Raw genomic sequence first — 57671 nt, 5'->3', positions numbered from 1 at the left:
GCCAGTTCGTCGATCTGCTCGGCGGTGATGCGGCGCGCCAGAATCCGTCCCGCATGGGAAAAGAGCGCCGCGCGCACATCGTAGATTTCCAAGACGTCGCGCAGGTCGAGCACGCGGACGAAGAAGCCGCGGTTGACCTTGAACTCGACGAGGCCAGCCTCTTCCAGCCGGCGGCATGCCTCGCGTATCGGACCACGGCTGATGCCACGCTGGTCGGCGAAGGACTTTTCGTTGATCCGGTCACCGGGCTCTAGCTTGCCCTCGATGATCAGGTTTTCCAGTTCGCGGTAGATGCCGGTCGCAACCGATTCCGCGCTGTCGGCATCCGGTTCGGAAAAGAGCTGGGTTGTCGTCATGTCGGTGTCTCCTCGCCGCCGAACATACGCTGAGCGGGACAAGTGTCAACAATTTTCGCAATTGTCGGCAATTTTTTCCCTTTTCGCGGGCAGCCAACAAATACATGACGCCTGAGTGCCGCCGCCACTCGTGAATAAAATCGATATTTATCAATATGATATCGCTTAAATTGCGGCACTTTTGCTCTTCAGACGTTGCATATACCTTCAAAATAATTGTTGACAATTACTCGATTGAGTCATTTCCTAGCCGTGAGGAGCTCACCGAAACGGATTTGTTTTCGGTACCTGATCACGCTATCAGGCGATAAAATGGGCTTGGGAGATCTAGGAGGAGATCAAAATGTCGACACTTCACTCACGCCGCCTCGGCGCGCGCTTTTTCGGTGCCTGCGCCCTGGCATCGACCCTTTTGGCGGCAAGCGCTGCCAGCGCCTTCGAGCCCGATCGGGACGTCACTGTGGTGGTAACCAGCTCCGCTGGCGGCGGCAGCGACACGATCACGCGCATCTTGACCGACACCATCACCAAGCTGAAGCTCACGCCCTCGAACTTCATCGTCGAGAATCGCACCGGCGGCAGCGGTGCGGTCGGCTACAGCTACACGGCGAAGCGGACGGAAGATCCGTATCTCTGGGCCAATATCGGCGTCAGCTTCTTCACGACGCCGCTGCTTGGAGAATCGCCGGTCAACTACAAGAACTTCACGCCGCTCGCCGCAGTCTCCGAAGATCCCTACATCATGGTGGTCGCCAAGGAGTCCGACATCAAGAACCTCGGCGACATCAAGTCTGCGGGCAAGATGATCTCCGGCACGACCGGCATCGTCGCCGATCCGGCGCTGCTTGCTCAACGCCTGGAGACGGCCATGGGCATCTCGGCCGACATCGTTCCCTTCGGCGGCGACGGCGAAGTGGTCGCGGCCCTTCTTGGCGGCCATATCGACGTGCAGTTCGGCAATCCGAGCGAGGTGCTGCCGCTGATCAAATCGGGCGACGTGCGACCGATCGCCGTCAGTTCTGCCGAACGTCTGCCGGCGTTCCCGGACGTGCCAACCATCAAGGAAAGCGGCTACGACGTGGTGCTGACGCAGTTGCGCGGATTCGTCATGCCCTCAGGCGTTGCCGAAGACGCTGTTGCCTACTGGGCCGGCATCATCAAGACGGCGCTTGAGAGCGAAATCTGGAAGACGCAGTATCTCGATCGCTTCAACGTTGTTCCGAAGTACATGGCCGGCGCCGAACTGGAAGCCGAGATGGAACGGCGCAATGCCGACTATACGGCGCTGATGACCTCGCTCGGCCTCATCAAGTAACGCAGGCGAGACTGCGCAGCCTTTATGCGCAGCCTCGTGCCCGAAGCGTCCGGGAGGACTCATGAAAACCGCCCATCTCGACCGCCTGTTCACGATCCTCATGCTCGTGCTCGGCCTCTACGTCACCGTCACCGCCTACAATTACGGGCTCTACCGCGAGACCGTACCCGGCCCAGGGTTCTTCCCCGCCATTGCCGGCGTCCTGATGACGGTGCTTTCCGCAGCAATCCTGTTTCGCGACCTCTCCGGCCGCATGCGCTTGTCGGGCGAAGTTGCCCTTCCCGTCATCGGCGGCGTGGCCGGCGTGACGGTCGCGGTCGTCGCCTTTGTCTACATCACGCCGCTCATTGGCATGGCGACGGCAGCTGCCCTCGCGATGATCGCGATCGGCTATCTGACGGAGGAACCGGACCGCAAGAAGGGTCTGTTCCTGCCGAAACTTGCGGCGCTCAGCATCGCCGCCGTCGCTTTCTGCCACGTCCTGTTCGGCATGATCATCCGCGTGCCGATGATCACCGGCCCGTTCGGCTTTTAAGCCGCGCTCCTCTCTTTCGTTTGTCGCGGGTCTCATTGACCCCGGAGATTGATCATGGAAACGCTTTCACTACTGGGCAACGGCATCGCCACCGCGGCAATGGATCCGGGCATGCTCTTTGCCATCTTCGTCGGCGCGCTTGTCGGCCTGCTCATCGGCGCCCTGCCCGGGCTTGGGCCAACGGCTGGCGTCGCCATCATGCTGCCGGTCGCCGTCGGCTTCGAACCGACCGTCGCGCTCGCCATGCTCGCCGGCGTCTACTACGGCGCCATGTTCGGCGGCGCCGTGACATCCATCCTGCTCGGCATCCCGGGCGATGCGCCTTCAGTGATGACCGTCATGGACGGCTACCCCCTGGCCAAGAAGGGACAGGCCGGCCGCGCACTCGGTCTTGCCACCTATGCGTCCTTCATCGGCGGCCTGATCGGGCTTGTCGGCCTGACGCTGATGGCCAACATCGTCTCGCGCTATGCTCTGATGTTCGGTCCGGTGGAAATGACCGCACTCATGGTCCTTTCCCTGTCGCTCGTCACCGTGCTTGGCACCGACGACCATCTGAAGAGCTTCCTCGCACTCGGTTTCGGCCTGTGGCTCGGCATGATCGGCCTCGATCAGATCATGGGTGGCCCGCGCTTTACCTTCGGCAGCATGGATCTCCTGGAAGGTATCGACTTCTCGCTGATTGCCGTCGGCATGTTCGGGCTTGGCCAGATGTTCCTGGCGCTGGAGGAGCAGACCCCGGACCGGGTGGATGCTGCGACCTACAGCTACCGCTCGATGCTGCCGCAGATCGGCGATCTGATCGCGACGAAGACCTCGCTCATCGTCGGCTCGCTCATCGGCTTCGTCATCGGCGTGCTGCCGGGTGCAGGTGCGACCGCGTCCACCATGATGGCTTACGGTGTTGCAAAGAAGATGTCGAAGGAGCCGGAGACCTTCGGGCATGGTGCACTCGATGGTGTCGCGGCGCCCGAGGCCGCCAACAACAGCGCGTCCTATGGCGCCATGGTCACGCTCTTCACGCTCGGCATTCCGGGCTCCGCCACCACGGCCGTGCTTCTCGCAGGCCTGTTGATGGTCGGCCTGCAGCCGGGGCCGCGGCTGTTCCAGGAACAGAGCGAATTCGTCTGGACGCTGTTCGGCACCTTCTACATCGGCAACCTGGCGCTGGTGTTCATCACCATCCTTCTGACGCCGATCCTCGCCGCCGCCATCTTCATCTCCCGTGGCCTGCTCTTTGCCACAGTCATCGGCATCGTCCTTTACGGCATCTACAGCATCGACCTCAGCATGCCGGCTCTCCTGATCGTCGCGGTTTTTGGCGTGCTCGGCTACGTGATGGCCAAGCTCAAATATCCGGCCGTGCCGCTGATCATGGGCGTGGTGCTCGGGCCCATGCTCGAACTCGGCGTGCGTCGCACGCTGATCGCCTCGCGCGGCGACCTCAGCGTCTTTTACTCGCACCCGATTTCGCTGGCGATCTTCATCGCCACAGTGATCATCCTGGTGCTGCCCTGGATCTCGCGCCTCTACCACCGCACGATGAAACCCTCCCGGGCATGACGAGAAAAGGGTGGCGAGGAAACCCGCCACCCAATTCGCATGGTCGCGATCCGTCCAGTGGTGGTCGCGACCAGCGATTTATGCGTCCCGGATTTCACCGAGACCGCATAGACCCGCTTTAAGGCAGGTTTGCTCCAGAGGGCCGGGGCGCAATCAAGCGGCTTTTGCCTCTGGTCCCTCCCGGTAGGATGCGTAATCCGTGTAGCCTTGCACGCCGCCGCCGTAGTAGGTCTCGCGATCGGGCTTGGCCAAGGGGAGATCGCGTTTCAGCCGCTCGACAAGGTCGGGATTGGCGATGAAGGGTTGCCCGAACGCGGCAAGATCGATCAGACCCTCCTGCAAGAAACGTTCGGCGCGGTCCTTGTCCAACGAGCCGGCAAGGATGAGCGTGCCGGGATAGGCTTCGCGGAAGTTGCGCAGAAAATCCTGTGAAAGCGCCGGAGCGCTCGCGGGGCCCTGGTCCTTCAGATGAACGTAGGCGAGCGAACGCGCCGCCAGAGCATGCGCCAGGTGCATGTAGGTCTCCTCGATTCGCGGATGATGCGGCATGTCGAAGAGCTTGCCGAACGGCGAGAGCCGGATGCCGACCTTCTCGGCACCGATGCGGGCGACCACCGCGTCCACGACGTCGAGCACGAAGCGGGTCCGGTCTTCGACATTGCCCGCTCCATAGCGGTCGCTGCGGTCGTTGACGTGCGGGTTCAGGAACTGTTCCAGCAGGTAGCCATTGGCTCCGTGGATCTCGACCCCGTCGAAACCGGCGGCAATCGCATTGGCAGCGGCGCGCGCATAGTCCTCGACGACCCGGGCGATTTCTTCGGTTTCGAGCGGGCGGGGAACGTCGGCGTCGACAAAGCCTGCAGCACCGCTCTCATCGAAGGCATAGGCCTTGCTGTTTTGATCGCGGGCCGGCCTGGCGCTGGCACTGACCGGCTGTCCACCGCCTGGCTGCAGGGACGCATGCGACATGCGGCCGACATGCCAGATCTGGGCAAAGATCCTGCCACCCTCATCATGAACCGCCTGCGTCACGCCCTGCCACCCTGAAACCTGGTCCTTTGACCAGATGCCGGGGATGAAGGCAAAGCCTGTACCCTCCTGGGAAATGGGTGTGCCTTCCGTGATGATCAGACCTGCGCTGGCACGCTGGCGGTAATAGAGTGCGGTCTCGGCGTTGGCGACACCATCCTTCGCCCTTGCCCGGGTCATCGGCGCCATGACGATCCGGTTGCCCAGCTTCTGACCATTCATGTCATAGGTTTCAAACAGCGACTTCATGACTGTTATTCCTTAAGGTGGTTGAATATTATCGATGAGACAGATATCTCTCGGAGATCGATAAATCCAACTCATGGAATTGATAGCGATGATCGATCACGCTCATATCTTGAAGTTCGACCTGAACCTGCTGGTGGCTTTCGACGCACTGATGGGCGAACGCAACGTCACGCGCGCGGCGCAGCGGATCGGCATTTCTCAATCCGCGCTCAGTCACAATCTGGGACGCCTGCGCTCGCTTCTCTCTGACGAACTGTTTGTCCGCTCCGCGCGCGGCATCGAGCCGACGCCGCGGGCGCAGGAACTGGCGGAAACGGTAAACACCGTCCTCTGCACGATCCAGTCGCGACTGATCGAGCCGGAACAATTCGACCCGGCAACCGACGCCAGAACCTTCACGCTCGGCATGAACGATTATCTCGAAAGCCTTCTGATGCCGCCGCTTCTCGCGTTCGTCCGGGAAAAGGCGCCGCACGTCAATTTCGTGATACGGCCGATCGACCAGGATTATCCCGCCGATCTCCTCGACGGCGGCGAGATCGACCTTGCGATCGGCAAGGTGGAGACCGGCAACGAACTGCACAAGCGCCGCAAGCTCTGGGCAGAGCGCTATGTCATTCTCGCGCCACCGGAAAAGATCGGACCATCAGGCGTGATCGACCTTGAGACGTTCCTGTCGACACCCCAGGCCGTGCTTGTCAGCAAGGACGGGCGCTGCCGGCTGGTGGACGAGGTGCTGGCCGAGCGAGGCCTGAAACGGCTGGCTGCCGTCACGACGCCGCATCTTTTCGCGCTGCCGACCCTCGTTCGGGATGCAAAACTGATCGCCCCGGTACCGGCGAGCTTCGCCCGGGCCTGGGCTCCGCTGTTCGGCCTTGCCATCAGCCCGGGGCCGGTCGACGTCCCGCCCTACGACGTCTCGCTTGCGTGGCACGCCTCGTCCGACCGCAACGCCGGGCACGTCTGGTTGCGGCAGCAGGTGCTCTCGGCACTCGAGCCGGTGCGCGTAAGCGTCGTAGACGCGAGCGCTGCCTTCGACCTTCCGGTTGCGGCCGAATAGGCACCATTCCAGCAACGTCCGCGCCGGCAAAGGCCGGCGCGTCCAAATTCAGCGCGTGCGAGGCCTATTCGTCGATGTCGACCTTGTCGAAGCGATGCGACCCCAAGGGCTCCATCACGTAGCCCTTCACCTTCTTCGACATCGGCAGCACGACCGTCGAGTGGGCAATCAGCACCCAGGGGGCCTGGTCGCTGATGATCGCCTGCGCTTCTTCGTAGAGCTTCGTCCGCTCGCCCTGGTTCGAGCTGGCGCGGGCTTTCTGGAAAATCTCGTCCAGCGGCTTGTAGCACCAGTTGGCATTGTTGCTGCCGCCGACGCCGGAGCAACTGAAGAAGTAGCTGAGCAGGTTGTCCGGGTCGCCATTGTCGCTCGTGCCGCCGAGGATGATGGCGCCATCGCGCGCCTTGTCCCGCGACTTCTTGAGGTATTCGCCCCATTCGTAGGAGACGATTTCGACCTTGATGCCGACCTTGGCGAGGTCGGCCTGCATCAACTCCGCTGCGCGGCGTGCATTCGGCATGTAGGGGCGGCTGACCGGCATCGCCCAGATCTTCATGCTTAGATCCTTGACGCCGGCCTCATCGAGAAGCTTCTTGGCCGCCTCCGGGTCATAGCCGTAGCCGTCGATGCCGCCATTGTAGCCCCACATCGTCGGCGGCAGTACGCTCTGGGCGATCTGGCCCATGCCCTGGTAGACCGACTCGACGATCGCCTTGCGGTCGATCGCCATGTTGATGGCCCGGCGCACCTCGAGCTTGTCGAACGGCTCAACGAGGGTGTTCATCGCCAGGTAGGAGACGTTGAGACCCGGTTGTTCCAGGACAGTGAGATCGGGATTTGCCTTCAGGCCTGCCACATCGGCCGGCGCTGGGTAAGGCGCAACATGGCATTCACCCGCCTGGAGCTTCTGCATGCGCGTCGTCGCATCAGTGGTGATGGCAAAGATCAGGTTGTCGATCTTTGGCGCACCATCCCAATAGTCGGCGTTGGCCGCAAAGCGGATCGCCGCGTCCTGCTGGTAGTCGACGAAGCGGTACGGACCCGTTCCGACAGGCTTGCGATCGAGATCCTCGCGGCGCCCTTCCGCCGCCAGCTTGTCGGCATATTCCTTCGACACGATCGAACCGAAGTTCAGTGCCAGCTTCGACGGCAGCGACGCGTCCGGCTGGTTCAGCACGAACTTGACGGTCCGATCATCGACCTTGACGATCTGCTTGATGGCCGCCGGCATGTCCATCGCATTGAACATCTCCCAGTTCGCGCCGGGGAAGTAGCTGTTCCATGGATCGGTCTTGTCCATCTGGCGATTGAAGGTGAAGAGCACGTCATCGGCGTTGAAATCGCGCGTCGGCGTGAAATCGTCCGTCGTCTGGAACTTCACGCCCTCGCGCAGTTTCAGCGTGTATTCGAGATTGTCGGCGGAAATGGTCCAGCTTTCGGCAAGGCCCGGAACGACATTTGTGGTGCCGGGCTCGAATTCGGTGAGGCGGTCATAGACCGTCTCGGCCGACGCGTCCCAGGTGCTGTTGGCCGAGTAGAGTGCGGCGTCGAAACCCTCCGGCGCGCCTTCGGAGCAATAGACGAGCGTCTTTGCCATGGCCGGCGTCAGTGCGGCGCCCGAAAGCATGGTTGCTGCAAAGAGCGTTACAAGCGTCTTGCGGGTGCGGGTGAATGTCACGTTCATTGATGTGTCCTCCCTGAAGGAATCGAATGCGATGTGCCGGCGGTGGCGCCGAAAAGATCAGTCGGCTCGGCCGGCCGTGGTGCCGAGCCCGCGGCCAGGCGTCCAGACCGGGTCCGGCGTGGTCCAGAGCACGTCGTTGCGGATCAGCTTCGCAAGTTCGCCTGCCTGCAGGTCGAGGAAACGCTCGCCCTTTTCGGCCGTGGCGCTGCGCGGATCGCCCCAGGTGCCGGTCACCGGCGCACGCTCGGAGAAGGAATAGAAACGCGACACGTCGGCCGGCACGTCGACGGGGTGCTGCTGGTTGCCGAAGGCCTGGCCGAACATCTCCGTCTTCACCGCGTCCGGAACGATCGCGAGCATCACCGAGGCCTCGCCTTCGCAGGCATGGTGCGCGCCCGTGTCGACCTCGAAGATCTTCGAGGCTTCCTCGGGCGCCAGCATCCAGGGCGTCGTGGCGACGATCGGCATGGCGAATTCGACCGCCAGTTCACGCACGGCAACGGCGAGCGGGTCCATGTTGCCGCCATGACCGTTGACGATGAACAGGCGCTGGAAGCCGAGCGTTTTCAGCGAGCGCACAATGCAGCGGATGAGGCGGCTCAGCGTATCGTAGTCGAGTGTGATCGTGCCGCCGAAGGGCAGATGGTGCTCACTCATGCCGGTCCACAGGCCCGGAAGCACGGCGACCGGAATGTCATCGGCAACCAGCCGGGCCGCGCGGATCGCAGCCGCGGATGCGCTTGCGGTATCGGTGATGACGGGCAGGTGCGGCCCGTGCTGCTCCAGCGAACCGATCGGCAGGATGGCCAGCGCGCCCGACTTGCCGGCAATTTCGCGCAGGCTCGGCGCGGTCATGCGCGCCCATTCAACTTCCTTCGTCATGTCAGGCCTCTTTCATGTCATCAAAGCAAAATCTGTTTGCCGCCACGCCGACGGCGCGCACCTTAGGTCTGGCGACCGCTGGCATCGACCCGCAAGGCCACCGCTCGCCCATCCGATTGCCGCAGGGTGACGAACGACGTCGAGCAGCGTTGGGTCAGTCAATCTCATCTCCGGCAACCGGCAGGGTCGCGAAAAGGCGGCCCCGAATGGCAAGATCCGCCCGAAGGCGGCGGCTACAAATTTGCACAGTCGGAAATATCAAGCAAATTATTTTTCCTATAAGAAAATTATATTTCTCAAACTATCGAAAGCGCGCATCAAATGTATAGACGGCCGCGCACCGCTGCGCGGGCGGCGGGCGCTAGCCTGAGTTGGCGCGTCCATGTTTTTACGTCTGCGCCAGGTGACACCGGACATGGCGGGCGCTCTCGCTCAGGCGCCGCAGCACCTGGCCAACCTCGCAGCCGCCGCCAATCCTGTCGCATCTCTGCCTGTAAAAGCAGCCGTCCGGCAGGTTGCGGTTGTTGGGAAGCTCGCCGGCGCGCACCTGAGCAATGTCCGGCAGCGGGCTTTCGAAACTCGGAGCCGCCGCCAGAAGCGTCTGGGTGTAGGGGTGACGGGGATTGCTGAGCACCGCGTCGGCCGGGCCGGATTCGACGATCTGGCCAAGATACATCACCGCAACGTCGTCGCAGAAATGGCGCACCAGCGCAACGTCATGCGAAATCAGGAGATAGGTGAGCCCGCGCTCTCGCTGCAGCTTCAGGAGCAGGTTGATGATCTGCGCCTGCACCGAGACGTCGAGCGCCGATGTCGGCTCGTCCAGCACCATCAGTTCCGGGTCCGTGCTGATCGCGCGCGCAATGGCGATGCGCTGGCGCTGGCCGCCTGAAAACTCGTGCGGCAGACGATCGAGATGTTCTGGTCTGAGCCCGACGGCGACGGCCAGTTCCTCCGCCTTCGCACGCAGTTCGGCCCTGCTGTGGCCGCCGCGAATATGCAGCGGCTCGCTGATCAGCCGCCAGACCGGCAGGCGCCGGTCGAGCGAGGATTGCGGGTCCTGAAAGACGATCTGCATCTTCTGCCGCAAGGCGCGCTTCCGCTTGCCCTCAGCCTTCTGGAAATCCTCGCCATCGATCGCCACCCTGCCCTCTCCATAGGGCGCAAGCCCGATGATCGCCTGGGCGAGCGTGCTCTTGCCGCAGCCGGACTCGCCAACGATGCCGAGGCTCTTGCCGGCGCTAACCGTCAGGGTCACGCCGTTGACGGCATGCACGTGGGATGTGGGGCGGCCGAGCCAGTTGCGCGACGCCGGGAAGCGAACATGGAGATCGCTGACCTCGAGGACCGGCCGCGTCAAGATATCAACGGCTTTCGTCATTGCCGGCCTCCCTGTCCTGGCAGCTCCGCCGCCACTCCGCGCCGCCAGCAGGCCACCTGCTGGCCACCCTCGCCCGCCAATTGCGGAGACCGGGATCGACATTGTTCGACCGCTTCCTTGCAGCGCGGCTGGAAGTAGCAGCCGGCCGGTGGTTGCAGGAGGTTCGGCACGGCACCGGGGATCGCCTCAAGGTCCTGTTTCGGCGCAACGCGCTCCGGCAGGCAGCGCAACAGCGCCTGGGTGTAGGGATGCTGCGGCGTCTCGAGGACGCTCCGCGTCGCACCGTGCTCCACGATCCGCCCGGCATACATCACATAGAGGCGGTCGCAGAGCTGCGAGACGACGGCGACATTGTGCGAGATGAAGACGACGGCGGTGCCCGTACGGCGGGCGCGGTTCTGGATCAGCCTGAGGATCACCGCCTGCACCGTGACATCGAGTGCGGTCGTCGGCTCGTCGGCGATGATGAGGCCGGGGTTGCAGGAGAACGCCATGGCGATCAGCACCCGCTGCCGCATGCCCCCGGAGAGCTCGAACGGATAGAGGTTCATGACCCGCTCGGGCTCGCCGATCAGCATGTCGGCGAGGATGTCGCGGGCGACGCGTCTTGCCTCGACAAGGCCGATTTCCTCGTGCCGCATGATGACGTCGGTCAGTTGCCTGCCGATGCGGATCGTCGGGTTCAGCGCGTTCATCGGCTCCTGGAAGATGGTCGAGACCACCTTTCCGCGCAGGTCCTGCAACTGACTGTCGTCCATGGACAGGGTGCTGTGGCCAAAGAGCCGGACGTTGCCACCGGTGATATGATAGCGCCCCTTGGGCAGAAGCCCGGTTGCGGCCATGGTCGTCACCGACTTGCCGCAGCCGGACTCGCCGACGATGCCGACGACCTCGGCCTTTGCGACGTTGATCGAAACGTTGTCGAGCGCCTTGACCGCGCCGCTGAAGGTTGGAAACTCCAGCGACAGATTGTTGATGGCCAGCGCCTGGCCGCGTGGTTCTGCCGTTCCCGTCGTCATCATCATCTGCCCCTCAAGCGCGGGTCGAGCATGTCGCGGATGCCGTCGCCGACGAGATTGCACCCCATGGCCGTGATCAGGATCGCCAGACCCGGAAAGGTCGCATACCACCATTGGTCGAGCATGTAGCTGCGGCCGCTGCTGACGAGCGCGCCCCATTCGGCGGTCGGCGGCTGGGCGCCGAGGCCGATGAAGCTGAGGGCGGCCGCGATCAGCACGACGCCGCCGAGATCGAGCGTCGCCTGGACGATGATCGGCGACGTGGCGTTTGGCAGGATATGCCAGCGCAGGATGTAGAACGGCGACGCACCATAGGTGCGCGACGCCTTCACGAAGACCTGCTCACGCAGCGACAGCGTCTGGCCGCGGGCGAGGCGCACATAGGCGGGGATCCGGACGATCGCGACCGCCAGCATCGAATTGAACAGGCTCGGGCCGAGCGCCGCTGCCAGCGCCATCGCAAGCACCAGCGCCGGGAGCGCGAGCACGACATCCATGAGCCGCATGATCGCCGTATCAACCCGGCCGCCGACCACGCCCGAGAAGCAGCCGATCAGCACCCCGACGGCCGTCGAAATCAGGACGATCATGAACGCGGCGCCACAGGAGGCCCTTGCCCCGAAGATGACGCGCGAGAACAGGTCGCGGCCGACCTCATCCGTGCCGAACCAATGGGCGGAACTCGGCGGCAACAGGCGGGAGGTCAGGGAGACCTTGTCGGGATTGTAAGGCGCGAGCCAGGGGGCAGCGACGATCATGACGAGAACGGCAAGGATGATCGCGACGCCGACCAGTGTCAGCGGACTGCGGCGGCTGAGATACCAGAGATAGCGCAGCCGATCGGTGAAGGGCCTGCTCCTGCGGGTCGCCACAGGGTCTGTCGGCGTGATGGCGGACATGATCAGACCTCCCTGATCTGCGGATCGGCGAGCATGTAGGCGAGATCGACCAGGAGGTTGATCAGCACATAGCCGATGGACGCAACGATGGTGAAACCCATGATCGCGGGAAAATCGAGCGTCTGGATCGAGGTGACGACATAGGTTCCCATGCCGGGCCAGGCAAAGATCGTCTCGGTCAGCACCGCCCCGTAGAGCAGATCACCGAGCGCCAGCCCGAGCAGCGTGATCGACGGGATGAGCGCGTTTCTGAGCGCATAGTTGAAGATGATCATGCCCTTGCGCAGGCCGCTCGCGCGCGCCGTGCGGATGTAGTCCTCCTGCAGCACGTCGAGCATCGAGGCGCGGATCTGGCGTGTGATCACGCCCATATTGGCAAAGGCGAGCACGAAGCCGGGCAGGATGATGTGGTAGAGCGCGCTGCGGAAAGCGTCGAAGCGGCCCTGCAGCAGCGAGTCCACCAGCAGGAAGCCGGTGATGCGCTCCGGTGTCGCGATGCCCATGGCGAGGCGCCCGCTGCCGGGCAGGATCTGGAATTTCGCATAGAAGACGTAGATCAGGATCAGGCCGAACCAGAACACCGGCATGGAGATGCCGCAGACCGACACCGTGCGCGCGACCTGGTCGATCGGACCATCCTTGTAGACGGCCGAGAGCACGCCGAGCGGCACGCCGAGACAGATCGCGATAAAGAGCGCGACCATGCCGAGCTCGAGCGTCGCCGGCAGGAAGGTGCGGATGTCGGCGGCAACGGGACGATTGGTTCTGAGCGACGTGCCGAGATCGCCTTGAAGCAGCTTGCCGATATAGATCGTGAACTGTTCGACGACCGGCCGGTCGAGGCCGAGCGTCCGCCTGACATTATCCAGTGTTTCGGCACTCGCCCGGTCGCCGGCGATCATGCGCGCCGGATCACCGGGAATGAGATGCGAGATCGTGAAGGTGATGACGGCGACCCCCAGCACCACGAAAAGCAGGAGGATCAGACGCGGAAGAATGATGCGGGTGATTGCCATGGACGCCAGCCCTTTCGGCAGGGAAACCCTGCCTTAAGCTATGGAAACGACGAAGTGCCGCCTCCGGAGCCATTTGCGGCCGCCGGCAGGCGTTTCCTCGATGGAGACCTCTTTCGGATCGGGTCGATCCGCCGGCTCACTCCGTCTTCGACATCGTTCCGAAGTTGTAGACCTGGATCAGCATGGGGTTGTAGACATAGCCCTTCACCGCGGCGCGGCGGGCAAAGATGTCGTTCTTTTCCATGATGTAGAGATAGGGCGCATCCTCGGTCGAAAGCTTCTGCGCTTCGATGTAAAGCGCCTTGCGCTTGCCTTCGTCGACGATCGAGGCTGCCTCTTTGACGAGACCAGTCACCTTGCTGTTACCGTAGAAGGAGCGGTTGCCCGGGCCGCCCATCTTGTCGGCGTCGAACCAGTAGTTCATGAACATGTAGGGATCGGCGAAATCGGGCGTCCAGGCGCCTGGCGCCATGTCGAACTTGCCGTTGGCGACCAGCTCTCGCTTGGTCGTGTCGGCGACCGACTGCAGATCGAGCTTGATGCCGATTTCCGAAAGCGAGGCTTGGAGGGCAAGGCCGACCGGCTCCCAGGCAGGATCGGCCTGCGAGAAGGTATAGGTCAGGTGGATGTCGCTCTTGCCGGATTCGGCAAGCAGCGCCTTGGCCTTGTCGATGTCGTAGCTGTACTGGAAGCCCTGCGGGTCGTGGCCCCACATGCCGCTCGGCACGGCGCCGCGCATTTGCTTGGCCTGGCCGAGCATGATGCCGTCGATGATCCCCTGATAATCGACCGCGTAGGAGATCGCCTGGCGCACCTTCGGGTCGTCCAGCGGCGGCTGGCGATTGTTCATGTATATGTAGTTCACATACATGCTCGGATTGCTCTCGACGACGACGGAGGCGTCTTTTTGCAGCGCTTCGGCCTGATCGAGCGGGATTTGTTCGATGATGTCGGCATCGCCGTTCGCCAGTTGCAGGCGGCGTGCCGACACGTCGCCGACGATGCGCAGAACGACCTGTTTCAGCGCCGGCTTGGCGCCTGCGTAGTGTTCGTTGCTATCGAGCACGATGCTCTGGTTCCGTTCCCAGGAAGCGATGCGATAGGGACCGCTGCCGGCCGTATGCTCGGCGAGCCAGGCCTTGGCCATGTCGCCGTCCTTCTCATGCTCCATCACCTTCGGATTGATGATCGCGGCACCGGAGACGGCGAGCGTCGAGATGAAGGGCGCAAAGGGTGCGCTCAGATGAAACCGCACCGTCTGGGGATCGACGACCTCGACCTCCTTCAGGACCGGAAACGCGTCCGACGGACCCGCTTTCAGCTTCATCAACCGATCGAAGCTGAACTTGACCGCCGCGGCATCGACAGGCGTGCCGTCGTCGAACTTGTGGCCATTGGCGAGCTTGAAGGTCCAGGTGAGGCCGGCCTCGTCAGCGGTCCAGCTTTCGGCGAGTTCAGGGCCGACTTCGGTCGATCCACCCTTGTAGGCGACCAGCCGCTCATAGGCGGCGTAGATCAGGGTGTAGCCGCTGTTGCTGATCTCGATACCCGGATCGGCGGTTGGTGGATCTTCCGCGCGCGCCAGCACCAGCACATCCTGCGCGGCGATCGCGCCGGACAGCGGCGTCGATGCCAGAAGCAGCGCAATACCGATCGATTTCCATTTGGAACCGTTCATCTCGTAGTCCTCCCCAGAACTGCGGCGCACGATGCCCTCCCGGCATTCACCGCCACAGCAGACTAGGAAAGGATTTTCCGAAGCGCAAGATTTTTTCCGATCATACGCTATTTTTGCGAGATCTAGTCCTTGTGCTTGATCGTCTGGGTGCTCTCGAGCGTCGAAACCAGCTCGGTCTCCGGCGTTGAGCAGACGCAGATGATCTGGGCCGGCTCGTCGCTGACGCTCAGATAGGCGTGGCCGGTCATGGCGTCGAAATAGGCGGAATCGCCCTTCTTGAGCCGGAGCGGTGCGTAGATCTCGGTGTGAAGCTCCAGTTCGCCGTCAAGAACATAGAAGAACTCTTCGCCCCGATGCCGGATAAGCGGCCCGAATTCCTCGAGCGTGCGGGCCCGTACGACGGCAAAGATCGGCACCATCGACTTCTTCGAGATCTCCGTGCACAGGTAGAGATAATCGTAGTTGTGGGTGATGATCGCCCGGCCGTCGCCGGTTCTTGTATATGTGCGGCGTCCCAAAAGGTTTTGAGTGTCCCCGGCTGGCGCCGGCGTGCCAAAAAGCTCGACGATATCGACCTTCAGCCCCTCAGCAAGCTGGATCAACCGATCGTAGGTCAGCTGCATCTGGTTGTTCTCGACCTTGGAAAGGGTCGAGACCGCAAGCCCGGTCATGGAACTGACTTCGGCCAAGGTCCAGCGGTTGCGGTTGCGAATATCCTTCAGGATCTCGCCGAGGCTGGATTTCGCGTCGGTCATCGTTGGCGTCTCCATTTGCCTGCAGCCATCGAAGTGCTCGCCGCTTTTCGCCCGCCCGCAACATAGAATCCGATTGGCATGATAGGAAAACCATTTCCTATAATACGTGACCGAAATCAACATCGTGTTGAAGGCAATCCCGGCCCCGCAACCCCATGCAGCCTTTCATCGCCTACTGCGCGAACGGATTGGCGACCTTCGGCCAATAGGGACGCTTCAGCTTGGTGAAGGCCAGGTCCTCGAATGTCGGCTGCAGGGCGCCGGGCGCGCTGACATAGAGAATCTCGTGCGCGATCGGTTCGAAGCCGGCGCGGAAATGGTTGCTGGATTTCACCACGACGATTTTCTTCTGCGCGGGGTCCAGCCCCAGCGCCGCCATGCATTCGGGATGGAAGGTCTGGGTGCGGACCGTGTTGAGCACGATGTCGATGCTGCCGGCAGAAACCCACACGGCATCGCCAATGCCAAGCGGGGTCGGCCCGAAACGTTGGGTGACGCCGGACGCCAAGCGCCTGACCGTCACCGTCAGGTCGATCGGGTCGCCGGAGGCCGGCCCTACCTTGCCGCCGATCCTGAGCGCCAATGTGGCGCCTTCTCCCGCCTCGCGGCACATGCGCACCGCAATCGGGTCCCAGTAAAGGCAGGAGGCCACGTCTTCGATACCGCGCTCGATGATGCGACGCAGGATGAAGGTCGAATCTCCCGGCGCACCCCCGCCTGCATTGTCGGAGACGTCGGCAAGCACGACGGGACCGCCCTTGGCGGCAACAGCACGGTCAAGCGCGGCGTCGATGCCGAGATAGTCTCCCCGCATGTCCTCGCGCGCCTCGAAGATTTCGCGACCGAAGGACCGGGCGATGCGCGACGCTTTTTCCGGATCGTTGTCGGTCACGACGAGCATCTTGGCGCCGACATCCTCGACGTCGCCCCAGGGAAAACCATGACCGAAGGAGACCGACAGCACGCCGTCCTGCCCTTCCATCGCCTTCATGCGGTCGACGATGCCGCGCAACGGCGCGCGATGCGGGTGGAAAGTGTTGATCATGCGGCAGTCATACACCCCCATGGCCGGCTTCACTTCGCCCGCGAGCGTGCGTTCCATCAGCCGGAACAGTTGCTCCGCAACCTCTTCGATGTCCGTGTGCGGGTATTCCTTGTAGGTGGCGATCATGGTCGCATTGGCGAGCATGCGTTCGGTGATGTGGCAGTGGAGATCGAGTTCGGCCGCAACCGACACGTCCGGCCCGACCACCTGGCGGACATGCGCAAGCAGATCGCCTTCGACGTCGTCGTAGCCATCAGCGACGCAGGCGCCGTGGAGGGCAAGCATGACGGCGTCGACCGGCATCGCCGCCTTGAGATTATCGAGAATGGTGGTGCGGAAGCTCTCATAGACCGACCGCGTCGTCCTGCCGCCGGGCTCAGCCACGGCGCACAGGCTCTCGACCACGTCCCAGCCGTTTTCCTCGGCGGCGTTACGCCAGACGAACATTTGGGATGAGCAGCAGTTGAGCGGCTTGCTGGTCGCGTCGCCATAGGCGATCAGGTTTTCGCCGAAAGCCTCGATGCCGGTCTGCATCGGCGAGAAGGTGTTGGTCTCCGTATCCAGCCCCGCGATGAAAAGTTTCATTTTCAGTCCCCGCCAATCAAGAAAGATATTTTCTAATCATAAAACTATGTTTATCGTCGGAAAGTCAAATGCATTATCCGCGCCATCGCGCGGCTGACCGGGAGGCAGGAATGCGCCTATATATTTCCGCTGACATCGAGGGGATCGTCGGGGTCGTCAGCCGCGACCACCTGGTGCCCGAAGGTTTCGAATACGAGAACGCCCGCCGCTGGATGACCGACACCGTGGTCCATGCCTGCGAGGCAGCACACGAGGAGGGCGTGGAGGAAGTCATCCTCAGCGATTCCCACGGAAATGGCGAGAGCATCCAGATCGACCGTCTGCCCGATTATGTGCGGATTGTCCGCAGCTGGCCGCGGCCGCTGATGATGATGCAGGGCGTCGAGCTCGGCTCCTTCGTCGGCGCCATGCTTCTCGGCTACCACGCCGGCGCAAGCCATATCGGCGGTGTGCTGTCGCACACGATCGGCGGCACGGCATTCGCCGAAGTGCGGATCAACGGCGTCGTCATGCCGGAAGCCGGCATCAACGCCGCGATTGCCGGGCACTTCGACGTCCCGGTGCTGCTTGCCTCCGGCGACAACGTTGCGCTGGAGGAAATCAAGGAGCGTATCGGCGACATCGTGACGGTGCCGGTGAAGCACGTCTACAGCACGCAATCGGCAATCACGCTGACACCCGCCGTCGCCCATCGCCGCATTCGCGAGGGCGTCAAGGCAGCGCTGGCGAAGGCCGGCTCGGCCAAGCCGTTCAAGCTGGAAAACCCGGTCCTCGAGATCGTCTTCCGCAACCGACTTCCGGCCGAGTACCTCTCCTATCTCAAGGGGATCGAACGCACCGACGGCTACACCATCCGCTACCAGGGCGACGACATGGTTGACATCTCGCGCTTCATCCAATTCGTAGTCGGCTACAATTCCCGCCTCACCTTCTGACGAGCATTTCCGCGGAACCCATTCATGACCACCTCTATCGTCCTCGGCGCCGGCATGGTCGGCGTCTCCACCGCGCTCGCGCTCCAGGAGACCGGGCACCAGGTGGTGCTCGTCGATCGCAAGGCGCCGGGCCGGGAAACCAGCTACGGCAACGCCGGCATCATCCAGACCGAGGCCGTCGAGCCCTACGCCTTCCCGCGCTCAGTGCGCGAGATCGCTTCGGTAATCCTGAAGCGGGGCAACGATGTCGACTGGCGGCTGCGGGACATGCCGCATCTGGCAGGGCCGCTCTGGCGCTATTTTGCGCAGTCGGCGCCTGCGCCCTATGCGTCAACCGTCGCAGCCTATTCGCAACTGGTGTTGCGCGCGGGCGAAAGCCATCAGCGCTTCATCGAACCCGCTGGGGCCGACGATCTGATCGTCCGCCAAGGGTGGCGCGCCGTCTATCGGACCGCCGAGAAATTCGAGGCAGCCGCCACCGCCGCCGAGCGGATGATGCAGGCCTATGGCGTGCCCTCCAACGTGATGAGCGCGGACGAACTCGCCGCAGGCGAGCCCCGGATGCGCCGTCGGCTGACGGGTGCCGTGCACTGGACCTCGCCTTGGACCTGTCTCGACCCGGGCGAGCTGGTCGCTCGCTACGCCGCCCTGTTCGCCAAGCGCGGCGGCGCTATCGTTCGTGGCGATGCAACGACCCTCCAGCAGCACGGGGCCGGATGGCGCGTGTCGTCGGTGGAGGGCACGGTGACGGCCCAAAACGCGATCGTCGCCCTGGGACCGTGGTCGCCGGTGCTCCTCAGGGCCTTTGGTTACCGGATACCCATGGTATTCAAGCGCGGTTACCATCGGCATTTCACGCTTGACGACGGGCCGCGCATCTCGACCTTGGATGTCGACAACGCCACCTTGATTGCGCCGATGAACGCAGGCGTCAGGGTCTTGACCGGCGCGCACCTGGCGCCGCCCGGCGCAGCGCCGGCGTCGCGGCAGATCTCGCATGCCGTCACCGCCGCGCGTGACCTCTTCGCGCTGGGCGACCCCATCGAAGAAACGCCATGGTCAGGCACGCGCCCCTGCATGCCCGACATGCTGCCTGTCGTCGGGCCCAGCCGGCACAAGGGGCTATGGTTCCACTTCGGCCACGGTCATCAGGGCTTCACCTTGGGGCCGACGACAGCGCTTCTGCTGGCCGAACAGTTTGACGGGCGAAGCCAGAATCCATTGGCCCTGCCCTTGATGCCATCGGCTCGAAACTGGGCGTAGCGCAAAGCGAGTTCACCCGGGGCCGACCTCGCAGCAGATGGCCTGATCAGGCTTCTGACGCGACGGGGCTTTTGGCTTGAGGCGAAATGCGTTCGAGCGGTCTCGCCGGCAACCTCGACGACCAGAACGCGCAGCAACTCGCGACCAGGGCAAGCGCCGCAAGGTTCGCTCCGACCCATGGGAGGGCGTCCACCGACAGGTTTACAAGCGCGATCCCCCCAACCACCGTCCCGAGCCCCACACCGATGTGCATCGTTGACAGGTTCAGGCTTATGCCGGCATCGGCCGTCTCCGGCCCGGCTGAGATCAGGAAGCTCTGCACCACCGGCGAGATCATCCAGCTGATGCAGGCCCAGACCATCAGCACGCCAAACATCACCCAGGCGGTGTCCTTGACCAACGGTATCGTGACGAGGGCGAGCAGGTACGCCAGCGGCGTCAGCAACAGGACGGTGCGCGGCGAAAACCGGTCGGCAAGCCAACCACCGAGATAGCCGCCGCTCACGCCGGCAACGCCAAGCACCGCGAACGCGATCGCGATGTTTTCCGTTGCAACGCCGGCAATCTGGACGAGGTAAGGGCCAAGAAAGGCAAACAGCACGAAGTGCCCGCCAATCATCAGGATGGAGACACACTGGCCCGCGACGAGCGGCGGTTTGCGCAGGTGGTCCAGATACCTTGGAAGGGCGGCTTCACGGCGCGCCGAGACCGGAACATGCCGCCAGCTTGCCAACCACACCAGGCCGGCAAGCAGGGATAGTGCGACGAAGACGCCCCGCCAGCCGATCAATCCGCAGATGAAAATCCCCGCGGGAACGCCGAGCACCAGCGAGCCACTGATCCCCATGAAAATGAGGCCGATGGCTCGACCTTTCATGTCTTTCGCGACCAGCTCTGTCGCCAGCATCGTTGCCAGAAGACAGACGGTCGCGCTCGCCATGGCCATGCCGATGCGGCCGACGACAAGCGTTGCGAAATTGGGGCTCGCTGCCGCAGCGAGATTGCTGACGATGAACAGGCCGAGCGCACACAGCAGAAGGCGCCTGCGTTCGATCCTCATCGTAAGGACCAGCGCCAGCGGCGCCGTCAAGGCAAACACGATCGAAAAAACGGCAGTCAATTGCCCGGCAAGCGCGATCGAAACGCCAAGCTCGCCCGCGACATCGGAGACGATGCCGACGATGATGTTTTCGGCGGTTCCTGTGGCAAATGTCGCAAAGGCGAGCAAGATAACGATAGGGTTCATGCGCACGTTCTCCCTGCATGATGACCCATGCGGGCACGAACGAGCGAACGTCCCGACATGGAATGGACATGTCGGGTTTCGAGGCAGAGCTTCGGTTATCCCATGGCAACTTGACTAGCACGTCGGTGTCCGAGCCGGAAGCCCCTCTCGGCCACCTATGCGGGCGCGGCGCCGTCAGCCACCCGCTTGCCGTCGCGGCCGATCGCACCGCAGAGGCCAGGTCACGACACCTCCCGCAAAGACAGCAAGCCAGACGACGACCGGTTGGAGCGGCAGCCTGGCGGCGTGATACAGCCACTGCCAGGGAGCGACGTCCGGCGCACTCAGGCTGTCCAGCGCATGCTTGATATTGGCCGGAAAGACGAGCACCGCATAAAGGGCGAGCGCGATGCCGGCATGTTTTCGAAGAGCCGGGATCAACAGGCCGATCGCTCCCGCGATCTCGCAAAGTCCTGTCAAGAGGATCACCTCTGGCGCGTCAGGCACCCACGAAGGGGTGATGGCGACAAAGGGCGCTGGAAGGGCCATATGCAGAACGCCCGCCGTTCCATATAGCGCGACCATGCCGGCCCTGCACCTCAACCGCCAGAGATCAACGCTCGTCATCTGCCGCGATCCGCTCTTCGATCGTCCTTGCCACGGCGTTCAGATCGACTTTCCGGCCGCTGATCTTTTCAATCGCCGCGACGGCCAGATCGCTTGCGACATAGTCCGACTTGTGCCCGAGATTGTGCACGACCAGCAGGCTTGCGCCGCGGATATCCCGGGCCAGGTGCCGCGCATGTACGTCGGGCGATACGATCCTGTCGACGTCGCCGGTGATGATGACCGTAGGCGCCTTGATCCTGTGGTATTTGCGACTTGCCGTCCGGGTCCAGTCGTTGAGTGCCGCCACTTCCTGTGCATTGTGCCGGAAGGCTGCGGGCCTGAGCGCCTGCAGGGTCCGGGCTTCACGAATGTAGTTTTTCGGCATCTTGTTCGGCGCAAACGTCGCGCGCGTCGCGCTGCCGATCGCAAGAAGCCCGATTGGTGGGGCGAGCAGAGTGCTGAAGAGCGCACCCGACACAGGAACGGCTGCTGCGTCATAATACCAGGCGACGCCACCTTTCCAGGGATAGACGGCGGGCGACAGGAAGACGAGACCGGCCACCCTTTCGGGATGACGCACGGCAAGGGCCGCTGCGATCGCGCCACCGAAGGAGTGGCTGACAATGATCGCCTTCCGGATCCCGCGCCTTTCCATAAGACTTGCGATGGCATCGGCCTGTCCGTCAGGCAGGATGTTTTCAGGTCCGCCGACGTCGGAGCCGCCATGTCCGGGGCGGTCAACGAACAGGAGCGTCGCTCTGCCTTCGAGCTTGCCGCGAAAGGCGTACATCGGGTCGTAAAGACTGGCGCTGGCACCGTGGATGAACACGATCGGCGGAAGGCCCGCCCGCTTGCCGGGTTCAAGAAGCACGCTGTTGAGACTGAAGCCGCCGATATCGATGCGAACAGGACGCGTCTCATTCGCGATCGCCCTGAGTGGATCGAAAATGGTCCCGATCAGAACCAGCAGGCCAAGGGCTACCTGAAATCTTGCGCGCGCGTTCATAGTGTTCCTGAAGAATAGCGACCTCCAGGCATATACGTGCGAGAACCGCGATCGGTTTCGGTTTGGCGTTCAGTGTGGTCCGCAATGCGGAGCGATGTGTCACGGCCTGCCTGCGAGCCGCAATCCTACCGGCTCGCAGGCGCGCGACCATAGAGCAGAAGCATGAAGATGATCACCACGCCGTAGATGATCTGGCGCCCGGCTTCCGGCATCTGCGTGACGGAGAGGATCGATTGCAGGAGCGTGATGAGAATGACGCCCGCGACCGTGCCGAGATAGGATCCCTTCCCGCCGAGGATCGAGGTGCCTCCGAGCACGACGGCAGCGATTGCCGGAAGAAGATAGGCGTCGCCCATGGATTGCGCCGCCTTCGAGGCGTAGCCGGCGAGCAGCACGCCGCCCAGCGCCGAAAGTCCGCCCGAGGCGGCAAAGGCAATCATGACGATACGGCGGGTGTTGATGCCGGAGAGATAGGCCGCACGCTCGCGATTGCCGATGCCATAGACCGCGCGCCCGAAGCCCGTCCGGCGCAGAAGGAAGACCATCGCCGCGCCGATCAGCGCCCAGATGAAAACCACATTGGGAACACCGGGGACCAGAGCGCCGGTGGCGAGATAGCGCATGGCTGCGGTGGCGGAATCCTGCGGCGAGAAGCCGCCCGTGTAGACCACCATCACTCCTTGAGCGACGGCATTGGTCGCGAGCGTCACGATCATCGAGGGGATACGCAGGTATGCCACGCCGACGCCGTTGATGAGGCCGATGCCGATGCCGCACAGGATACCGAATGGAATGGCAAGCGCGATCCCGACCGGACCGTAGGCCGCGGCCGCACAGGCCATCATCGCGCCCGTGGCAACGGTCCACGGCACCGAAAGATCGATCTGCCCGAGCAGGATGACGAGCATCATGCCGGTGGCGATGATGCCGAGGAAGGACGCCACCTTCAATTGCTGCAGCAGGTATTCCGGCGACAGGAAGCTGCGCGAATAGAGGCTGCCAAGGAAAAGCAGCAGCAGGATGCAGCCAAACGCGGTGACCACCGCCGGATCGAGATTGCGTATGAATGTCGATTTGCGTCCGGTTGCGCCAGTCATCGCCGTCTCGCTCACAGGAACCACTCCAGTCTATTGCGCACCCTGAAGAGCGCAAGGGCTCCGAGGCTGATGGCCGCCAGCAGGATCAATCCCTGGAACAGCGGTTGCCAGAGTGGATCGAGATCGAAAACGAACAACAGGTCGCCGATCGTGCGGAACGCCAGCGCACCGAAGACAGCGCCGATGGCGCTGCCCTTGCCGCCGAACAGCGAAACGCCCCCCAGCACCACGGCTGCGATCGAAAACAGCGTGTAAGCGTTGCCGCTGGCGAGCGCCGCGTCGCCGGTATAGGTGAAAAAGGTGAGGAACAGTCCGCCAAGGGCGGCCACCAGGCCCGCGAGGGTATAGGCGAGCAGCTTGCCGCGGCGGATCGGCATGCCGGACATGTAGGCCGCCGTCTCGGAGGAGCCTACGGCATAGGCCGCCCGCCCATAAACCGATCGGCTGAAGGGCACCCAGATCAGGACGACCACCGCTGCAAGCGCCACGAGGCTAGCCGGGACCACCCCGAAGATCCGTCCGGTCAGGGCATCGGCAAGGCCCTCGTTGACGGATCCGCCCGGAAAAGGCCGCAGCAACAGGGCGATGCCGAAATAGACCGCGCCTGTCGCGATCGTCGCCACGATCGGCTGCAGCCGCCCATAGATGACAATGGCGCCGTTGATCGCGCCGCAGAAGGCCCCAACGGCCAGGACGACGACGACACCGAACGCCGTCTCAAGCGGCGAGCCGACGACGAGCCACGAGGCCAGGCAGTTGGTGAGAAGGAAAATCATGCCTACCGAGAGGTCGATGCCGGCGGTGATCACCACCATGGTTTGAGCCATGGCGACAAAGGCGAGCAGCACGCCTTTGTTGGCGGCCGTCTGGATCACGTTGGCGGTAAAGCCGGCCGGATGGTTCGCCGTGTAGATAATGAACATCAGCACGAAGATCGCAACCGCCGTCAGGGTGCCCCGGTGCTCCGTCAGTCGGTACCGCCAGTCGTTCATTGGATGGACTCCCGATGGCTTGGGTCTGCGGATGGGATGTTGAGCGCGCTCGCAATCAGCGCGCGCTCCGTGATCTCGGCACCCGCAAGCTCTCGCTTGACCGCTCCGTCGTAGAGCACGAGGACCCGGTCGCAGCAGCCGATGAGCTCGGCATAGTCGGTCGAATAGAAAAGGATGGCCGCACCTTCGTCCGCAAGGCGCCGTAACAGCTGGTAGATCTCCTGCTTGGTACCGACGTCGATGCCGCGCGTTGGGTCGTTGAGGAGAACGATGCGCGGCTGCCGCATCAGCCATTTCGCAATGACGACCTTCTGCTGGTTGCCGCCCGAAAGCGCACCGACAGGAGCGTCAATGTTGCCCGCCTTGATGGCGAGCAGCGTCATCATCCGGTCGATGGCGCTCTCCTCCTTCGCGCGGTCGATGATCCCGCCGCGCGTCAGCCGATCGAGGGAGGCGAGCGAAAGATTGTCACGCACCGTCATCGGCAGCATCAGCCCCTCGGTCTTGCGATCCTCGGGAATGAGCGCCATGCCGATGCCGTGCCGACGCGCTTGCGCCGGGCTGCCGATGCTGGTCGCTCGGCCGTCGACAAGAACCGTGCCGCGCAGCCCGCGCAGGACCCCGAACAGCGCAAGAAGCAGGTCGCGCTGTCCTTGCCCGTCCAGCCCGCCGAGACCGACAATTTCGCCTGCACGCAATGAAAACGAGATGTCGTGAAGGCGGTTCGCCCAGGACAGATTTCGCGTCTCGAGCACAGGTTCAGCGGGAGCGAGCGGGCCTGGCTTGGGTGGATAGACGCTATGATATTCACGACCGATCATCATCTCGATGACCTCGCTATCGCTCCTTGACCCCGCCGCGTAGCTTGCGACCTTGCTGCCGTTGCGAAACACCGTGCACTCGTCTGCCAGTTCGGCAATCTCGTTCATCCGGTGGGAGATGTAGACAAGCGCCAGCCCCTCCGCACGCAACCGCTTCAACACGGCAAAGACCTTGGAAACATCGGCCGCCGTCAGCGCCGACGTCGCCTCGTCGAGAATGAGGATGCGCGGCTTGCGGGCGAGCGCCTTGGCGATTTCGACGATCTGCTGGCGCGACAGCGGCAGATCCTTGACCAGCGCCAGAGGATGGATGTCCGACGCACCGGCACGCGCCAGCGCCTCTTCTGCCAGGTGCCGCTGTGCCTTGCGGTCGATCATGCCGAACCGGGTCGGCGGATTGAAGATGACGATGTTGTCAGCGACGCTGAGTTCCGGGATCAGCGACAGCTCCTGGAAGACGCAGGCGATGCCGGCAGCGTTGGCGGCAGCCGGCGACGCGAACGCCACCGGCTGTCCATCGAGCGTCATCTTGCCCTCGTCCGGTCCCACGACGCCCGCCATGATCTTGATGAGCGTCGACTTTCCGGCACCGTTCTCGCCGAGAACGGCGTGAATGGCACCGGCCCTCACGGACAGATCGGCGTTTTCAAGCGCCCGCACCCCGCCGTAGCGCTTCGATATGCCTTCCATGCGAAAGAGCGGTGCGCCGCTTTCCATTGCGCTCTCCGGAAAACCGTTGTTGACGACGGGGCACGGCACAGGCGTGTCGTGCCCCGATCCTGATCGAACTACTGGTTTTCCTTGCTCTGCTTCATGATCTCCTGGGCGGAGAAGTTGATCCCGCAGGTGGGGAAGGAATTGCCGACAAAGAAATTGTCGGACTCGGCCTGGAAGTAATCCTGGCCCTCCTTGAAGTTCGGATCTTCGACGATGGCCAGCGGCAACTTGACCGACTGCGGCACCACCTGGCCCTCGAGTGCTGCGATCGCCGTCTTGATGGCGACGGCCACCTGCGCGGGTCCTGTTCCGGCCGACGAGCATTTCAGGCCGTCGCCGGCATGGGCCGCACAGAACTTGCGGAACCCGTTTTCGGTTTCGCCGCCGAACGGCACGAAGGGATGTTTGGCGTCGATCATCGCCTGCACGATGCCGGTATCCCCACCCTGGCCGGTAATGCCGTCGAAGGGGCCGCTGGTTGCGATTGCATCCGCCGTCACCTTCTGGGCGACACCGTCGTCCCATTTGCCCATGACCTCGACGACCTCGAACTTCTTGCCCGACGCCTGCAGCTTCTCATGGATGCCGTCGTGCCTGTCGGTATCGACAGACGTGCCGGCCACACCGCGCACCTCAAGCACCTTGCCGCCGTCAGGCAGATGTTTGACCAACCAGTCGCCCCACAGTTGCCCGAGCCCCTTCTGGTCGACGTTGACGTTGATGGCGTCCTCCGTGTCGAGGATGTTGTCGAAGGCGACGAGCACGACGCCCGCTTCCTTCGCCCGCTTGATGACCGGCGCAAATGCCGTCGGGTTCTGGGCGTTGACGACGATCGCGTCATAGCCGGAATCGATGAAGTTGTTGATCGCCGAGATCTGGGCGGGCACGTCCTCGCCCGTGGAGACGACCTTGAACTCCTTCAGCTTGGCTGCGACGTCGGGTTGGGCGGCATAGGCCTTGGCCGTCTGCACCATCTGGATACGCCAGGTGTTGGCAATGTAGCCGTTGGCCAGCGCAACCCGATACGGGCCATCCTTTTTCGGGAACTTGAAGAATTTCGTGTCCGCCGACCATGGCGCGAAACACTCCGGCTCGGCCGCAGGGCCTGAGACGATTTCCGGATCTGCATAGGCAGCAGATCCCAGCATGAAAAAGGCAGTGGCGGCAACGATGCCGCCAACGAGTGACTTCACCATCGACATTTCCTCCCATGGGCGCGCCACTTGTTTTGTTCTCCAGCCCGGGGCGGAAATCCTCCCCCGAACGGCACGAACTCCTGCGGCACCGGCACGCTGGATGCCTGCTTTCACCATTGACGAGGCGCTCTGGTCTCCTCCCGAAAACACCGCTGTCTCTTAATTAGGTAGCGCTACCACATACGATTGTAAAGTAACATTTGTGGATTACAGAGAACCGGATATCCCGGATTTCAGATCAATTTCAGCGCCAATTCGGCGTTCGCGCAGGAAGGCTATTCCCTTCCGTAATGATAGCGCTATCATATCGCCACGCCCAGAATACGTTCTTTGCCGCACGAGGGAGGCCCCATGGCCGAGGATTTCGAGATCGTGGACCCGCGCTTTGCCCGGCTGGTCAATCACAGCGCCCGGGTGGAACAGCTTTATACGGGATGTCGCTGGGCCGAGGGGCCGGCCTATTTCGCCGCCGGGCGCTATCTCTTGTGGTCGGACATCCCCAACGACCGGATGCTGCGTTATGACGAGACCGATGGGCATGTGAGCATCTTTCGGCAGCCATCGAACTTTTCAAACGGCAACACCTCCGATCGGCAGGGCCGCCTTGTGACCTGCGAGCACGGCGGCCGCCGCGTGACCCGTACGAACCACGACGGCAGCATCACGACCATCGCCGACCGCTGGAACGGCAAGCGCCTCAACTCGCCGAACGACGTCGTCGTGCGCTCCGACGGTTCGATCTGGTTTACCGATCCTGCCTACGGCATCGAGAGCGATTACGAAGGACACAAGGCGGAAAGCGAGATCGGCGCCTGCCATGTCTATCGTGTCGACCCGGCGACGGGCGCAGTCGCCGCGGTCATTACCGACATGGTGCGGCCGAACGGCCTCGCGTTCTCTCTTGACGAAAGACAGCTCTACGTCGTCGACACCGGCCGGACGCACGGCCCCGATCTTCCAGCCCACATGCGTGTCTTCAATGTCGACGAAGCGGGCACCGTGTCGGGCGGCAAGGTCTTTGCGGAGTGCACCGCCGGCCTGTTTGACGGTTTCCGTCTTGATGACGAGGGTCGGATCTGGACGAGTGCCCGCGACGGCATCCACTGCTATCACCCTGATGGCACCCTGCTCGGCAAGGTGAGAGTGCCGGAGAACACCGCCAACTGCGTGTTCGGCGGGCCGAAGCGAAACATCCTCTACATCTGCGCCACGAGTTCGCTTTATGCCGTTCGGCTGATGGTCAACGGCGCACGCCTCTACTGAGGCAGGAGGTCAGTCATGCCGTTCGTGCGGATCACCATTGTGCGTGAGGTCCTCGCCGACGATCCTTCGGCTAAGAAAGCTTCAATCGCAACCAAGGTCGCCACCGCAATTGCCGAAGCGACCGGCCTTCCCGAGCGTGAAATTTCCGTCGTGTTCGACGAGGTCGACGCCAGGAACTGGTATGTCGGTTATACCGATGTCGAGACCTTGCGCGCGCAAAGCCAGCAGGGGTCGACGTGACGGACGATATCGCCTCCAGAGACCAGAGCCGCAAGGCAAGCCGGCGCGGCAGCGGCAGGCCGACGATCGCCGACGTCGCAAAACTGGCCGGCGTCGCTGCGATCACCGTCTCGCGTGCGCTACGGGACCCATCGCTGGTTTCGGCCGAGCTGCGCGCCGAGATCGATACGGCAGTGAGCCAGCTCGGCTATGCGCCCGACCCCAATGCGCGCGCGCTCGCCTCTTCGCGCGCCGACGTGATCGGCGTTCTCGTTCCGTCGCTGACGAACATCGTTTTCGCCGACACCCTGCGCGGCATCTATGACGGGCTCGGCGACGGGCCGCTGCAGATCCAGATGGGCAACACCCACTATTCCCCGCGGGAAGAGGAACGGCTGATCCGCATGTTTCTGAGCCAGCGGCCATCGGCGATGATCGTGTCCGGCATCGACCAGACCGAAACGACCCGCAAGCTGCTCGAGAGTGCGGATTGCCCCATCGTGCAGATCATGGAGTATGGCGACGGACCGGTCGACATGCTGGTCGGGTTCTCCCACTTCGACGGCGGCAAGGTGGCCACCAACCATCTGATCGAGGCCGGATACCGCCGCATCGGTTTCATCGGCGCCCGAATGGATCCACGCTCGCAGCGCCGCCTCGCCGGCTATCGCTCGGCGCTGGAGGCGGCACAGCTCTTCGATCCCAAACTGGTGACCACCACGTTGACCCCGTCGCGCGTCTCGCTCGGCGGCCAGCTTCTGTCCGATGCACTGGCAAAGGTCGCCGATCTCGATGCCGTCTTCTGCAACAATGACGACTTGGCCATGGGTGTGCTGTTCGAGTGCCAGAGGGCAGGCATCGCGGTGCCGCACCGCATGGCAATTTGCGGCTTCAACGACCTCGACATGATGCACGTCGCCTATCCGTCACTCACCAGCATACGCACGCCGCGCTATGAAATCGGCCGACAGGCGGTGCTGATGGTGCTGGATCGGCTGGCCGGACGGCCGATTGCATCGCCAATCGTCGACTTGAGATTCGAGCTCAAAATCCGCGAAAGTACGATGCGATGACGATTATCCGGATGGCCGATCGTAGAACTGCCCGCGTCCGCCAGACCCGGCGCGTCGACTAAGCAATCCCCGCCGCCGTTTCAATATAGGCCGCAAGGCAGAGGGCAGAAACCGAAATGCTGGCCCACGGGGGCACCGTCTCTGTCAACCTCGTCGAGCAGACAGCGCCTGCGACAAGCAGGGCGCCGGCCAATGCGCCGTGCTGCGCAACCGCAAGGCCGATCGCACAAAGGCTCACGGCGCCCGCAAGGGTCGTGAGCGACGCGGCAGCCAGAGCGGCGTTCGTTTCCGCGGAGAAAACGACCTTGAAACGCGGCCAACTGAGAATGAAAGAGAGGAGAAGGAGCAGGAGGGACGCGCGCATCAGCATGCCCGAGCCACGGTGCAGTGGTCGTTGCCGTCGACGCTGGGGGCGTGCCTGTTTCGAGACGACAATACGTCGCCGACAGCGATGAGAACCGGATTGTCGTAGCCGATCTCCTCTATGCCCTCAGAGATTGTCGCAAGCGTGCCGCGCCAGCGGCGTTCCGTCGGCCGGCTCACATCGCTCATGATCACGGCCGGCGTTTCAGGCGAGCGCCCTTCACCGATCAGCTTTTCGGCGATCAGCCCCGCCGTTCGCCCCCCCATGTAAAAGACCGTTGTGCTCCGCCGGTCGGCAATGCCTGCCCAGTCGACATCGTCGGGCAGGCCGCCGTGGCGGGAATGACCGGTCACGAGGCGGAGTGATTGGGCGTGGTCGCGATGGGTCAGGGACAGGCCGAGACGGGAGGCCATGGCGCTTGCAGCCGTGACGCCGGGGACGACGTCGACGGGAATGTTCTCGCGATCGAGATGGGCGATTTCCTCGCCGGCCCTGCCGAAGACCATGGGGTCGCCGGATTTCAGCCGCACGACGCGTTTCCCGGCCCTGGCGAGCTTGACCATCATGGCGTTGATGTCTCCCTGCCGACAGCTTTCGCGGCCGCCGCGCTTTCCAACCAGCAAACGTTTTGCCTCCCGCCGCGCGAGTTCGAGCACATCTGACGAAACGAGGTCGTCGAAGAGGATGACATCGGCCGCCTGGAGCGCGCGGACCGCCTTCAGCGTCAGGAGTTCGGCATCGCCCGGCCCCGCGCCGACCAACGTCACGCGACCTATGGCGGGGGCTCCCGCGAGCCTTTCGGCATCAGCAAGAAGCACCCCGCCTACGCCCTCCTCCGGCGTATCCAGTGTCGAAAAGACGCGATCGGCAAACCGCTCCCAGAAGACGCGGCGCCGGGGACCGGGTTCGATACGGCGGTTCACCGCTCCGCGAAGAGACTGCGCCAGCACCGCCCAGGCCTTCAGGCTTTTCGGCAACAGCGTCTCGATCTTGCGGCGGATCGTCTGGGCGAGGATCGGGGCGGCGCCATCGGTCGATATCGCAACGACGACGGGCGAGCGATTGACGATGGAGCCGAACTGGAAGTCGCAGAATTCCGGCTTGTCGATGACGTTGACCGGGACGCCGGCCGCGCGGGCGGCGGCGAAGAACGCCCGCGCCTGCGCCACGTCTTCGCAATCGCCGACGGCAAGTGCTGCACCGTCAAGATCGGCGGGCGCCCAGTGCCGACTGTTCAGCGTCATGCGCGCGGCCGGATGAGCCGGCGTGCGATCGAGAGACGCCTCGAGCGCGCCATCACTTGCTGCGGCATAGAGGTCGACATGCGCGCCGCAGGCGGCCAGCAGCTCGGCTTTCCAGACCGCGCCGTCCGTTGCACCGGCAACCACGACACGCCGTCCCTCCAATGCGTAGAAGACCGGAAGCTTGGCAAGCGCCTCCATGCGGGCAGGTCCTTCATTCCGCGGCTGCTGAAAGACATCCATCGATGATCCCCCTGATCTCGGCGCGGCAGGAGCCGCAATTGGTTCCGGCATTGAGCGTGAGGCCAACGGCCTCGACGCTGCGGCAACCGCCGCGCACGGCAGCGATGATCTGGTTGACGCCGACGCCGAAGCAGGAACAGACGGTGGCGCCGGGATCCGGCTTGTCTGCTCCCGGCCGGCCGGCAACGAGCGCGAAGCGCTTGCGCAGGTTGACGTGATCGGTGGCGAGCTGCGCGATCGCCCAGTTACGAGCGACGGCAACGGGCTCGCAGGCCAGGAAGAAGGCTGCGAGAAGCCGCGTGCCATCGAAGAAGGCGAGCCTGATGTCGCCGGTCTGCGCATCCGCATAGCCGAGCGGATCTATCCCTTGCGGGATGGCAAAGACGCGGCGGCACCAGTCCGCCCAGTCTTCCAACGGTTCGGCAAAGGCCGCCTCCAGACGCCAGCCTCCCCACGCCTTTGCCAGCGCCCAATAGGCCGCGTCCGGATCGACCGGCTTTGCCCGAGAGACAGCAAAGGCGTAGTGCGTCGCCTTGAATTTTCGCGCGGCGACCGCAACGTTTTTCGACGCCGGCTGGCCGGAAAGGCGATCGGTGATCGGCGGCACGAGGACATCGATGCGCGCCTTGGCCGCAAACTGGTCGTTCCAGTGCATGGGCGCAAAGATGCTGCCACGCGCCTGGCGTTCGGTGATGAGCGCACGCACGATCACCTTGCCCTGTGGGCTTTCGATCTCGACGAGGCCGGCGTTGCCGATGCCGATTTCCATCGCATCGCGCGGATGCAGTTCCGCAAACGGTTCGGCGATATGTGCCGAAAGGCGCGCGCTTTTGCCTGATCGCGTCATCGTGTGCCAGTGATCGCGGATGCGGCCCGTGTTGAGCGTGAAGGGGTAATCGAGATTGGTGCGATCGGCATCCGTCGGTCGAACGGCAACGAAGCGCGCCTTGCCGTCGGCATGGTAAAATCCGCCGTCGGCAAAGAAGCGGCTTTCGGCGCTGATTTCGCCTTGCCGCTGCGGCCACTGGAAGGGCGCCAGAGCGTCATAGCTTTCCGCGCTCAGATCGGCATGGGCGCCGATATCGAAATCGCGGCTGCCGGCATTCTCGAAGGCCGAGAGCGCGGCGTGTTCGCGAAAGATCGTGGCAGGCGCTTGATAGGCGAAGGCATCGGCGTAGCCCAGGCGACGCCCGACTTCGGCCAGTTGCCACCAGTCCGCCCGGGCTTCCCCGGGGGCTTCAAGGAACGCGCGCTGGCGCGAAATGCGGCGTTCGGAATTGGTAACCGTCCCGCTCTTTTCCCCCCACCCGAGCGACGGCAGCAACACATGCGCATGGCGGGTGGTATCTGTCTCTTTCAGGATGTCGGAGACCACGACGAAGGGACAGGCGCTGATCGCCGCCTCGACGGCATGGGCGTCCGGCATCGAGACGACGGGGTTCGTCGCCATGATCCAGAGCGCCTTGACGCGTCCTTCGGCCACCGACCGGAAGAGATCGACGGCCTTCAGCCCTGGCTTTTGCGCGATCGCCGGCGATTGCCAGAAGCGTTGCACGCGATCCCGATCGCCGGCATCTTCGATCGCCATGTGGGCGGCGAGCATGTTGGCAAGGCCACCGACCTCGCGGCCGCCCATCGCATTTGGCTGCCCCGTCAGCGACAACGGCCCCATGCCCGGCCGGCCGATGCGGCCGGTCGCAAGATGACAGTTGATGATCGCGTTGACCTTGTCGGTCCCCGAGGACGACTGGTTGACGCCCTGGCTGTAGCAGGTCACGACCTTTTCTGTTGTCGAAAACAGCCGGTAGAACTCGCGCAGTTGCATGGCCGGAAGGCCGGTTCGCTCGAGCACCTCGTCGAACGGGACGGCGGACGCGGCGAGAAAAGTCTCCGCAAAGTCGGCCGTATGGGCCGCGACGTAGTTCTGGTCGACCGCATTGCTGGAAACCAGGTGCGAAAGCAGCCCGACGAAAAGCGCCACATCCGCATCGGGCCGGATGGCAAGATGGAGGTCGGCGATATCGGCCGTCATGGTGCGGCGCGGATCGATCAAGACGATCTTCATGCCCGGCCGCTTTGCCTTGGCGGCGGCAAGGCGCTGGTAGAGGACGGGGTGGCACCAGGCGAGATTCGAGCCGGTGAGTAAGACCAGATCCGCCAGCTCCAGATCCTCATAGGTCCCCGGGACCGTGTCCGAACCGAAGGCACGGCGGTGCCCGGCAACCGACGAGGACATGCAGAGGCGCGAGTTGGTATCGATGTTGGCTGACCCGATAAAACCCTTCATCAGCTTGTTGGCGACGTAGTAGTCCTCGGTCAGCAGCTGTCCGGAGACGTAGAAGGCGACCGAATCCGGCCCGTATTCGGCAATCGTTTCCGCGAAACGCGTCGCGACGAGGTCGAGCGCTTCGTCCCATGCGGCCTGGCGCCCGCCAATCTCCGGATGCAGCAGCCGACCATCGAGGTCGAGGGTTTCGGCGAGTGCGGACCCCTTGGAGCACAGCCGGCCGAAATTGGCGGGATGGTCGGCATCGCCGCGCACGGCGACGGCGCCGTTGTCATCGACCGTCGCGATGACCCCGCAGCCGACGCCGCAATAGGGACAGGTGGTCTTGACCTCCTTTTCCATGGTCATTCCGCCGCGATCAGGAGGCTTTCGAGCGCAATGAACAGCGCGCCGCCGTCAATGCGCACCGGTATGGTGCGCACCGCGCCTTCGTCGGCCCCGAGCGCCTTTCCGGTTTCGAGCGAGATCGCCCAATTGTGCAAGGGGCAGGTGACCGCCTTTGCGTGGACGATGCCCTGCGAAAGCGGCCCACCCTTGTGCGGGCAATGGTCCTCGATCGCGAAGACCTCGTTTTCGGCGGTGCGAAAGACGGCGATCTTGCCCTGAGGCGTCTTCACGCAGCGCGCGCCTCTCAGTGGAATGTCAGAGATGTTGCCGATCAAGTGCCAGGTCATGTCCATCATCTCACTCCGCCGCTTGAGGAAAGCCGACCGTCGCCATCGGCCGGAATTCATGTTTGTCCTTGCCGGAGACGCGCTCCGACCAGGGGTCGACCTGGGCGAATTTCTGGCTGAAGACGAAGCGGTCGTAGAAAGCTTTGCGCTTCTCGGCGTCGCCCATGATCTGGCGGCGGATTTCGTCGAGGCCCACGCGTTTTGCCCATTTGTAGATGCGTTCGAGATAGTGGGCCTGCTCTCGATACATCTGTGTCAGCGCCACGATGTGTTCCAGCGCCTCGTCCTCGGTCTTCACCAGGCCGAGCACCTCGGTGCCCTTGATGTCGAGGCCGGCGGCGCCGGCGAAATGGATCTCGAAGCCACTGTCGACGCAGATGACGCCGATGTCCTTGCAGGTGGCTTCGGCGCAGTTTCGCGGACAGCCGGAGACCGCCATCTTCAGTTTGGCGGGCGTCCAGGAGCCCCACATGAACTTTTCGATGCGGATGCCGAGGCCAGTCGAATCCTGCGTGCCGAAGCGGCACCAGTCGGAGCCGACGCAGGTTTTCACCGTGCGCAGGCCCTTGGCATAGGCCTGGCCGGAGATGAACCCGGCCTTGCCGAGATCAGCCCAGACCGCAGGCAGGTCTTCCTTGTCGATCCCCAGCAGGTCGATGCGCTGGCCACCGGTCACCTTCACCAGCGGGATTTCGAACTTGTCGACCACGTCGGCGATCGCGCGCAATTCTCCCGCATTGGTGACCCCACCCCACATGCGCGGCACGACGGAATAGGTGCCGTCTTTCTGGATGTTGGCGTGAACGCGCTCGTTGATGAAGCGCGACTGGTAGTCGTCGGCGTATTCATCCGGGAAATCGCAGACGAGGTAGTAGTTGAGCGCCGGGCGGCACTTGGCACAGCCGCAGGAGGTCTTCCATTCCAGTTCCTGCATGACCGCGGGAATGGTCTTCAGGCCCTTGGCCTTGATCAACCGGCGGACGTCGTCATGGCCAAGATCGGTGCAGCCACACATCGGCTGGACGGCGGCGGGATTGTAGCCGTCGCCGAGCGTCAGCGTCATTAGCTGTTCGACAAGGCCGGTGCAGGAGCCGCAGGAGGCGGACGCCTTGGTATGAGCGCGCACGTCGTCAAGCGACGTCAGGCCCTTGTCGGCAATCGTCGAAACGATCTTGCCCTTGCAAACGCCGTTGCAGCCGCAGATTTCCGCATCATCCGGCAAGGCTGCAACGGCCGCCATAGGGTCCAGGGGAGCGCCCCCCTGGTATGCCTGGCCGAAGATCAGGGTCTGGCGCATCTCCGAGACGTCGGTCTGCTTCTTCTTCAGATCGTTGAACCAGGCACCATCGGCGGTTTCGCCATAGAGCACCGTGCCGATGATGCGGTTTCCCTTCAGCACCACCCGCTTGTAGACGCCGGCCGTGGCATCGCGCAGCACGATCTCCTCGCGGTCGTCACCATCGGCAAAGTCGCCGAGCGAGAAGAGCTCGATGCCCGTGACCTTTAGCTTCGTCGGCGTGTCGGAATGCACGAAAGCGGCGGAGCGGTCGCCGGCCAGATGCGAGGCGGCGACGCGGGCCATCTCATAGAGCGGCGCGACGAGGCCATAGACCATGCCGCCCACTTCCGCGCATTCGCCCAGCGCCCAGATGCGGCCGTCCGAGGTCTGCATGCCCTGGTCGACGACGATGCCGCGGTTGATTGCAAGGCCGGCATCCCTTGCGAGACCGACGCTCGGCCGGATGCCGACGGCCATGACGACGAGCGTCGCCGGAATGATGCGGCCATCGTCGAGCTCGATGCCCTCGACCTTGCCGTTGCCGACGATGGCCTTTGTGTTGGCCTTGCAGATGATCTTGATGCCGCGACCTTCGAGTTCCTTTTGCAGCAGGTAGCCGGCGGCCGGATCGAGCTGGCGATCCATCAGCGTCGGCATCACGTGAAGAACCGTGACGTCCATGCCGCGGCCGGCAAGGCCGGCGGCCGCCTCAAGGCCAAGGAGGCCGCCGCCGATGACGACGGCTTTTTCGCGCGACTGGGCGGCGAGCAGCATGGCCTGTACGTCGTCGAGATCGCGATAGGTGATGACGCCGGGCAGATCCTTGCCGGGCACCGGCAGGATGAAGGGGACGGAACCGGTCGCGATCACCAGCCTGTCATAGCTTTCCGTTACGCCATGGTCGGAGGTCACGGTCCGGGCATCGCGGTTGATCGCGACGATGCGATGGCCCTTGTAGAGCGTGATGCCGTGCTTGATGTACCAGCCGTCACCGTGGATGATGATCTCTTCGTATTCCTTTTCGCCCGAGAGCACCGGCGACAGCATGATGCGGTCGTAGTTGACGCGCGGCTCGGCGTTGAAAATGCTCACCTCGTAGCGGCCGGGCGCCTGTTCGAGGAGGTGCTCCAGCATGCGCCCGGGCGCCATGCCATTGCCGATGATGACGAGTTTCTCGGTCATGGTCTGTCCTTGTCGGTTCAGGCGGCTGCAGCCGTCGGCAGGGTGAGCGCGCGCTCCATCCGGCGGATCGAGAGGTGCATCCAGAGAAGCGATGCGACGACGACGGCGAAGAGCAGCAGGAAACAGCTCGACCAGAGACCGGTCGCATCCTTGAGAAGCCCGAAGGCGATCGGCAGGACGAAGCCGCCGAGCCCGCCGACCATGCCGACGATGCCGCCGACGGCGCCAACATTGTCAGGGTAGTAGGCCGGGATGTGCTTGTAGACGGCGGCCTTGCCGAGGCTCATGACGAAGCCGAGCACGAAAACCGTGACGATGAAGACGACAGGCGTGATGCCGAAGCTTTGCCCCTCGCTTGCTGCCGGCAGCGACAGGATCAGCGTTGCCACCGCCGAGATGCCGAGCATCCAGTACATGACGCTGCGTGCGCCCTTGCGGTCGGAAAGCACGCCGCCAAAGGCGCGGAAGATGCTGCCGGGGATGGAATAGGCAGCTGCAACCATACCGGCGGCGGCGATATCGAAGCCGTAGACGCCGACGAGGTAGCGCGGCAGCCAGAGCGAGAGGGCGACGAACCCGCCGAACGCGAAGAAATAGTAGAGCGAGAAGCGCCAGACCCGGGCGTTCTTCAGCGGTTCGAATTCCTGAAGTAGGCTGCGCTTCGGCAACTGGCGCTCGCGACGGCTGCGGAAGGCCGGATCGTCGCTGGTGGTGAACCAGAAGATGAGAGCGGTGACGACGAGGGCGGCCGCCCAGATCTCCGCAACCGTCTGCCAGCCCCAGGCGATGAGGATGAAGGGCGCGAGGAATTTCGTTACCGCCGCACCGACATTGCCGGCTCCGAAGATGCCAAGGGCCGTGCCCTGCTTTTCCGGCGGAAAGAAGGGCGAGACATAGGCGACGCCAACCGCAAACGAGCCGCCGGCAAGGCCGATGCCGAGGCCGGCGAGCAGCATCTGCGGATAGGTCGTGGCGTAGGTGAGCAGAAAGGTCGCAAGGGCGGCAGCCAGCATCGTCAGCGTGTAGACGAGGCGCCCGCCATAGCGCCCGGTCCAGACGCCAAGCAGCATGCGGACGAGCGAACCGGTGAGGATCGGCGTGCCGACAAGCAAGCCGAACTGCGCTTCGCTCAAGCCGAGGTCCTGCTTGATGCGGATGCCGATGATCGCGAAGATCGTCCAGACGGCGAAACAGATGGTGAAGGCAAAGGTGGACATCCACAAGGCCGAGGCGGATTCGCTGGCGGATAAAGGCTGCTTGTTCTCAGACATGGCTTCTCCGAGGCCCGACAAGGTCGTGCCACTCCATCTTGGGGGTGAAAAACAAAAAAGCCGCTGGCCAGGTATGCCCGACACGGTTTGCCCCGTGTGCGCAGTCCTGATCAGCGGCTTTGCTGGTGAGGCGCCCGTCGTTGGACACCGATCTCTTGGCCCGAGGGCCTGGAACTATAAAAGCAATCAACGTGCCAGATTTATCTGGCCGTTGATTCTAAAACATAAATTTGATTTTTCGCTTTGACGTCAGCCCAAGGACTGACATCCCTTGGTGCAGCGCGAAGCTATTTTTTGTGCAATGCGCATAAATTAGGCGTCACGCATCCAGCCCGCAGACTGTGCAGCGATGTAGGCGTCGAGATCGTCGGGATCGAAGCGCCCGCCATCGAAAAAGCCGTCCGGTCCAAGCGTCAGCGCGCCCGAGGAGCCGACAGGCGTTTCGACCGTCAAGGCGCCCTCCACCTTGGCGCTTGCCGAGGGCATGGCGACGCCGAGATGCTTCAATGCGGCGCGGTAGACATCCGGACGATAGGTTTCCGCGGCGATGCGCTGGCGCTCCGCCGTATGTTCGATCTGCCGCCAGCGCACCATCTGGGTGTAAAACCAAAGGGCATGGCTCTTCCAGGGGAAGGTCGCCGCCTTGGCGTTCGGCACGAAGAAATCCCTGACGGCCCTGACCTCACCACCGCCAACCGGCAGGGTGCCTTTAAGGGCGGGAAGAAGCAGTTCGGCGTCGCGATCCACATAGGCAGGTTTTGCAAGGAGGTGGGCAAGCGCCTCGTGGTTGTCCGGCCGGGCGCACCACAGCGAGGCTTGATGAAGCGCGACAAGCAGGGCGGCCATCGCGTCGGGATGGGTCGCTCCCCATCGCGCGTTGACGCCGAGCACCTTTTCCGGGCTCGATCGCCAGATCGCCGCCTTGACGGTGGCGAGATGCCCGCTGCGACGAAGCACGCCGAAGGTGTTCCAGGGCTCGCCGGCGCAATAGCCGTCGATCACACCTTCGGCCAGCGCATCGCCCATGTCCGGCGGCGGCAGCACGACGATATCGATGTCGCGGTCGGGATCAATGCCGCTCGCCGCCAACCAGTAGCGCAGTTCGTAATTGTGCCCGGAATAGGGATGCACGACGGCGAACCGCAGCGGCGCGCCCGCCTGCGCATCGATCGCCTTGCGCAGGGCTGCACCGTTCGCGCGCGCATCGAGATCCGCGGTCGCGCCGTTGTCCGCCATCCTTTGCCAGAGCGCCGGAGACACCGTCACCGCGTTGCCGCCGAGACCCAGCGACATCGGCACGATCATCTCGGGTGCCGGCACGTTGAGACCAAGATTGCCGGCGATCGGCATCGGCCCGAGAATATGCGCAACATCGACATGGCGAACCGCAAGCCGGTCGCGGATGCTCGCCCAGGAGCGCTCGCGCAAAAGCGTCAGGTCGATCCCCTGCTCTTCGGCAAAGCCCATCTCGCGGGCGACGACGAGAAGCGCGCTGTCGAGCAGCGGCACGAAACCGGCGGTGATGGCGTGGCGGGTCATTCCTTGCCTCCCGGATCGAGCAGGCTCGCCGCCGTGACGAGGCTCTGGGCGATGTCGACGATCTTGCGGTTCTGGTTCATCGCCGTGCGGCGCAGGAGCGCGTAGGCCTCGTCTTCGGTAAGCCCGCGCGAGCGCATCAGCAGGCCCTTGGCGCGGTCGATCACCTTGCGGTTTTCCAGCTCGCCGCGGGTCTCTTCCAGTTCCCGGTTGAGGCGGGAGAAGGCGTTGAAACGACTGATCGCCATTTTCAGGATGGGACGCACCCGCTCCTGCTTCAGACCGTCGACGATGTAGGCCGAGACCCCGGCCTCGACCGCCGCTTCGATGGAGGCCTCGTCGGACTTGTCGACAAACATGGCGATCGGACGCCTGACCGCCCGCGAAAGCTGGAACATGCTCTCCAGCATGTCGCGGTTCGGGTTTTCGAGATCGATGACGATGACATCGGGATTGAGATCGGCGATGCGTCGCGCCAGCCCGTGCATGTCGTCGATGACGGTCACATGGTCATAGCCCGCGTCGCGCAGCCCATCCTCGATGATGGCGGCGCGAATGCGATTCTCGTCGATGACCAGGACGTTCAGTCTGCTGTGCTGCATGCCACGACCGCATTCTGACCAGGCTTGAATTGCCGTGTCGGCTCATTTTGCAATGCAGCATGACCGGTCCGAAAGCAAGCGCGAACTTGCCAGGCGGCGGCTGTCGCGCGCCGGCGCGTCGGCGTTCGTTCGCTGCGGCCGACCTGCTTATCCCAGGCGGTAGCGCCGCAGGATCTCGGCGATCTGGCCGTCCTGCTCGTCGTTCGGAAGCAGGGCCGGCTGGCGGCTCGCGCCGACGCTGGCGTCCTGGAGGAACAGCGCCCGTTTCACCATGGCCGGAGCAAAGCCCAGCGCGTAAAGGTCTGTCCGGAAGGCGGCGAACGTCGCCTGCTGCCTTTCAGCCTCTGCAAGGTCGCCGGCGTTGACGGCCTTGAGGATGCCCGCAAGGACGTGCGGCATGGCATTGCCGAGGCCCGAGATACAGCCCGCGGCACCGTTCTCAAGGGCCCACAGAACGAGATGGTCGGGGCCGGAATAGACCTCGAACCCGTCAACCTCCTTGGCGACCTGCAAATAGGCTTCAAGCGTCTCCTTCGCACCGCCCGAATCCTTGATGCCGGCGATGTTTCCATGCCCTGCCAGCGTGCGTGCGGTTTCCGGCTCGATGTGGTTCTGTGTCCGGGCCGGGATGTCATAGAGGTAGACCGGCGTTTTCACCGCATCGGCGACCGTGGAAAAATGGCGGATCAGGCCATCCTGCGTGCAGGCGATGAAGAAGGGCGTGATCACGGCAATGCCGTTGACGCCGATACGGTCGAATTCGCGCGCCAGCTTCAGCGTCTCGAAGGTCGCCGGCATGCCGGCATTGACGATGACCCTCACGCGACCGCCGACCTCGTCGACGACTTCTTCGGTCAGCCGCACCTTTTCCTCGAAGGTGAGCGCGGAGAAGTCACCGTTGGTGCCGGCGCACATGATGTTGTTGCCGGCTTCCACCTGACGACGGACCTGGGCGCGCGTCGCCTTGTAGTTGATCGTTTCGTCCTCGTTAAAGCAGGTCACGAGGGCGACATAGGCTTGCTTGGTCATTCGATGTTCCTTTGAATAGGCGTGCGTCTCAGGAGGCGCGCTGGAGGCGGGCCGCGCGGTGCGCGGCCTGAACGTCGGGATCCGGGTCGAGGCCAGCCGCCAGCAGCGCGCGGGTATAGGCTTGGCGCGGGGCCTCGAACACCTCGCGCACCGTGCCGAGTTCGACGACATTGCCCTTCTGCATGACCATGACGTGATCGGCGAAATCGCGAACCACCGGCAGGTCGTGGGCGATGAAGATGAACGCGATGCCCATTTCCCTGCGCAGCTTGTCGAGCAGCGCGATCACCTGGGCCTGCACCGAAACGTCGAGCGCCGAAACGGCTTCGTCGCAGATGATCAATTGCGGTTCGAGCGCGAGCGCCCGGGCGATGGCGATGCGCTGGCGCTGGCCGCCGGAGAACTGGTGCGGATAGCGACCCATATGCTCAGGGCCAAGCCCGACCTGCACCAGAAGCTCGGCCACGCGCTCGCGCCACTTGGTCTTGGGCAGGATATCCGGATGGATGATCCAGGCCTCGGAGATCAGCTGATAGACGGTCATGCGCGGATTGAGCGACTGCGTCGGATCCTGGAACACCATCTGCAGGTCCCGGCGCAACTTGTAGAGTTCGGCCGGCGACATGGTGAAGAGGTCGCGGCCCTTCCACAGGGCCTTGCCGCTGTCCGGTTCGTCGAGACGCAAAAGGATACGGGCAAGCGTCGACTTGCCGGAGCCGCTTTCGCCAACGACAGCCATCGTCTCGCCGGGCATAAGGTCAAAGGAAATGCCCTTCAGCGCCTCGAAGGAACCATAGCGCTTGCGCACGTCGTGGACCGATAGAACAGGCTCGACGCGGGCGGCCGGCGCGTGCATGTCCCCCTTGCCCGGAGCGGCCGCAATCAGCTTCTTGGTATAGGGATGCTGCGGGTTCTTGTAGACCTCGCGCACGGAGCCGGTCTCGACCAGCACGCCCTTCTCCATCACCACGACGCGGTCCGCGACCTCGGCGACAACGCCGAGATCGTGGGTGATGATCAGGATGGCCATTCCGGTCTCCTGCTGCAATTCCTCCAGAAGTGCCAGCACTTCCGCCTGAACGGTGACGTCGAGCGCCGTCGTCGGCTCGTCGGCGATCAGCAGATCCGGGCGGAGCGCCAGCGCCATGGCGATCATGACGCGCTGGCGCTGGCCGCCGGAAAACTCATGTGGATACTTGTTCACCGAGCCTTCAGGGTCGGGGATGCCAACCCGTGTCAGAAGGCGCAACGCCTCCGAGGCAGCCTCTGCGGCGCTGGTTCCGTGCGTTGTGAGCGCCTCACGGATCTGCCAGCCGACCGTATAGACCGGGTTCAGGTGGCTGAGCGGATCCTGAAAGATCATCGCCACGCGGCGTCCGTTGATCTGGCGTCGTTCGTGCGCCGGCATCGTCAACAGGTCGACGCCGTCGAGCAGGATTTCTCCCGAACTGATGCGCCCTGGCGGCATGTCGATGAGGTTCATGATCGCCGAGGAGGAGACCGACTTGCCCGACCCGCTTTCGCCGAGGATCGCCAGCGTCTCGCCGCGATCGAGGTGATAGGAGATGTTGCGGACCGCCTTGACCACGCCGACGGCGGTGTGGAACTCGACCGAGAGGTTGCGGACTTCCAGCAAATGGTCAGCCATGCTTGTGGCCCTTCATTTCGAGGCGCCAACGCTGCACCGGATCGAGCGCGATGCGCAGCCAGTTGGAAAGCAGATTGAGCGACATGGTCGTGAGGATGATGGCAAGGCCCGGCCAGAAGGACAGCCACCAGGCATTGGTCAGGTATTGGCGCCCTTGCGAGATCATCAGACCCCAGGTGATCTCCGGCGGCTGGATGCCGATACCGAGGAAGGACAGCGCGCTTTCGGCGAGCATCACATAGGCGAAGTCGAGCGTCGCAAGCGTCGTCAGGGTCGGCAGCACCACCGGCAGGATGTGACGAAAGAGGATGCGGTTCTTCGATGCGCCCATCACGCGTGCCGCCTGGACGAACATGCGCTCGCGGATTTCGAGTACCTCGGCCCGTGTCGTGCGCAGATAGACCGGTATGCGGGTGATCGCCAGCACCAGCATCAGGTTGAGGACCGACGAGCCAAGGATGTAGAGCACGATCACCGCGATCAGCAGCGACGGGAAGGACATGATCACGTCGGCGAGGCGCATGATCACCTGGTTGACGCGCGGCGAGGAAAAGCCGGCGATGAGACCGAGGAACGTGCCGGTAACCGCCGAAAGGGCGACGGCACCGGCCGCGACCATCAGCGTGTTCTGCGTCGCGACGATGATGCGGGCAAGCAGCGGCCGGCCGAGCGCGTCGGCGCCCATCCACCAGACCCATCCGCGCTCCCAGTCGAAGGGCGCGGCGTTACGGCCGCGCAAATTCTGTTTGGTCGCGAGATCGCCGAGCCAGCTTGGCCCGATGACCGCAAGGATCAGGATGAAGACGAGAAAGATCACCGCACAAAGGGCAAACTTGTCGGCAAGCAGCATGCGGAACATGCGCGTTGCGAAAGGCGGCTCTTCGATGAGGACGCTATCATTGGTAACAAGGGTCACGGCCGCCTCCTCAATGCCGGATGCGCGGATCGAGCAGCGCATAGGCAAGGTCGATCAACAGGTTCATGACAAAGATCGCCAACGCCGTCACGAGAATGGCTGCAAGCACGACATTGAAATCCCGCTGCAAAATGGAATCGATCATCAGCTTGCCGACGCCGGGAAAGCCGAAGATCGTCTCGACGATGACAGCACCATTCAACAGGCTAGCGGCCTGGTCGCCGAGCACGGTGATAACAGGCAGCATGGCGTTGCGCAGCGCGTGCACGAAGATGATCGGACCGGATTTGACGCCCTTGGCGCGCGCCGTCTTCACATAGGCCGAGGAAAGCGCGCCGATCATCGAGCCGCGCACCACCTGCACGATGATGCCGAATGGCCGGATGAACAGCACCGCGATCGGCAGGATCCAGTGAAGCAGTGATCCTGTTCCCGAGGTCGGCAGCCAGGCGAGATTGACCGAGAAGACGACGATCGCGACGATGGCGATCCAGAAATCCGGAACGGACGCGCCGATCAGCGAAATCACGGAGGCCATCCGGTCGAAGAAGCCGCCGGCGCGAAAGGCCGCAAGCGAGCCGACGACGATTGCGGCACCCGCCACAAGCGTCATGGTGATGACGGCAAGCCAGAGCGTCCAGGTGAAGGCTTCGAGCACCACGTCCAGTGCCGGGCGAGCCTTGCGCAGCGATTCGCCGAAATCGCCGGTGACGACGTCGCCGACATAGCGCGTGAACTGCACCAGCAGCGGATCGTTCAGCCCGTGCAGTTCGCGGAACTGCTCCTTCATTTCCGCGGACGCCTCCACCGGCAGGAACAGGGCCGCCGGATCACCCGTCAACCGCGACAGGAAGAAGACCATGACGAGCAGCCCGATGAGCGAGATCAGACTGGCCACGGCGCGTGTTCGAACGAATTTCAGCATGGCGCCCTCGAAATCCAGCGGTGGGATCATCCCACCGCCTTGATTGCTGTTGGTCTGGCGAAGCTCGTTCGCCAAACCAGTTTACTTGCCAGAGCCAGTTTACTTGATTTTGATTTCCGACAGCTGCAGCGTTCCGTTGGTCGCCATGGTGGGCTTGAAATCAAGCCGCTCGGAAACGCGGGAGAAGCCGACCATGTGGAACAGGAGGACGTCTGCGACGACGTCGTCATGCACATAGGCGATCAGTTCGGACCAGAGCTTGGCGCGCTCCTCGCCGACGGCAGCCGACGCACGCTTGATCAGATCGTCGACCTTCGGATCGGAAAAGCCGGACTGCGTGCCGTCGGTCGCATACTTGAAGAACATCGAGAACGACGGATCGCCCTTGGAGTTGTCATGCATGGCAGCGACGATCTGCGGGCCGCGGCCTTCCTTGAAGGGCTTCGAATAGTACTGTTCGTGTTCGGCGACTTCGACGAACTTCAGGTCGACCTTGAAGCCCACGTCCTGAAGCTGCGCCTGGATGGCTTCCATGATCTCCGTCACGTTCGGGAAGTTGGCCGAGCGCGCGATGATGGTGATCGGCGTCTCGACCTTGACGCCATCGGCCTTGGCTTCCTCGAGCAGCTTCTTTGCGCCTTCCGGATCATACGGGAAGACCTTGACGTCGGGGTTCCAGCCGAGCGTCGGCGGCGGCACGATCGCGGTTGCAAGCAGCGCGCTGTCGGGAACGAGCGTGCCGAGGAAGGCCTGCCGGTCGATTGCGATATTGAGGGCGCGGCGAACGCGAACGTCGTTCAGCGGCTCGATGTTGTGGTCGATGCGCAGATAGACGGTCTCGCTGTCGAGATAGGAGAAATCCGTTGCCGGGTTGGTGGCGTCGAGCTGCGAGATCGACGGCGACAGATCGGCCTCGCCGGTCTGCACCATGGCGGCGCGCACCGACGGATCGGCGCGGAACAGGTAGGTCGCTTCCGTGACCTCGGGCTTCGTGCCCCAATAGTCGTCACGGCTGGTCAGAACGATCTGCTGCCCCGGCGTCCAGTTGGTGAGCTTGTAGGGACCGGTGCCGACAGGCTCGCGGATGAACTCGAGCGGCGTCTCCTCGGGCACGATGGTGACGAGCGACATCAACAGGGGAAGAATCGGCTGAACCGGATCGGCGCTGAAGTCGATCGTGTAGTCGTCGACGACAGTTGGCGTCACCTTGATGCCGCCGAAATAGCGACGCGACTCGCAGGTGTTCTTGTCGCTCATGATGCGGTCGAAGCTGTGCTTGACGTCCTTGGCATCGAAGGTGGTGCCGTCCGAGAATTTGACGCCCTGGCGCAGATGGAAGCGCCAGCTGCCATCCTCATTCTGCTCCCATTTCTCGGCAAGCCGCGGCATGACGCCCTTTTTGTCACGGACATCGAGCTCCGTCAGCGTTTCGCTGACGTTCTGCATGATGACGCGGCCGATGTTCGAGCGCGTGGCCATGCACGGTTCAAGCAGGTCGGCCTCCTCGGCCAGCACGATCTTGATCGGGCCAGATCCTGCAAAGGCGGGCGACAGGGCAGAACTCAGCATGAGTGCACTCAAGACAAACAGTTTCTTCACGGTATTTCCTCCCTAGTGAAATTCGTTCAGCTGGATGTTGCTTTTCCGGATCGCGCGGCGATCAAAGCCGCACAACCAATGAGCCCGCCGCCACAGAGCGTGGTGAGGGCGATGTTCTCGCCAAAGAGCGCAAAGCCTCCGAGCGCCACCAATGGCAGGCGCAGGAAATCGACCGGCGCGACAATCGTTGCGGGGGCGAGCGAGAAGGCATGCGTCATCATGCCCATGCAGGCCGTGCCGACGACGCCCTGGAGCGCCAGCAAAGACAATTCCTTCGCCCCCGGCATGCTCCAGAAAGGAAGAGCGAAGAGAAGTGCGATCGGAACAGTCAAGAGAAGGTTCCAGACGACGAGCGTTGCAGTCTTGTCGCCCTTGGACATCGATTTCAGGATCAGCTGAATGGCTGACTGCAGCACCGCGCCGACGAGGGCGAGCAGAATGGCGAAACTGAAACCGGCGCCGGACGGGCCGACGATCAGCATTGCGCCTGCAAAGCCGAGCGCCACGGCACCGATCATGACAGGACCCGGCCGCTCACCCAGGGTCAGTGCAGCACCCAGCAGGACGAAGATCGGCGAGGTAAAGGCGATCGCCGTCACATCGGCGAGCGGCCCCCAGCTGAAGGCAGCAAAGAAAGCGACCATTGCGAGCAGCTTGAAGCCGGCGCGCACCGCATGCTGACGCAGCGGATGACTTGAACGCAGGACCGACGGACGCAGGGCCACGAAAGGCAAGAGAATGACGGCGCCGAAAAAGGCGCGGAAGAAGCCGATGACGAAGGGGTGCACCGCGCCATTCAAGGCACGCACGATCACTGCATCGGCCGCCGCAAGCATCGCAGCACCTACTGCAAAGATCACAGCCATCCTGGCCTCTTGAGCGCCGCCGGGTCCCGGCATGAAAACCTCCTCCCCGGCGTCCTCTTGCCGGCTGACATGACAATCTCCTTTTCAAACAAATTTGTCAAACATTTTTGCAATGTAAAAACCAATGCACACCGATTGCTATTTTTAATTATTTAATTTCAATATGTTACTAAGTAGCACGACACCTAAACGGCTCAACAATAACATAATAGAACTTGACAACTTTGTAATTTTGGCGATTTTCAAGGGCAAGCAGGAGGAGCCGATGACCCCAGAGGAAATAGCCCGCAGCATGAATGGCGCGCTGAGATCCATCTCGCCTACGCGCCAAGAGGCTTTGCTGCCTTCGCCCATGGTGCAGAACCACGCCGCATTCCTGCATCTGCTGTCGGATGGCGCGCTTGCCTGCGCGTGGTTCGGAGGAACCCTTGAGGGCAAGTCCGACATTTCGATCTTTGCCTCGGTGCTTCCAACGGATGCGTCAACGTGGGGCCCTCCCCAACGCCTGAGCTTCGACCCTGATCATTCGGAACAGAACCCGGTGCTGTTCACCGCTCCTGACGGCAGGCTTTGGCTCTTTCACACCTCCCAGCCTTCCGGAAACCAGGATGAGTGCCGGATCCGCATGACCGAAATCCGACGCCACCCGTCCGACCCGTCGACGCTCACCGCTGATGACGGTCGCTATCTCGATCTGCCGCGCGGCTGTTTTGTCCGAGCACCTCTGGTGGTGCGCGAAGACGGCGCATGGCTGTTGCCGATCTTCCGGTGCGTCCAGCGTCCCGGCCAGAAATGGAACGGCAGCCATGACACTGCGGCCGTCGGCGTCTCCCTCGATCAGGGGAAAACGTGGCGCCTTGACGATCTCGGCCAGTCGATCGGCTGCGTGCACATGTCGCCTGTTTCCCTTGGCCGCGGGCGGTTGACAGCCCTCTTCCGCCGGCGGCAAGCCGACTGGGTCTACAGAACGGAGAGCGTTGACGGCGGCCGCACCTGGTCGGCCCCGGCGGCAAGCGACGTACCAAACAACAATTCCTCGATCGCCGCCATCCGCCTCAATGACGGCCGGATCGCGATGATCTGCAATCCCGTCAGTGCCGCGCAGTTCACCGAGCGGCGCGCCTCCCTATACGACGAACTCGGCGAAGACGACGGCCGCCCGGATGCTGACCCTGAGGGCGGCTGCGTGCCGGTCTGGGGCGTTCCGCGTGCACCCGTCACACTCTGCCTTTCCGAGGATGGCGGCACCACCTTTCCCGTTCGACTGGTCGTCGAGGACGGTCCCGGGACCTGCCTTTCCAACGACTCGACTGACGGCCGCAACAGGGAAATGTCCTACCCCTGGCTGCTTGAAGGCCCGGACGGGACCATGCACCTCGCCTACACCTATCACCGGCGCGCCATCAAATATGTCCGCCTGGCCCCTGGCTGGGACCGCGCCGACGCACGGAGACTTTCATGAGCAACATCATCGGCATCACCATGGGCGACCCCTGCGGCGTCGGCCCCGAGATTTCAGTCCGCGCGCTTGCGGAAATGCCTGAGCAGGAGCGCGAGACCATCCGCATCTACGGCAACCTCGCAACGCTCGAGGCGGCGCGCACGGCGCTCGGCCTCGATGTCGACCTTACTCCCCACGTCGTCGACCTGCCGATCGAGGGCGCACCGCTTCCCTGGGGCAAGCTCAGCCCTGTTGCCGGCGACGCCGCATTCCGCTTCATCGAAAAGGCGGTGCGGGATGCGGAAGCCGGCGTCATCGGCTGCATCGTCACCGCACCGATCAACAAGGAAGCGCTGAACCTTGCCGGCCATCACTATGACGGCCACACCGGAATGCTGCGCAGCCTGACGGGTTCGAAGGCGGCCTATATGCTTTTGGCCTCCGAGCGCCTCAAGGTCATCCACGTCTCGACGCATGTCTCGCTTCAGGAGGCGATCCGGCGCTCGACGACCGAGCGGGTGCTTGCCACGATCCGGGCTGGCGATGCGCATCTGAAGCGCATCGGCTATGCGGCGCCGAAGATCGCGGTCGCCGGCGTCAATCCCCATTGCGGCGAGAACGGCCTCTTCGGCACGGAGGACGACGACGAGATCGCACCTGCCGTCAAGGCGGCACGGGCGGAAGGCATTGATGCCTACGGCCCGATCTCGGCCGACACCGTGTTCCATCGCGCCTATTCCGGCGGCTTCGACCTTGTCGTCGCCCAGTATCACGACCAGGGACACATCCCGGTCAAGCTCGTCGCCTTCGACACCGCCGTCAACGTGTCGGTGGACCTGCCGATCGACCGCACCTCGGTCGATCACGGCACGGCCTTCGACATCGCCGGCAAGGGCATAGCCAACCACGGCAACATGAACTCCGCGATCGCCTACGCCCGCAAGCTGGTGTCGGGCGCAGCCAAGCGAGGATGACGCCATGACCACCGCTCAGATCACCCTTCACCAGCCTCGTCGCCTTGTCGTCGGCGCCGGCACGATCGCCGAGGTCGGCACGTGGGCGACCGATGCCCAGTCGATCCTCGTGATCGCAACACCGATCACCGCAGGCTTTGTCGACCGCCTGAAGCTTAAGGGAAGCGTTGCGGTCTTTGACGCCATACCCGGCGAACCCGACATCGCAACGCTGAACGCCGCCCTCGAGGTTGCGCGTCAGCAAAAGCCGGACCTGATAGTCGGGCTGGGGGGCGGGTCCGTTCTGGACGTCGCCAAGCTGGTCGCCGTGCTTTGGAATTCAGACCAGACGCTTGCCGATGTTGCCGGACCGAACAGGGTCGCCGGCCGCAGCACGCGGCTCGTTCAGGTCGCCACCACGGCCGGCACGGGCTCGGAGGCAGGGATCCGCTCGCTGATCACCGATCCGGAAAAGGGCAACAAGATCGCGGTCGAAAGCCCGCACATGATTGCCGATCTTGCTGTGCTTGATCCGGAGCTGACCTACTCGGTGCCACCGGCGGTTACCGCAGCGACGGGCGTGGACGCCATGGCGCACTGCGTCGAGGCCTTCACCAATCGCCGCGCCCATCCGATGATCGACGGATTTGCCCGTATGGGCTTCGGGCTCGTCGGCAAGTATCTGGCACGCGCCGTCAAGGATGGCACCGATACTGAGGCGCGCGAGGGAATGATGCTTGCCTCCTATTACGGTGGCATCTGCCTTGGGCCAGTCAATACGGCGGCCGGCCATGCGATCGCCTATCCGCTTGGAACAAGGCTTCGGCTGCCGCACGGCCTGGCCAACGCCATCATCTTTCCCTATGTCCTTGCCTTCAATCAGACCGTTGCGGTCGACAAGACAGCGGAAGTCGCGCAGGCGCTCGGCCTCGGCGACACGCTTGCAGCCCGCGAACTGCTTTCCGCCGCCCGTGGCTTCTGCCGCAATCTCGGGATCGAAATGTCGCTTGCCGCCCACGGCGCGAAGATGGATGACCTGCCGCTCTATGCGAGCGAGGCGCATGCCAACCGTCGCCTGATGGACAACAATCCGATCGATATGAGCGTTGAAGACGTGCTGGCCATCTACAAGGCGGCTTTCTAACGCACCCGGCAAGCAAAAACGGGACCCCGGCGCCTCGCCGGGGTTCCTGTTTGCAATATCACTTCGTTGCCTGGAACAGCCGTTCGCGCGACCCCGCCAGATGCTCGTGCATCAACTGCTTCGCCTTGGCGGCCTCCCGCGCGGCAATAGCGTTGGCAATCGCCTCGTGCTCGCCGAAGACCCGCGTCAGGCCCGCGGTCTCGCGCTTGACCGACGCGCCGTGAAACCGCATCCCGACGGCAATGTGGTCCTTAAGCGCTTCCATGGCCGTGAAGAAGTAGCTGTTCTGCGCGGCGCGCGCGATCGCGAGATGAAACTGGAAGTCCGCGTCTTCACGGTGCGACTGGCGGTTGGTCGCGTCCCGCATCAGTTCCAATGCCCGGTGAATGGCGGCCAAGGTGCCCGCGTCGTGGCGCTCCGCCGCAGCGGCTGCCGCCGCCGGCTCGACGGTCAGGCGAAACTCGTAGCAATTCAGAAGATCGGCAACGTTCTCCAACTGGCCGAAGCCAAGCGGCTCGCGCATGCCGACGGCGCGCACGAAGCTGCCGGCGCCGCGGCGCGAATAGATGAACCCCTGTTCGCGCAGCCGCTGCAGCGCTTCGCGAATGATCGGGCGGGAGACCTCGAATTCGCTGGCGAGATCGTGTTCGGTCGGCAGGCGCTCGTCAGGCTTGTATGCCCCGGATTTGATCGCACGGTGCATGCGCTCAAAGACGAGATCGCCAAGGCTCTTGCGTGCAGTTCCGGTCTCCAGTCCCATTTATGATCCCATCTTGCGGAGAGACGCTTCGGCGATCTGCTTCAGCGTATCTGGCGAACCGAATCCGCCGGATTTGGCGATGATGCAACGTCCGTCGACCTCAGCCAAGCCCAGGCCCGGCAGGCATTCTCCAAGCAGGCGGAAACGCTGGATATTCATCTTTCTCAGGACCGCCTCCGCCGTGGCGCCACCGGAAAGGAGCATGATGCCGGCCGACAGGGCAAGGTTCGGACAAACGCTCTCGGCAAGCGCCTCGGAAACCTCCTCGGACGACACATCGGCTTGACCGGGAACGGCCTGCACAAGGGTAATCGCGCTGTCGTCGCCCATCGCGCCCACAAGCCGCCCGTTGGGCGCTGCCAGGTAGCGCGTCGTGACCGAGCTGCGCAGAACGTCGATCTGGGCAAGGGTGATGGGATCACGAGAGCCGATGACGAACAAGGCCGAACCGGCGGGGATTTCGGCCGCCTGCGCCGCCGTTTCGCCGGTCATGCGTTCGGCAAGCGCTTCGGCAAGGCCACGCGCCCCGATCAGCATCTCGACGCCAATCCGCTCGGCATCCTCCAGCGACGCGCGCATCTCAGCCGCGGTGGACGTATCCGGGATCATCGACCGATCCGCATGACGCCCGAGCCTTTCACGCACGGAAATCGGTTCATCGATCCCAAAGCCGCGGACACATCCGCCTGTCACATACCGACCAAATGCAGGAATGGCCGGGGCGACCAGCGCCGAACGGAAAGGCGTTGCGTCGAGTTCGGCGGCGATATGGCCCTTCAGCCGCGAGTCGACCTTCTTGAACAGACGCGCTTCGGCCGGCAGGGCCGCAAGAATTGCGGCCGCACGCGCATTCGCGACGTCGCCGCTCAGTTCGCGTGAGCCAAGATTGACCGAGAGAACGTCAGGTTCTTGCCGGAGCGCCGCGTCAATCGCGCCCCCCTCCAGAGCGACCTCGACATGCATGCCGCGCGCCGCAAACGGCGCAGCGGCGTCGAGCGCTCCCGTCAAATCATCGGCGACAATAACCAGCATGGTCGAAGCTCAGAAACTTGTTGTTATCTTTATAAGGACATGAAACATTGAAATGTCAACGTTTTTTGAATTTTAATTTACAAATTATTTTTACGAAGATCGCAACGGCGCGCTTCCTCGTGACCAACCGAGGCTCACGCCAACTTCGCCTCAAGAGCGTCCGGTCGAGACAGGATGCGATTGCAGCGCAAGTGATGCTCGGGATAAAGGCTGAATTGGGCGACGTCACCGGCGCATGTGATCTTGCAGGACCTACATTCGATCGAGCCGCATGCGCGCATGCGCGATATCGGCCACGACCGAGACTGCGAGTGAACGCGCATCCCTTGCCTTGTCGAATATGCCGATCGGCGCCCTGATCCGAGAGAGGAGATGCTCATCTCCGCCGCAATCACGAAAGGCCTGACAGCGCTTGGCATGGGTCCGGCGACTGCCAAGGGCGCCGATGTAGAAGGCCGTGGACGCCAGCGCGGCGCGGAGCAGCGGCAACTCGCGATCAACGTCGTGGAAAAGGAGCGCGACAGCGGTGTCACCGTCGAGTTCGCCTGGCGACGGCACCTGTCCGCGCTCCAGCGCGACGGTCTCGTAACCGGCTGCAACAGCAACGCGGGCAACCGCGTCGACTTCCAGCGGCGTGCCGGCGAGAACGACCCGTGGCCTCGGCCGATAGGCGCGCACAAAACGCTCGCCGTACCAGCCGCTTGCCTCGTCGCCGCGCCGCAGCGTGAGCCTTCGCTTACCAGGATGGTAGGCTAGTCCGACCGGCAAGCGACGACGAAGGACCGCAAGGACCTGACGCAAGACAGCTGCGTCCGCCAACACATGGATCGCAAGCGTGATGCCGCCGCCGCAGGGAAGGACAATATCGAAAAACGGGGAACCTTCGCCCAGTCGAAGATTGCGATCCATGCCCTTGTTCAGGGCAGTCATCGCTTCGGCCGCGACGGCCGCTTCGGTGCAACCACCGGACACAAAACCGCAATAAAGACCATCACTGCGCACGACCATTTGCGCCCCAAGCGCGCGAGCCGCACCGCCATGAATTTCGACGAGCGTGATGAGGGCGGTCGGTTGCCCCTCTTCGAGCGATCGAGCGGCGAAGGACAGTATTTCGATCGCATCGTCCGACAGGAAGGCTGCGCGCGGCTCCGGCGCAAGCGTTTCCGGATCCTCGGCGATGCGGATCGTCATCTCACTCCACTCCTTGCGTTCCCCGCCAGCGGCGCACGACACCCGGGTCGAGATCGAAGAGATCAAGCACGCGGCCGACGGTGTGGTCGACCATGTCTTCGATGCTCCGGGGTTTCGCGTAGAAAGCCGGCACCGGCGGGTAGATGATGCCGCCCATTTCGGTCACCTGCGCCATGTTGCGGATATGGCCGAGGTGAAGCGGCGTCTCCCGGAGCATCAGGACGAGGCGGCGGCGTTCCTTCAGCACCACGTCGGCGGCGCGGGAAATGAGGTTGTCGGTCGTGCCCGTGGCGATCTCGGCCAGCGTCTTGACCGAACAGGGGGCCACGATCATGCCGAGCGTTTTGTAGGAGCCGGAGGAACAGACGGCGCCGATATCCTTGTTGGAATGGGTGGTCGTCGCCAGCGCTTCGAGATCCTGCCTGGAAAATGTCGCCTCCGCCGCAAGCGTGATGCAGGCCGCACGCGACATGATCAGATGGGTCTCGATCTCGAGATCGCTCAGGAGTTCAAGGATCCGCTTGCCGTAGACCACGCCCGACGCGCCCGAAATGCCGACGATCATGCGTCTTGGATGGGTCATCGCCTATCCCACGCTCTTGAGGAGTGTCGCGGCGCGGGCGCTCGCCTCGTCGCTGATACGGGCGCGCACGCCATGGAAATTCGGGCCGCGCGTCGCGTCGAGCCCCATGCGCGAGGTCGTGCCGATGCCGCTTGCGGAGGGATCGAGCGCATTGCCCGGCAGACCCTCGATGATGACGACATCCCTGTGCGGCTGGAAATGGGTGGCAAGCGCCCAGAGCACCTCGCTGTCGCGGGTGATATCGACGTCCGCGTCCACCACGACCACGGTCTTCAGGTACTGGTCCCAACCAAGAAGGCCGAGCATGACCTGCCTTGCCTCCCCTTCGCGCGTCTGGTTCATGGCGATGTAGGCGTGAAAATGCGTGCCCGACGAAGGGTAGTGCACGGCGGTGATCGAGGGGAAGCGCGCCTTCAGCTTCTCCACCACCTCGGCTTCGCGCGGCACGCGGCCCAGATTCAAGTGCTCGGCGGAATTGCCGCCCGCCACGCTGACGAGAATGGCATCGCGCCGGCGCATCACGGTTTCGACCTTAAAGAGGTTGTTGGTCGAGCGGTCGGAGGAATAGCCAGTGAACTCGCCGAACGGCCCCTCCTCCACATGCGCCTCGGGATCCAGCACCCCTTCGAGCACGATCTCGGCATGGGCGGGAACACGAATACCGTATTTCGGCGTGCGCACGACCTGGAGCGGTTCGCCCATCAGGCCGCCGGCGACATCGCGTTCGTCTTCGCCGAAGGCAAGTCGGGCAGAGGCTGCGATCATGAAGAGCGGATGGCCACCGATGACCATCGCGACCGGCATCGGCCTGCCCTTCTCCTTGGCCATGTTCATCAGCCGCCAGAGATGGCCGCGCGAATGCAGCGAGGTGGCAAGCGAATTCTTCGAATGGATCATCGCGCGGTGGTAGCTGAGATTGCCGGCACCGGTTTCCGGATGCTCGCCGATGATGATGCCGCTGGTGACGTATTTCGCCCGATCGGTATCGAAGTGCTTGAGCATCGGCAGCGCGTTGAGATCGACGGCGTCGCCGGAGATGATCTCCTCGGTGATCGGGCCTTCTTTCAGGACCTCCGGTGTGAACGGCCGGTTGGCGCGCGCCTGGTAGGCCTCGTGCAACCTGTCGGCGGTCGAACCGAGCAGACGGGCGATACGGTCGCGCGAGGCAAAGATGTTGCAGAGCACTTCGCTGCCGATGCCACCGACATTCTTCAGGTGCAGCATGGGGTGCTGCCCCCGCTCGGCCAGGTTCCAGATCAGTGCCGTCGCATCCTGATCGTCCGAGACCGGCTGGTCGATGGTGATGACATCTTCGGGGTGCTCCGCCCGGTAGTCGGCGAGGAAGCTGCGGACATCTTGCTTGTGGTACTGGGTCATATCTTGGCCTCGACGCGACGGGAGGGTGACGGCGCCCGGATGGGCGCCGTCGTCTTTACTCAGGCAAATTCCTTGTGCTTGCCCGTGGCCCGGTCGACACCGGCATAGCTATCCTTCAGGCGCGCCTGCGCGTCCCTCAGGTCGCGCGGCGGCGGCGACGGATCGATGCCGACGAGCTTGGCGATGTTGTTGCCGAGATAGCCTTCCAGATCGTCCTCGGAGAGGTTGATGCCGTGCGGCGGATCCTTGCAGAGCACTTCCAGTTCGCGCAGCCACATGCCCGGATCGTTCGGCGGGCTATCCGTGCCGAAGACGATCTTGTTCTTCGGCAGCTGCTGGGCGAACTCCACGATGCGCGACTGGAAGCACCAGCCGGACTCGCAATAGACGTTCGGCGTATCCATCGCCATCCAGAAGGATTCGAACGAATAGTTGCCGCCGGTCTGGATGCCGAAATGGCCGATGATGAAGTTGACCATCGGAAACTCGCGGATGATCGGGTAGAACATCGTCGGGATGGTGTAGGGCCCGTCGCCGGTGTGGATGAGCACCACGACGCCGAGTTCGGCGCACTTCTTCATCGCCGGACGCAGCCAGTCGAGCGCACGGTCAGGACGATAACCGTGCATGTTGGCGTGCAGCTTCAGCATCTTGAAGCCGTATTCCTTGACGTGGAATTCCAGCTCCGCCGCGCCGTTTTCAGGTCCCCAGCGCGGGTTGTAGTTGAAGTTGCCGATGAAGCGGTCCGGGTACTTCTGGCAAAGCTCGGCACAATAGGCCATGTAGTCGCGAATGCCGTCGCGACCCTTGCGGTTGCCGTCACGGTAGCCGGTGTTGCCCGGCGGCGGCTGGATGAAGCCCATGTCGATCCGGCGCGGCTTGCCGTTGATCATGTACGGACCGTCCATCAGCTTGAGCATGCGCTCGCCGGTGAAGGGCTCGCCCGTGTGACGCCACGCCTCGTCGACGAGGTTGGTCGGGTGAAGATGGGTATCGATGATCATTGTTCACTCCGTTCAAGTTTACGCGGCAAGGGCGACGCCGTGCTGGCGCAGATACGCCTCGGCTTCCTCGACGGTGGCCGGCGGCTTGGTCGCTTCCAGCCCGATCATCCGGGCGACGTTGTTGCCGAGGTAGTCTTCGAGCGTATCCTCATCGAGGTTCAGGCCCTGCGGCGGCTCGTGGCAGAGGACTTCGAGGAGATTGATCCACATGCCCGGCTCGTTCGGCGGCGTGTCGGTGCCGAAGAGGATCTTGTGCTTGGGCAGAACCTTGGCGAATTCGACGATGCGCGACTGCAGGCACCAGCCGGATTCCACGTAGACACTCGGCGTGTCGAGCGCCATCTGCATCGGCTCGAACACGTAGACGCCGCCAGTCTGAACCCCGAAATGCGCCAGGATGAAGTTGACCTCAGGGAACTCGCGGATGATCGGGTAGAACTCCGTCGGGATCGAGTACGGACCGTCACCGGTATGCACCTTCACCATCAGGCCGAGATCCGCGCACTTCCTCAGTGCCGGACGCAGCCAGTCGAGCGCGCGGTCCGGACGGTAGGCGTGCATGTTCGCCTGCAGCTGCACCATCTTGAAATCGAACTCCTTGGCGTAGCGTTCGATCTCTTCGGCGCCGTTCTGGGTGCCGTAGCGCGGGTTGTAGACGAAGCAGCCGAGGAACCGGTCGGGATGCTCGGTCACCATCTTTTCCGTATAGGCCATGTACTGGCGGATGGCGGCCTTGCCTTCGAGATCCATCACTTCGTGGGTGTAGATGGTGTTGCCTTGCGGCGGCTGGATGAAGGCCTTGTCGATCCGGCGCGGCTTGCCGTTCACATAGTAGGGGCCATTCATCATCTTCAGCAGCTTGTCGCCGGTGAACGGCGGTCCGTCGTGTCGCCAAGCCAGGTCCACCAGGTCGGTGGGATAGCAGCTCAGGTCAATAATCATAGGTTTCTCCTGTCGTAGAGGGTCCGGTCGATGCGGGGCCGCGCGATGAACGCCATGCCGGCCGAAGCCGGGCGTGGATCCGCGATCTCAGGAAATGCCGAAGACGGAGGGAACG

50 protein-coding genes (1 of these 50 running past the window's edge) are annotated in these 57671 nt (G+C 63.3%); 12 read left to right on the top strand and 38 right to left on the bottom strand.

Annotated features, from left to right (window positions below; genetic code table 11):
• Window positions 1-356, bottom strand: the beginning of a protein-coding gene (locus VGO12_RS13385) for a GntR family transcriptional regulator (protein ID WP_327513238.1). Its footprint begins 358 nt before the window's first position; only the first 356 of its 714 coding nucleotides appear in the window; its start codon is at window positions 354-356; the stop codon falls past the left edge of the window.
• Between the two features lie 343 nt (window positions 357-699).
• On the opposite strand from VGO12_RS13385, the gene VGO12_RS13380 reads away from it, so the two are divergent.
• The 3 genes from VGO12_RS13380 to VGO12_RS13370 all read left to right on the top strand — a co-directional run bounded on the left by VGO12_RS13380 (window position 700) and on the right by VGO12_RS13370 (window position 3769).
• On the top strand, window positions 700-1671 hold the full coding sequence (locus VGO12_RS13380; protein WP_327513237.1) for a tripartite tricarboxylate transporter substrate binding protein: 972 nt from the start codon (window positions 700-702) through the stop codon (window positions 1669-1671).
• A gap of 61 nt (window positions 1672-1732) precedes the next feature.
• Complete coding sequence (locus VGO12_RS13375) at window positions 1733-2206, top strand: tripartite tricarboxylate transporter TctB family protein (RefSeq protein WP_327513236.1); 474 nt, start codon at window positions 1733-1735, stop codon at window positions 2204-2206.
• Window positions 2207-2260: 54 nt separating this feature from the next.
• A complete protein-coding gene (locus VGO12_RS13370; protein ID WP_327513235.1) occupies window positions 2261-3769 on the top strand; it encodes a tripartite tricarboxylate transporter permease in 1509 nt (502 codons plus the stop codon).
• 153 nt (window positions 3770-3922) lie between these two features.
• Here the strand turns inward: VGO12_RS13370 and VGO12_RS13365 are convergent, their stop codons facing one another.
• The gene (locus tag VGO12_RS13365; protein ID WP_327513234.1) at window positions 3923-5047 is read right to left on the bottom strand and encodes an alkene reductase; all 1125 of its coding nucleotides are present in this window, start codon (window positions 5045-5047) and stop codon (window positions 3923-3925) included.
• Between the two features lie 88 nt (window positions 5048-5135).
• Here VGO12_RS13365 and VGO12_RS13360 point away from each other — a divergent pair, with 88 nt between their 5' ends.
• Window positions 5136-6107 (top strand): LysR family transcriptional regulator, encoded by a 972-nt coding sequence (locus VGO12_RS13360; RefSeq protein WP_327513233.1) that lies wholly within the window; start codon window positions 5136-5138, stop codon window positions 6105-6107.
• Window positions 6108-6171: 64 nt separating this feature from the next.
• Here the strand turns inward: VGO12_RS13360 and VGO12_RS13355 are convergent, their stop codons facing one another.
• From VGO12_RS13355 to VGO12_RS13315, 9 genes are all read right to left on the bottom strand, one after another.
• Window positions 6172-7791 (bottom strand): ABC transporter substrate-binding protein, encoded by a 1620-nt coding sequence (locus VGO12_RS13355; RefSeq protein WP_414650717.1) that lies wholly within the window; start codon window positions 7789-7791, stop codon window positions 6172-6174.
• 57 nt (window positions 7792-7848) lie between these two features.
• Window positions 7849-8673 carry a creatininase family protein gene (locus tag VGO12_RS13350; protein ID WP_327513232.1) on the bottom strand — a complete coding sequence of 275 codons (825 nt, stop codon included), beginning with the start codon at window positions 8671-8673 and terminating at the stop codon, window positions 7849-7851.
• 388 nt (window positions 8674-9061) lie between these two features.
• Window positions 9062-10054: an oligopeptide/dipeptide ABC transporter ATP-binding protein gene (locus tag VGO12_RS13345; protein ID WP_327513231.1), complete on the bottom strand. Its 993-nt coding sequence runs from the start codon at window positions 10052-10054 to the stop codon at window positions 9062-9064.
• Window positions 10051-11079: an ABC transporter ATP-binding protein gene (locus VGO12_RS13340; protein WP_327513230.1), complete on the bottom strand. Its 1029-nt coding sequence runs from the start codon at window positions 11077-11079 to the stop codon at window positions 10051-10053. The genes VGO12_RS13345 and VGO12_RS13340 overlap by 4 nt, the downstream gene beginning before the upstream one ends.
• Complete coding sequence (ddpC, locus tag VGO12_RS13335) at window positions 11076-11972, bottom strand: D,D-dipeptide ABC transporter permease (RefSeq protein ID WP_327513229.1); 897 nt, start codon at window positions 11970-11972, stop codon at window positions 11076-11078. The genes VGO12_RS13340 and ddpC overlap by 4 nt, the downstream gene beginning before the upstream one ends.
• A gap of 2 nt (window positions 11973-11974) precedes the next feature.
• The gene (locus VGO12_RS13330; protein ID WP_327513228.1) at window positions 11975-12988 is read right to left on the bottom strand and encodes an ABC transporter permease; all 1014 of its coding nucleotides are present in this window, start codon (window positions 12986-12988) and stop codon (window positions 11975-11977) included.
• A 136-nt stretch (window positions 12989-13124) separates the two neighbouring features.
• Complete coding sequence (locus VGO12_RS13325) at window positions 13125-14696, bottom strand: ABC transporter substrate-binding protein (RefSeq protein ID WP_327513227.1); 1572 nt, start codon at window positions 14694-14696, stop codon at window positions 13125-13127.
• Window positions 14697-14788: 92 nt separating this feature from the next.
• Window positions 14789-15421: an XRE family transcriptional regulator gene (locus tag VGO12_RS13320; RefSeq protein ID WP_327513226.1), complete on the bottom strand. Its 633-nt coding sequence runs from the start codon at window positions 15419-15421 to the stop codon at window positions 14789-14791.
• A gap of 172 nt (window positions 15422-15593) precedes the next feature.
• Entirely contained in the window at window positions 15594-17051 is a 1458-nt protein-coding gene (locus tag VGO12_RS13315) for a M81 family metallopeptidase (RefSeq protein WP_327513225.1), read from the bottom strand.
• A 110-nt stretch (window positions 17052-17161) separates the two neighbouring features.
• Here VGO12_RS13315 and VGO12_RS13310 point away from each other — a divergent pair, with 110 nt between their 5' ends.
• Together VGO12_RS13310 and VGO12_RS13305 are read left to right on the top strand one after the other, a co-directional pair.
• Window positions 17162-17986, top strand: a complete 825-nt coding sequence (locus tag VGO12_RS13310; protein ID WP_327513224.1) for a M55 family metallopeptidase — start codon at window positions 17162-17164, stop codon at window positions 17984-17986.
• Window positions 17987-18010: 24 nt separating this feature from the next.
• Window positions 18011-19249, top strand: a complete 1239-nt coding sequence (locus tag VGO12_RS13305) for an FAD-dependent oxidoreductase (RefSeq protein WP_327513223.1) — start codon at window positions 18011-18013, stop codon at window positions 19247-19249.
• Between the two features lie 46 nt (window positions 19250-19295).
• Here VGO12_RS13305 and VGO12_RS13300 read toward each other — a convergent pair whose 3' ends face one another.
• The 7 genes from VGO12_RS13300 to VGO12_RS13270 form a co-directional block, all read right to left on the bottom strand.
• Window positions 19296-20495 (bottom strand): MFS transporter, encoded by a 1200-nt coding sequence (locus VGO12_RS13300; RefSeq protein WP_327513222.1) that lies wholly within the window; start codon window positions 20493-20495, stop codon window positions 19296-19298.
• 174 nt (window positions 20496-20669) lie between these two features.
• The gene (locus VGO12_RS13295; protein ID WP_327513221.1) at window positions 20670-21059 is read right to left on the bottom strand and encodes a hypothetical protein; all 390 of its coding nucleotides are present in this window, start codon (window positions 21057-21059) and stop codon (window positions 20670-20672) included.
• Window positions 21060-21087: 28 nt separating this feature from the next.
• Complete coding sequence (locus tag VGO12_RS13290) at window positions 21088-22089, bottom strand: alpha/beta hydrolase (protein ID WP_327513220.1); 1002 nt, start codon at window positions 22087-22089, stop codon at window positions 21088-21090.
• Window positions 22090-22214: 125 nt separating this feature from the next.
• Window positions 22215-23186 carry an ABC transporter permease gene (locus tag VGO12_RS13285; RefSeq protein WP_327513219.1) on the bottom strand — a complete coding sequence of 324 codons (972 nt, stop codon included), beginning with the start codon at window positions 23184-23186 and terminating at the stop codon, window positions 22215-22217.
• 11 nt (window positions 23187-23197) lie between these two features.
• The gene (locus VGO12_RS13280; protein ID WP_327513218.1) at window positions 23198-24178 is read right to left on the bottom strand and encodes an ABC transporter permease; all 981 of its coding nucleotides are present in this window, start codon (window positions 24176-24178) and stop codon (window positions 23198-23200) included.
• Window positions 24175-25716, bottom strand: coding sequence for a sugar ABC transporter ATP-binding protein (locus tag VGO12_RS13275; RefSeq protein WP_327513217.1), 1542 nt, complete (start codon window positions 25714-25716; stop codon window positions 24175-24177). Before VGO12_RS13275 ends, VGO12_RS13280 begins: the two co-directional genes overlap by 4 nt.
• A gap of 71 nt (window positions 25717-25787) precedes the next feature.
• The gene (locus VGO12_RS13270; RefSeq protein ID WP_327513216.1) at window positions 25788-26912 is read right to left on the bottom strand and encodes a sugar ABC transporter substrate-binding protein; all 1125 of its coding nucleotides are present in this window, start codon (window positions 26910-26912) and stop codon (window positions 25788-25790) included.
• A gap of 351 nt (window positions 26913-27263) precedes the next feature.
• Between VGO12_RS13270 and VGO12_RS13265 the strand changes: the two genes are divergently transcribed.
• From VGO12_RS13265 to VGO12_RS13255, 3 genes are read left to right on the top strand one after another with little or no spacing between them, the layout of a single operon-like run.
• Window positions 27264-28175 carry an SMP-30/gluconolactonase/LRE family protein gene (locus VGO12_RS13265; RefSeq protein ID WP_327513215.1) on the top strand — a complete coding sequence of 304 codons (912 nt, stop codon included), beginning with the start codon at window positions 27264-27266 and terminating at the stop codon, window positions 28173-28175.
• Between the two features lie 15 nt (window positions 28176-28190).
• Window positions 28191-28415 carry a tautomerase family protein gene (locus VGO12_RS13260; protein ID WP_327513214.1) on the top strand — a complete coding sequence of 75 codons (225 nt, stop codon included), beginning with the start codon at window positions 28191-28193 and terminating at the stop codon, window positions 28413-28415.
• Window positions 28412-29467, top strand: coding sequence for a LacI family DNA-binding transcriptional regulator (locus VGO12_RS13255; RefSeq protein ID WP_327513213.1), 1056 nt, complete (start codon window positions 28412-28414; stop codon window positions 29465-29467). The genes VGO12_RS13260 and VGO12_RS13255 overlap by 4 nt, the downstream gene beginning before the upstream one ends.
• 363 nt (window positions 29468-29830) lie before the next feature.
• Here the strand turns inward: VGO12_RS13255 and cysG are convergent, their stop codons facing one another.
• The 13 genes from cysG to VGO12_RS13190 all read right to left on the bottom strand — a co-directional run bounded on the left by cysG (window position 29831) and on the right by VGO12_RS13190 (window position 47129).
• Window positions 29831-31315, bottom strand: a complete 1485-nt coding sequence (cysG, locus tag VGO12_RS13250; protein WP_327513212.1) for a siroheme synthase CysG — start codon at window positions 31313-31315, stop codon at window positions 29831-29833.
• Window positions 31287-33944, bottom strand: a complete 2658-nt coding sequence (locus VGO12_RS13245) for a molybdopterin-dependent oxidoreductase (RefSeq protein WP_327513211.1) — start codon at window positions 33942-33944, stop codon at window positions 31287-31289. The genes cysG and VGO12_RS13245 overlap by 29 nt, the downstream gene beginning before the upstream one ends.
• A gap of 2 nt (window positions 33945-33946) precedes the next feature.
• Entirely contained in the window at window positions 33947-34282 is a 336-nt protein-coding gene (gene nirD, locus VGO12_RS13240; RefSeq protein ID WP_414650721.1) for a nitrite reductase small subunit NirD, read from the bottom strand.
• 4 nt (window positions 34283-34286) lie between these two features.
• On the bottom strand, window positions 34287-36737 hold the full coding sequence (nirB, locus tag VGO12_RS13235) for a nitrite reductase large subunit NirB (RefSeq protein WP_327513209.1): 2451 nt from the start codon (window positions 36735-36737) through the stop codon (window positions 34287-34289).
• 17 nt (window positions 36738-36754) lie between these two features.
• Window positions 36755-38008 carry a nitrate/nitrite transporter gene (locus VGO12_RS13230; protein ID WP_327513208.1) on the bottom strand — a complete coding sequence of 418 codons (1254 nt, stop codon included), beginning with the start codon at window positions 38006-38008 and terminating at the stop codon, window positions 36755-36757.
• Between the two features lie 312 nt (window positions 38009-38320).
• On the bottom strand, window positions 38321-39547 hold the full coding sequence (locus VGO12_RS13225; protein WP_327513207.1) for a CmpA/NrtA family ABC transporter substrate-binding protein: 1227 nt from the start codon (window positions 39545-39547) through the stop codon (window positions 38321-38323).
• The gene (locus VGO12_RS13220; RefSeq protein ID WP_327513206.1) at window positions 39544-40146 is read right to left on the bottom strand and encodes an ANTAR domain-containing response regulator; all 603 of its coding nucleotides are present in this window, start codon (window positions 40144-40146) and stop codon (window positions 39544-39546) included. Before VGO12_RS13220 ends, VGO12_RS13225 begins: the two co-directional genes overlap by 4 nt.
• A 147-nt stretch (window positions 40147-40293) precedes the next feature.
• Window positions 40294-41175, bottom strand: coding sequence for a dihydrodipicolinate synthase family protein (locus VGO12_RS13215; RefSeq protein WP_327513205.1), 882 nt, complete (start codon window positions 41173-41175; stop codon window positions 40294-40296).
• Between the two features lie 28 nt (window positions 41176-41203).
• A complete protein-coding gene (locus VGO12_RS13210; protein WP_327513204.1) occupies window positions 41204-42823 on the bottom strand; it encodes an ABC transporter ATP-binding protein in 1620 nt (539 codons plus the stop codon).
• Window positions 42816-43781 (bottom strand): ABC transporter permease, encoded by a 966-nt coding sequence (locus VGO12_RS13205; protein ID WP_414650716.1) that lies wholly within the window; start codon window positions 43779-43781, stop codon window positions 42816-42818. The genes VGO12_RS13210 and VGO12_RS13205 overlap by 8 nt, the downstream gene beginning before the upstream one ends.
• Window positions 43750-44664 (bottom strand): ABC transporter permease, encoded by a 915-nt coding sequence (locus VGO12_RS13200; protein WP_327513286.1) that lies wholly within the window; start codon window positions 44662-44664, stop codon window positions 43750-43752. Before VGO12_RS13200 ends, VGO12_RS13205 begins: the two co-directional genes overlap by 32 nt.
• A gap of 99 nt (window positions 44665-44763) precedes the next feature.
• Window positions 44764-46233 (bottom strand): ABC transporter substrate-binding protein, encoded by a 1470-nt coding sequence (locus VGO12_RS13195; RefSeq protein WP_414650720.1) that lies wholly within the window; start codon window positions 46231-46233, stop codon window positions 44764-44766.
• Window positions 46234-46289: 56 nt separating this feature from the next.
• Window positions 46290-47129 carry a DMT family transporter gene (locus VGO12_RS13190; RefSeq protein WP_327513201.1) on the bottom strand — a complete coding sequence of 280 codons (840 nt, stop codon included), beginning with the start codon at window positions 47127-47129 and terminating at the stop codon, window positions 46290-46292.
• A 265-nt stretch (window positions 47130-47394) separates the two neighbouring features.
• Here VGO12_RS13190 and VGO12_RS13185 point away from each other — a divergent pair, with 265 nt between their 5' ends.
• From VGO12_RS13185 to VGO12_RS13175, 3 genes are read left to right on the top strand one after another with little or no spacing between them, the layout of a single operon-like run.
• Entirely contained in the window at window positions 47395-48591 is a 1197-nt protein-coding gene (locus VGO12_RS13185) for a sialidase family protein (RefSeq protein ID WP_327513200.1), read from the top strand.
• Window positions 48588-49544 carry a 4-hydroxythreonine-4-phosphate dehydrogenase PdxA gene (pdxA, locus tag VGO12_RS13180; protein WP_327513199.1) on the top strand — a complete coding sequence of 319 codons (957 nt, stop codon included), beginning with the start codon at window positions 48588-48590 and terminating at the stop codon, window positions 49542-49544. The genes VGO12_RS13185 and pdxA overlap by 4 nt, the downstream gene beginning before the upstream one ends.
• A gap of 4 nt (window positions 49545-49548) precedes the next feature.
• Window positions 49549-50667 (top strand): iron-containing alcohol dehydrogenase, encoded by a 1119-nt coding sequence (locus tag VGO12_RS13175; RefSeq protein ID WP_327513198.1) that lies wholly within the window; start codon window positions 49549-49551, stop codon window positions 50665-50667.
• Window positions 50668-50725: 58 nt separating this feature from the next.
• On the opposite strand, the gene VGO12_RS13170 is transcribed toward VGO12_RS13175, so the two are convergent.
• The 7 genes from VGO12_RS13170 to VGO12_RS13140 all read right to left on the bottom strand — a co-directional run bounded on the left by VGO12_RS13170 (window position 50726) and on the right by VGO12_RS13140 (window position 57556).
• Window positions 50726-51427, bottom strand: coding sequence for a FadR/GntR family transcriptional regulator (locus tag VGO12_RS13170; RefSeq protein WP_327513197.1), 702 nt, complete (start codon window positions 51425-51427; stop codon window positions 50726-50728).
• A complete protein-coding gene (locus VGO12_RS13165; RefSeq protein WP_327513196.1) occupies window positions 51428-52459 on the bottom strand; it encodes a four-carbon acid sugar kinase family protein in 1032 nt (343 codons plus the stop codon).
• A gap of 252 nt (window positions 52460-52711) precedes the next feature.
• A complete protein-coding gene (locus tag VGO12_RS13160; RefSeq protein WP_327513195.1) occupies window positions 52712-53650 on the bottom strand; it encodes an XdhC family protein in 939 nt (312 codons plus the stop codon).
• A 1-nt stretch (window position 53651) separates the two neighbouring features.
• Window positions 53652-54233, bottom strand: coding sequence for a UbiX family flavin prenyltransferase (locus tag VGO12_RS13155; RefSeq protein WP_327513194.1), 582 nt, complete (start codon window positions 54231-54233; stop codon window positions 53652-53654).
• Between the two features lie 3 nt (window positions 54234-54236).
• Window positions 54237-55610 carry a UbiD family decarboxylase gene (locus VGO12_RS13150; RefSeq protein ID WP_327513193.1) on the bottom strand — a complete coding sequence of 458 codons (1374 nt, stop codon included), beginning with the start codon at window positions 55608-55610 and terminating at the stop codon, window positions 54237-54239.
• 59 nt (window positions 55611-55669) lie between these two features.
• A complete protein-coding gene (locus VGO12_RS13145) occupies window positions 55670-56614 on the bottom strand; it encodes an amidohydrolase family protein (protein WP_034791749.1) in 945 nt (314 codons plus the stop codon).
• A gap of 18 nt (window positions 56615-56632) precedes the next feature.
• Window positions 56633-57556: an amidohydrolase family protein gene (locus tag VGO12_RS13140; RefSeq protein ID WP_327513192.1), complete on the bottom strand. Its 924-nt coding sequence runs from the start codon at window positions 57554-57556 to the stop codon at window positions 56633-56635.
• Between the last annotated feature and the right edge of the window lie 115 nt (window positions 57557-57671).

This window comes from Ensifer sp. (assembly GCF_035999135.1).
GTDB lineage: Bacteria > Pseudomonadota > Alphaproteobacteria > Rhizobiales > Rhizobiaceae > Ensifer.
This window is presented reverse-complemented; position numbering and strand designations above follow the sequence as displayed.

Bases quoted from the DNA above. Each gene is read 5' to 3' on its own strand.
- VGO12_RS13380 (WP_327513237.1), top strand. From the start codon at position 700: ATGTCGACACTTCACTCACGCCGCCTCGGCGCGCGCTTTTTCGGTGCC.
- VGO12_RS13375 (WP_327513236.1), top strand. From the start codon at position 1,733: ATGAAAACCGCCCATCTCGACCGCCTGTTCACGATCCTCATGCTCGTG.
- VGO12_RS13370 (WP_327513235.1), top strand. From the start codon at position 2,261: ATGGAAACGCTTTCACTACTGGGCAACGGCATCGCCACCGCGGCAATG.
- VGO12_RS13365 (WP_327513234.1), bottom strand. From the start codon at position 5,047: ATGAAGTCGCTGTTTGAAACCTATGACATGAATGGTCAGAAGCTGGGC.
- VGO12_RS13360 (WP_327513233.1), top strand. From the start codon at position 5,136: ATGATCGATCACGCTCATATCTTGAAGTTCGACCTGAACCTGCTGGTG.
- VGO12_RS13355 (WP_414650717.1), bottom strand. From the start codon at position 7,791: ATGAACGTGACATTCACCCGCACCCGCAAGACGCTTGTAACGCTCTTT.
- VGO12_RS13350 (WP_327513232.1), bottom strand. From the start codon at position 8,673: ATGACGAAGGAAGTTGAATGGGCGCGCATGACCGCGCCGAGCCTGCGC.
- VGO12_RS13345 (WP_327513231.1), bottom strand. From the start codon at position 10,054: ATGACGAAAGCCGTTGATATCTTGACGCGGCCGGTCCTCGAGGTCAGC.
- VGO12_RS13340 (WP_327513230.1), bottom strand. From the start codon at position 11,079: ATGATGATGACGACGGGAACGGCAGAACCACGCGGCCAGGCGCTGGCC.
- ddpC (WP_327513229.1), bottom strand. From the start codon at position 11,972: ATGTCCGCCATCACGCCGACAGACCCTGTGGCGACCCGCAGGAGCAGG.
- VGO12_RS13330 (WP_327513228.1), bottom strand. From the start codon at position 12,988: ATGGCAATCACCCGCATCATTCTTCCGCGTCTGATCCTCCTGCTTTTC.
- VGO12_RS13320 (WP_327513226.1), bottom strand. From the start codon at position 15,421: ATGACCGACGCGAAATCCAGCCTCGGCGAGATCCTGAAGGATATTCGC.
- VGO12_RS13315 (WP_327513225.1), bottom strand. From the start codon at position 17,051: ATGAAACTTTTCATCGCGGGGCTGGATACGGAGACCAACACCTTCTCG.
- VGO12_RS13310 (WP_327513224.1), top strand. From the start codon at position 17,162: ATGCGCCTATATATTTCCGCTGACATCGAGGGGATCGTCGGGGTCGTC.
- VGO12_RS13305 (WP_327513223.1), top strand. From the start codon at position 18,011: ATGACCACCTCTATCGTCCTCGGCGCCGGCATGGTCGGCGTCTCCACC.
- VGO12_RS13300 (WP_327513222.1), bottom strand. From the start codon at position 20,495: ATGAACCCTATCGTTATCTTGCTCGCCTTTGCGACATTTGCCACAGGA.
- VGO12_RS13295 (WP_327513221.1), bottom strand. From the start codon at position 21,059: ATGGTCGCGCTATATGGAACGGCGGGCGTTCTGCATATGGCCCTTCCA.
- VGO12_RS13290 (WP_327513220.1), bottom strand. From the start codon at position 22,089: ATGAACGCGCGCGCAAGATTTCAGGTAGCCCTTGGCCTGCTGGTTCTG.
- VGO12_RS13285 (WP_327513219.1), bottom strand. From the start codon at position 23,186: ATGACTGGCGCAACCGGACGCAAATCGACATTCATACGCAATCTCGAT.
- VGO12_RS13280 (WP_327513218.1), bottom strand. From the start codon at position 24,178: ATGAACGACTGGCGGTACCGACTGACGGAGCACCGGGGCACCCTGACG.
- VGO12_RS13275 (WP_327513217.1), bottom strand. From the start codon at position 25,716: ATGGAAAGCGGCGCACCGCTCTTTCGCATGGAAGGCATATCGAAGCGC.
- VGO12_RS13270 (WP_327513216.1), bottom strand. From the start codon at position 26,912: ATGGTGAAGTCACTCGTTGGCGGCATCGTTGCCGCCACTGCCTTTTTC.
- VGO12_RS13265 (WP_327513215.1), top strand. From the start codon at position 27,264: ATGGCCGAGGATTTCGAGATCGTGGACCCGCGCTTTGCCCGGCTGGTC.
- VGO12_RS13260 (WP_327513214.1), top strand. From the start codon at position 28,191: ATGCCGTTCGTGCGGATCACCATTGTGCGTGAGGTCCTCGCCGACGAT.
- cysG (WP_327513212.1), bottom strand. From the start codon at position 31,315: ATGGATGTCTTTCAGCAGCCGCGGAATGAAGGACCTGCCCGCATGGAG.
- VGO12_RS13245 (WP_327513211.1), bottom strand. From the start codon at position 33,944: ATGGAAAAGGAGGTCAAGACCACCTGTCCCTATTGCGGCGTCGGCTGC.
- nirD (WP_414650721.1), bottom strand. From the start codon at position 34,282: ATGGACATGACCTGGCACTTGATCGGCAACATCTCTGACATTCCACTG.
- nirB (WP_327513209.1), bottom strand. From the start codon at position 36,737: ATGACCGAGAAACTCGTCATCATCGGCAATGGCATGGCGCCCGGGCGC.
- VGO12_RS13230 (WP_327513208.1), bottom strand. From the start codon at position 38,008: ATGTCTGAGAACAAGCAGCCTTTATCCGCCAGCGAATCCGCCTCGGCC.
- VGO12_RS13225 (WP_327513207.1), bottom strand. From the start codon at position 39,547: ATGACCCGCCACGCCATCACCGCCGGTTTCGTGCCGCTGCTCGACAGC.
- VGO12_RS13220 (WP_327513206.1), bottom strand. From the start codon at position 40,146: ATGCAGCACAGCAGACTGAACGTCCTGGTCATCGACGAGAATCGCATT.
- VGO12_RS13215 (WP_327513205.1), bottom strand. From the start codon at position 41,175: ATGACCAAGCAAGCCTATGTCGCCCTCGTGACCTGCTTTAACGAGGAC.
- VGO12_RS13210 (WP_327513204.1), bottom strand. From the start codon at position 42,823: ATGGCTGACCATTTGCTGGAAGTCCGCAACCTCTCGGTCGAGTTCCAC.
- VGO12_RS13205 (WP_414650716.1), bottom strand. From the start codon at position 43,781: ATGCGCTGCTCGATCCGCGCATCCGGCATTGAGGAGGCGGCCGTGACC.
- VGO12_RS13200 (WP_327513286.1), bottom strand. From the start codon at position 44,664: ATGCTGAAATTCGTTCGAACACGCGCCGTGGCCAGTCTGATCTCGCTC.
- VGO12_RS13195 (WP_414650720.1), bottom strand. From the start codon at position 46,233: ATGCTGAGTTCTGCCCTGTCGCCCGCCTTTGCAGGATCTGGCCCGATC.
- VGO12_RS13190 (WP_327513201.1), bottom strand. From the start codon at position 47,129: ATGGCTGTGATCTTTGCAGTAGGTGCTGCGATGCTTGCGGCGGCCGAT.
- VGO12_RS13185 (WP_327513200.1), top strand. From the start codon at position 47,395: ATGACCCCAGAGGAAATAGCCCGCAGCATGAATGGCGCGCTGAGATCC.
- pdxA (WP_327513199.1), top strand. From the start codon at position 48,588: ATGAGCAACATCATCGGCATCACCATGGGCGACCCCTGCGGCGTCGGC.
- VGO12_RS13175 (WP_327513198.1), top strand. From the start codon at position 49,549: ATGACCACCGCTCAGATCACCCTTCACCAGCCTCGTCGCCTTGTCGTC.
- VGO12_RS13170 (WP_327513197.1), bottom strand. From the start codon at position 51,427: ATGGGACTGGAGACCGGAACTGCACGCAAGAGCCTTGGCGATCTCGTC.
- VGO12_RS13165 (WP_327513196.1), bottom strand. From the start codon at position 52,459: ATGCTGGTTATTGTCGCCGATGATTTGACGGGAGCGCTCGACGCCGCT.
- VGO12_RS13160 (WP_327513195.1), bottom strand. From the start codon at position 53,650: ATGACGATCCGCATCGCCGAGGATCCGGAAACGCTTGCGCCGGAGCCG.
- VGO12_RS13155 (WP_327513194.1), bottom strand. From the start codon at position 54,233: ATGACCCATCCAAGACGCATGATCGTCGGCATTTCGGGCGCGTCGGGC.
- VGO12_RS13150 (WP_327513193.1), bottom strand. From the start codon at position 55,610: ATGACCCAGTACCACAAGCAAGATGTCCGCAGCTTCCTCGCCGACTAC.
- VGO12_RS13145 (WP_034791749.1), bottom strand. From the start codon at position 56,614: ATGATCATCGATACCCATCTTCACCCGACCAACCTCGTCGACGAGGCG.
- VGO12_RS13140 (WP_327513192.1), bottom strand. From the start codon at position 57,556: ATGATTATTGACCTGAGCTGCTATCCCACCGACCTGGTGGACCTGGCT.